This is a genomic window from Methylosinus sp. DMC45, assembly GCF_056313885.1.
Window position 1 is genome coordinate 54,329 of record NZ_JBQUZK010000047.1, and the last position, 54,759, is coordinate 109,087.

The window sequence follows — 54,759 nt, forward strand, 5'->3', positions numbered from 1 at the left end:
AGTCCAAACGCGCTCGCTACATCGGCCGGCCGGCTTCGGCCTCGACGGCGGCGGGCACTATGTCCAAGCATCAGGCGCAGCTGCGGGCCTTCCTCGACGAGGCCTTTGCGACGCGCATTTCTCTCGCGGCGGAGTGATCATGACGGAAATTCGCGTTCCGACCCTGGGCGAGTCGGTGAGCGAGGCGACGATCGGCCGCTGGTTCAAGAAGCCGGGCGACGCCGTCGCGGCGGATGAGGCGCTGGTCGAGCTCGAGACCGACAAGGTAACGCTCGAGGTGAACGCCCCCGCCGCCGGCGTGCTGACTGATGTCGTCGCCAAGGATGGCGAGACGGTCACGCCCGGCGCGCTGCTGGGGCAGATCGCCGAAGGCGCCGCTGCCGCGCCGCGTCCGGCTCCCGCCGAGCCCATCGTCGCGCCGCCGCCGCCAGCCGCTCCGGCGCCCGCAGCCGCCGCTGCGCCGGCTCGTCCGCCGGCGCCGTCCGCGGCCAAGATCGCGAAAGAGCAGGGCGTCGATCTTTCGGGAATCATCGGCTCCGGCAAGCAGGGGCAGGTGCTGAAGGGCGATGTTCTCGCCCTCGCGGCGCGCCCCGCGTCCGTTCCCGAGCCGGCGATCGCCCCGCCGGCGCCGCGCCCGGCCGCCCCGCCGGCCGACGCCGCCCGCGAGGAGCGTGTGCGCATGTCGCGCCTGCGCCAGACCATCGCCAAGCGCCTCAAGGAGGCGCAGTCCAACGCCGCCATGCTGACCACCTTCAACGAGGTCGACATGTCCGCGGTGATGGCGCTGCGCAATCGCTACAAGGATTTGTTCGAGAAGAAGCATCAGGTGAAGCTCGGCTTCATGGGCTTCTTCGTGAAGGCCTGCTGCAAGGCGCTGGAGGAAGTGCCGGCCGTCAACGCCGAGATCGACGGCGCCGACGTCATCTACAAGCACTACTGCCATATCGGCGTCGCCGTGGGCACGGACAAAGGCCTCGTCGTGCCGGTGGTGCGCGACGCCGATCGCATGAGCGTCGCCGAGATCGAGAAGGCGATCGGCGATTTCGGCAGGAAGGCGCGCGAGGGAAGGCTCGATCTCGACGATCTGACCGGCGGCACCTTCACCATCTCTAATGGCGGCATTTACGGCTCGCTGATGTCGACGCCCATTCTCAATGCGCCGCAATCCGGCATTTTGGGCATGCATAAGATCGAGGAGCGGCCGGTCGTCATCGCCGGCAAGATCGAGGTCCGCCCGATGATGTATCTCGCGCTCTCCTATGACCATCGCATCGTCGACGGCAAGGAAGCGGTGACATTCCTGGTGCGGGTCAAGGAGCAGCTCGAGGACCCGTCGCGCCTCGTCCTTGATTTGTGACGGTTTCGCGAAAAAATCTGGGACGGCGCCCTCAAAATCCGCCGTCCCGATGCACAGATATCTCCCGTGCTACGATGAGTAGGCGTCCGCCGGGCGGGTCGATACGACCGCCGAGGAGGTGAGATGGAAGTCAAGACCGCGACCGAGAGAAGAATCCCCCTGCTGACCCCCGAGCAATTCGCGCATCTGGGCGATGGAGCGATCGCCTATGTGCGGACGATGAGCTCGGAGGATGTCAAGCGGCTCTACCCTCAGGCTCCGGCCATAGAGCCCGGCCTGACGCTTTTCGCGCTGCTCGGCGCGGACGGCACGCCGATCGTCCTCGCCGACACGGAAGAGGGCGCCCTCGCCAACGCCTGGCAGCAGCAGCTGCAGACCGTCAGCCTCCATTGAGGCTGACGCTCGCTTGGTGTAGCCTATCTGAAGCGACGTTTTTGGCCCGAGGGTCCAAAGGGTAGTTTCATGACCGACGCCTCGCGACAGGCCGCTTTTTGGGATTTCACGGTCACAGCGCCTGCTGACGACGCATGGTCGGTCGACCGCGAAATCGCGATCGATCTGCACGCGGAGGCGAAGCGCAAGACAGCAGAGCTTCGAAAGCGTCTCGTCGAAGCCGCTGCAGCCCCTCATCTGCTTCGCTCGATCGAGCGGCTGGAAAAGCATCTCGGCGATTGTCTGGAAGACGTCCGTATCGGTCTTCTCCTTTCCTCTTTCCATTCGCTCGAGGCGGATCGCCGGGCTTATGATACGGATGAGGGGCGCAAGGAGCTCGCCCCCGACCTGCTCGCCATGCTGGTCGACACCGCCAATTCCGTGCGACTCCTATCGAGTGTGTTTCCCCAGGCGCTGCGGCTCGAGCGCGAAGGCTTCGCTCTGGCGATGGCGCGATCAGCCGTCGGCGCGCCCGAGCGGCTGAATGAGCCGACGCCTGTCCGAAAGGCGGAAATCGCGGCGATCTCCGATCAAGTGCATAAGCTCGCGAAATCGATGCAGGAATATCGAGAGGAGCTGCGCAGCTACGCGGCTTGGGCGAAGAGTTTCAATTAATTGGGCAAAGAATTTCAATTGATATCGAAAGAGCGCCGACATGTTTGGCCGGGTGTTCGTAGGCGCGAAGAAGCTCGCCGATCTCTATGCCGACATGGTGACGACGAGGGTCCAATTCGACGGGTTGCGGCAATACACGAAAGAATCGATCGATGAGTTCAAGCGCTTGCTCGAGCGGCAGAGCGACAAGATCGATCGCATCGAGCGGGAGAGGATAAAGGCCGAGGCCGAGCTGCAGGCCAGAATCCAAGGCCTGGAGTCGCGGCTGAATGTGCTGAGCGAAAAGGCGCTCCATGCCGCGGTCGCCGACATTGCGGCCGAATATGCTCGGCGTGGAGGAGGAGAGGGGCCGAATGAGGCGCCGGTTCCGCGGCCGCTTCCCGACGGCCGGCAGGGCTGAGGCCCGTTCCGGCGCCGAGATTGCTTCGCTCTTCCCGACTTTGTAGCGATTCCGAGGAGGAACGGTATGGAAGAGCCGACACGCGAAATCTTCGCCGTTTGCCATGTGAATGATGTCGCAAAACGCCGGGCCGTCGGCTATGTGCTGGCCCGCGTCAATGACGAGGGCAAGACCGTGCCCTTCCCGGTCGTCATCGTGCGTCACGTCGGCAAATATTATGGCTATGTCAACCGCTGCCCGCATCAGGGCAGCCGGCTCGATTTCGAGCCGAAATCCTTCCTGGACCCGACGCAGCGCTTCCTGCTCTGCGGCAAGCATGGCGCGCAATTCGACATTCCGACCGGCGTCTGCAATGACGGTCCCTGCGTCGGCGCGCAGCTCGAGAAGGTCGAGGTGGTCATAGACGACAATGAGGTCTGTCTCGCCGGCGTGACCATTGCCGAGGAGGACGGCCTCGATCGCGAGGAGAACGACGTCTATCCCGAGGTCGTGATCACCGCTGACTGAGCTTTTCGCGGTCCCGTCATCGTCTCCATTCTGGACCTTTCTGCGTGATCGGCGGCGGCCTAGACTGCGCCGATCCGCATTCCGTCCTGCGAGGAAACGATGAAGACCGCGCTCGTCATACGCCATCTCGCCTTCGAGGATCTCGGCAGCTTCGCCGAGCCGATCGCCGCGGCGGGCTATTCGATCCGCTATGTCGAGGCGGGGATGCAGCCGATCCCGGCCGAGGCGCCCGACGCCGATCTTCTCATCGTGCTCGGCGGGCCGATCGGCGTCTATCAGACAGAAGACTATCCGTTTCTGACGGATGAGGCGGCGCTGCTGCGCGGGCGGCTCGGGCGCGACGCGCCGACGCTCGGCGTTTGTCTCGGCGGCCAGCTGATGGCGGCGGCGCTCGGGGCCCGCGTCTATCCGGGCGGCGCCGGCAAGGAAATCGGCTTTGCGCCGATAAGCCTGACGCAGGCGGGACGCGAGAGCGCGCTCGCCGCTCTGGTCGAGCCGGACGCGGACGTGCTGCATTGGCACGGCGACACTTTCGACCTGCCGGATGGCGCGGCCCTGCTCGCCTCTTCGGCGCTCTATCCGCGTCAGGCCTTCGCCGTGGGGCGACGCGGCCTCGCGCTGCAGTTTCATCCAGAGGCGGAGAAGGACGGGCTCGAGCGCTGGCTCATCGGCCATACGGCCGAGCTTTCCGCCGCCGGCGTCTCCATCGCCGGGCTGCGCGCCGCCGCTGCGGCCAAAGCGCCTGGCCTCGCCGAGCGCAGCCGGCGTTTCATCGCGCGCTGGCTCGCCGACATAGACGCATAGGCGCAACGAGAAGGCGCGGTCCGCGGACGCCGGGAATGCGTCGGTGGACCGCGCGAGAACGACGCCGTCGGGCCGAGACGGCGTCGCTACCTTTCAAGCGGAAATCAGCCGCGAACCGAGACCTTGCGGAACGGATTCTCGTGATTGGTCAGGAAGGCGTGACCGAACTCGGTCTTGTTCCATTCGACCGACTCGGCCGGCAGGAATTTCAGCGCCGTGATGGTGATGGGGAAATCCTTGGTGGCGGAAACGCTCGCCAGCTTGATCTCCGTATTGCCGGGGCCGACCGAGAGATCGACGACCGCCGTGCCGTCGGCCTTGGAGAGCCGCGCCCAGCCGGGCGTGCCGATGCCGCTGGCGATGACCGTGGCTTCGGCGAACAGCGGCGCGGCGGAGCCGTCGGCGGCGTCCGGGCCGAAAGCGGGAGACTGGAAGGTGAAGGTCGCCATCACCTCGCTACGGGTGATCTTATGGTCCGGTCCGATCGGACGTCCGGTCGAATACAGAACCAGTTTGCCGCCATCGAGCGCCGCCTTGATATCGTCGAGCGTCGCCGAAGCGAAAGCCTCCGCCAGTCTCATATCGCTTTCTCCACTTTGCGAAATGCACGCCGCTTTTGCGACAAAAGCGACATGCGGGACAGGTTCTCGCCCCGAGCTTCGCAATTGTTGTGCCGCGCGTCTCACAATTTGAGGAGGTCGATAAGCCTCAGCCGCCGAACAGCTTCTCGAATATGTTTTTCTCCTCGCGGGCGGGCGCGCGCCGGCGCGCCGGGGCCGGGGCCTGGTTCGGAATATCGGCCGGCGGCAGCAGCGCCTCCAGCCCATGGACCGAGCCGGTCGCGCTATCCTCCTCCTCGTCGCGGGCCTGCCGGCGACGCGAGGGCTTGGGCGGCTCGGGCTCTGGGTCGGAGGAGAAGAAATCGAGCAGCGGCGCGATGGGCGAGGCGCTCTCCGCCGTGGAGGGCGAGCGCCAGGAGCCGGAGGGCAGGGCCGCGACTGGCACGCCCTGATGCGCCGCCTTCATGAAGCGGCTCCAGACCTCGACCGGCAGATTGCCGCCCGAGACCTTCTTCGTCGGCGAATTATCGTCATTGCCGAGCCAGACGCCGGCGACCAGATGCGGCGTGTAGCCGACGAACCAAGCGTCGCGGAAATCCTGGCTGGTGCCGGTCTTGCCCGCGGCGCGCCAGCCCGGCAGCTCCGCCTTGCGCGCCGTGCCGGTGGAGAGCGTCTCCTCCATCATCGTGTTCATCATCGCCACATATTGCGGCTCGATCACGCGGCCATTGCTAGAGCCTTTGCGGGCGTAGAGCTGCTTGCCGCCGGCGGTGCGGACCTTGACGATGATATGCGGCTGCACGCCGACGCCGCCATTGGCGAAGGGCGCATAGGCCGTGACCAGCTCGAGCGGCGTCACCTCCGACGTGCCGAGCGAGATGGAGGCGTTGGGCTGCAGCTCGGAGGCGACGCCGAGCCGATGCGCGGTCTTCACTACCGTTTTCGGCCCTACCTCGAGGCCGACGCGCACCGCCACTGTGTTGAGCGACAGCGCCAGCGCCTTGGTGAGCGTGACCGGGCCGAAATATTCGTGGCTGTAATTCTCCGGCTGCCAGCCTTTCACATTGATCGGCCCGTCCTCGCGCACCGTGTCCGGCGTGAGACCATGCTCGAGCCCGGCGAGATAGACGAAAGGCTTGAAGGCCGAGCCCGGCTGCCGTTTGGCGGAAACGGCGCGGTCGAACTGGCTCTCGGCGTAATTGCGGCCGCCGACCAGCGCGCGAATGGCCCCATTGGGGTCGAGCGCCACCAGAGCGCCCTGGCTGACGCCGAATTTGTCGCCCTTCTTGTCGAGCTCCTCGGCGATCGATTTCTCGCCGACTTCCTGGAGCTTGCGATCCAGCGTTGTCGTCACGACAATGTCCTGGTCGATGGCGCCGATCGTGTCGTCGAGCATGTCCATCACATAATCGGCGGCGTAATTTATGGAGCCGGCGCCGCGCTCGCGATGCGCCACGGCCGGGCGCCCGAGGGCGAGCTTGGCCATCGCCTCGGTGATATGGCCCTCCTGCGCCATCGCCGTCACCACCTGCGCCGCGCGCTCGGTCGCCCCTTCGGGGTTGCGATCCGGCGCGAGCTTGCTCGGCGCCTTCATCAGGCCGGCGAGAACGGCCGCCTCCGCGAGCGTCACTTGGCTCGCGCCATGGCCGAAATAGCGCTGCGCCGCCGCCTCCACGCCATAGGCGCCGGAGCCGAAATAGACGCGGTTGAGATAGAGCTCGAGAATCTGGTCCTTCGAATATTTGTGCTCGAGCCAGAGGGCGAGGATCGCCTCCTGAATCTTGCGCGTGATGGTGCGCTCCTGCGTGAGGAACAAATTCTTGGCGAGCTGCTGGGTGAGCGTCGAGCCGCCCTGCATGCCGCCGCGGCCGGTGACATTGCGCGTCAGCGCGCGGGCGATGCCGATGGGGTCGACGCCCCAATGGGAATAGAAGCGGCGGTCCTCTATGGCGACGAAGGCCTTGGGCAGATAGGGCGGCAGATCGCCGAGCCGCACCGCGGCGCCGCCCGTGTCGCCGCGATTGGCCAGCAATTCGCCGTTCGACGCCAGAATGGCGATATTGGGCGGCCGCTTGGGCACAGCCAGAGTGTCGATCGGCGGCAGCTGCGCCGCATGATAGATGAAGAGGCCGCCGACGCCGATCACGCCCCAGATGGAGAGCACGGCGCCCCAATAGACGAGGCCGCCGAGGCCGAAGCCGCCGCCCCTCCTGGTTTTTTTCGGCTTGGCGGCGCGCGCCGGCGGAGCGTCGCCCGGATCGTCCTCCGGCGGCGGCGCGCTTTTGCCCTTGCGTTTGGGTTTCGCCATGCGATCCTCTCGCGGGTCGGCGCGAAGGTCGCCGCTCCCGTCGCCGTCGAAACGCGGTTCGCGGCGTTGTTTCTCGCGCGCCATGGGGTCCGCCGCCTCGGTTTTCCTCTGCGCCGCGCCGTAATGCGCGCGGCCGACGCCGACACTAGCTTTAATGCTGTCGATTTAAGGGCCGGTTAAGCAAAGAGGGGCGCCGCGCTTCGCCGCAATAGGAACTTATGCACAGAGCGCCGCGGCCCTTGCGCTATTCGCCGCGTCTTGCGAAAATCCCGCCCTTGCTATGAAAAACGCGGCATGGATCGAGCGCAATGAAAGTCACCATCGAGAGAGCGGCGCTATTGCGCGCCCTCGGACATGTTCACAGAGTGGTGGAGCGGCGCACGACCATTCCGATCCTCGCCAATGTGCTCATCGACGCTTCGGCCGGAGCGCTGCTGCTGAAGGCCACGGATCTCGATCTCGAGATCACCGAGAAGGTCCCCGCCGACGTCGGCCAGCCGAGCGCCACCACTCTGCCGGCTCATACGCTTTATGATATCGTCCGCAAGCTGCCGGAGGGCGCGCAGGTCTCTATCGAGGGAAGCGGCGAGCAAGGCCAGCTGACGCTGCGCTCGGGCCGCTCGCGCTTCAATCTGCAGAGCCTGCCGGAGAGCGATTTTCCCGACGTCACCTCGGGCGAGTTCACGCACAGCTTCTCGCTCGCGCCGGCGGACCTCAAAAAGCTGATTCTGAAGACGCAATTCGCCATCTCCAGCGAGGAGACGCGCTATTATCTCAACGGCATCTTCCTGCATGCGACCGAGGTGGAGGGCCATCAGCTGCTGCGCGCCGTGGCGACGGACGGCCATCGCCTCGCGCGGGTCGAGCTGCCGGCGCCGGCCGGCGCGGCGGGAATGCCGGGCGTGATCCTGCCGCGCAAGGCGGTCGCCGAGGTGCTGCGCCTCGTCGAGGACGCCGATGGCGCCGTGGCGATCGAGCTCTCGACCAATAAGATGCGCTTCTCCTTCGGCGAGACCGTGCTGACGACCAAGCTCATCGACGGCACTTTCCCCGATTACGGCCGCGTCATTCCGGCCAATAACGACAAGCGTCTCACCGTCGAACGCGGCGTCTTCCGCGAGGCGGTGGATCGCGTCTCCACCATTTCCTCCGAGCGTGGCCGCGCGGTGAAGCTGGCGCTCTCCGAAGGCAAGCTGGTGCTGTCCGTCACCAATCCCGATCAAGGCTCGGCGGTGGAGGAGATCGAGGCCGATTACGACGGCCCGCCGATCGATATCGGCTTCAACTCCCGCTATCTGCTCGATATCGCCGATCAGCTCGACAGCGACACGGCGCTGTTCCGCCTCGCCGATCCCGGCTCGCCGACGCTGATCCAGGACCGCGACGGCGCGAGCGCGCTCTATGTGCTGATGCCGATGCGGGTGTGAGGGCGGCTCCGGTCGTTCTCCGCGGCGAATAATTTGCCTTCCCTTCGACGCGAGCCTATCTTTCGCACATGAGTTCCGCCGCCTTTGTTTTCGACCGCCTCGCCTATGTCGATCGCCTGAGGGAAGCCGGCGTCGACGAGAAGGAGGCGCGCGCTCACGCCGAGGCGCTGGATGTCGCCTTGCGCGACGGCGTCGCGTCGAAATCCGACATCGACCGGCTCGAGACAAAGATCAGGTCCGACATGGACCGTCTCGAAGCCAAGATCGACACGAGCTCGGCCAATCTGAAGGTCGAAATCCTGCGCTGGATGGTGGTGACGCAGCTCGCTGTCGGTGGGCTGTTGTTCGCGGCGCTGCGGTTTACGCGGTAATTCTGAACCTTCACTTCACCTCGAATTCCACCATCTCTATCGTCGTCGCGCCGGCGTTGCGCAGCGCGCGGGCCGGGCCGGCGTCGCGCCATTGGAAATCGCCCGGCTGCAAGGCCATGTTCTGCCCGGCGCCCTCCGCATCCGTCTCGATCAGCTCGCCGCCCTCCACCACGATCCGCACGCCGGGCGCGGTCTGCGTGAAGGCCGGCGTCGACTCGCCCGGCTTCAGCGCGAGACGCCAGCCGCGCAGGCGCTCATTGTCGATGATCTGCGCAAAGGCGGCGGGCCGCTCCGAGGGCGTGCGGCCGAGCGGCGCCTTCTGCAAAATCTCGAAGCCGACGATGCTCAGCGGCGCATCCCCGACATTTTCGGCTCTGTGAGTGAGGCTCTGTTTGGAAAAAGCGCCGAAGCCCACCGCGCCGCGGGACCAACGGATCGACGTCGGCGCGGGATCGCCCCAATTCTGGACGAGGGTCGGGCTCTCGCGCACCACCACATAGGCGAAATCGCGCGAATGCTCGTGATAGGGCGCGACGCGATGCGGCGGCAGCAGCACATTCAGCATGGCGACCGCCTCATTGCGGAAGGCCGGCACATGAAAGGGCGTCCGCTCGACGGGCAGGATTTGCGCTCGCGCTTCCCCGCCCGCGTCGAGCGCCGCGGCCGGCGCGGCGGCCAGAGTCGCGACGAGCAGAAGGGGGAATGAAAATGTCCGCGTCACGCGCCTCTCCCGATGAAAGCCCGAGCCTTGCCAAAGATAGGGCCGTGACGCAATCTCGCGCAGGCCGGACCATGCGAGCGCCATGACATATCTCCTCACGCATTTCTGGGCCTGGGGCGTCTCGGCCTTCGCGGTCGGGATCGCGACGGCGCTCTCCATCGCGCGCCGCTCCGAGCGCGGGCCGGTCGCCGGCTGGCTGGTGTGGTTCGCCCTCGCTTTCGCCGCGGGCCTGCCGGTGGCGATGCTCGGGCTGCTGCCGGGGCGCTCCGGCTTCTGGCTGGAGACGGCGCTGCTGCTGTTCCCGGCCTTTCTTCTCGGCGCGCTGGTCGGCGCGCTCATCGGGCGGCATTCGCTGCGGGATAATGAGGGCTGGGCGCTCGGCCTCGTTCCGCTGGCGCTCATCTGGCTCGGCGCCGGCATTCTGGCCGGACGTTCCATGGAGCAGGATCTGCGGCGCAAGGCGGCGAGCGCGATCGAGAAGATCGGCGGCGATCCCGCCTATCTCGACGTCGCCGGCCGTGACGTCCTGCTGCCGCGCAATGCGCCCAATCGCGCCGCCGCGGCGGAGGAGATCGCCCATATTCCAGGCGTGCGGGGAATCGCCGATGTGGACGCGCTGACCGGCGCGGCCGCCAAAAATTACGAGAACGCCGCCATTACGCGCCGCGCCGCCCGCGAGGACGAGCCGGCCGCGCCCAATGGCGCCGCCGGGCCGCCGGCGCAGAATGGTCAGCCGCGAGCGCCGAATGGCGGTTCGGTCGTGGCGCCTAAGTCTGCGCTCGAGCCGAAGGAGCAGGGCCGGGGAGGGGTGAGGCCGGCGCCTTCGACGCCATCCGCCGCCGCGCCGGAGCTGGCGCGACCCTCCATAGGCGCTCCGCCCTCCGAGCCGGCCGGCGCGGTGGAAGCCGGCAAGAAATATGAAGCCGGCGGAAAGGCGGAGATGGGCAAGCCTTCGGCGCCGGCCGAGCTGTCCGCCAAGCCTTCGGAACCTACCAGGCCTTCGGAACCCGCCAAGCCTTCGGAACCCGCCAAGCCGTCGGAGGTCGTCAAGCCTTCAGAACTCGGCAAGCCGTCCAATTTGCCGAAGCCGGCGGCGGCGGGGGAGGAGCCGAGCGCCACGGTTCCCGCCAGCGGCGAGCTGGACCTCGCGAGCTGCCAGAAGGCGCTGAGCGCCGCGCTCGCCAGCGAGCCTGTGCGCTTCGCCAAGCGTGGCGCCGGCGTGCGGCGCGGCGCGACCGGAGCGCTGGACAAGGCCGTCGGCCTGCTGCAGCGCTGCCCGCAGACCGAGGTCGACGTGCGCGTGCGCGCCGAGGGCGGCGACCGCGCCGAGCGCGAGAAGGCGCGGGACCGCGCCGCCCGCGTCGTCGATTATCTCGGCCGCATGGGCGTCGAGCGCGCGCGCCTCTCCGTCGCCGGCGAGAGCGGCAAGCCGGTCGCCAAGGGCGCGCCGGAGGGCGAAAGCGGGAGCGGCGTCGATTTCCTGCTGTCGCCGCGCCGCTAGCGCTTTCCGATCGAACGGAATCGTTCGATCGATCAGAATTCGCTTCCAACGAAAGAATCTAGAGCGCCATCCGATCCGATTGGATCGGATGGCGCTCTAGGCGACGGCTTCGCCGCAATATGGACGCTATTGAATAGCCAAACTGCAGCGAGATTCGCACGCCGGCTTCCGGCGGGCGCAAAGAGTTGCGGGCGGAGCGGAACGCCGTTCATGAGGCATGGGGCGAGCGGCGGGATTATGCGGAGAGCGGAGCGTCGGGAGCCGGGGGCCTCGTTTCCCGTCGTCTGTCTTCCCGCCCTTTGTCTCGCATTGACGACTGTCGCCGAGCCCGCGCGGGGCGAGCATCTGCGCGGCGCCATTGCGACGACGACGCTGAGGCCGACGCCGGTCGCCGAGACGCGGGACGCGGCCGACAATGCGGATTCTCCCGATATTTCTGGAAAACGCTCGGAGCTGCGCAGCCTCGAGGACACGATCACCGTCTCCGCCAAGAGCCGTCGCAAGATCGAGACGGAAATCGAGACGCTGCGCGCCGATCGCACGAAATTCAACGCAGCGCTGATCGATGCGGCGCAGCGGGTCGGCGTGCTGGAGAAGCGCGTCGAGGAGGTGAGCGCCAAGCTCGAGGCCTCGGTGCGGAGCGAGCAGGCGCTGGTCAAATCGCTCGCCAGCCGCCGCGCGCTGATCGGCGAGGTGCTGCTCGTGCTGCAGCGCATGGGGCGCAAGCCGCCGCCGGCGCTGCTGGCCAAGCCCGAGGATATATTGGAGAGCATTCGCGCCGCCATGCTGCTCGGCTCCGTGCTGCCGCAGATGCGCGCCGAGGTGGAGACGCTCAAGACCGACCTCTCCGATCTCATCGCGCTGCGTGGGCGTATAGAGGCGGAGAGAACGAGCCTCATCGCCGAGCTCGAGCATTTGAAGGAGGAGCGCGTCCGCCTCTCGGCTCTGGTGGAGACGCGGCAGAAGGCGCTGATGCTCGCGCAGAGCGCGCTGGATTTCGAGGCCGAGCGGGCGCGCAATCTGGCCTCCAAGGCGACGAGCCTCAAAGAGCTGATCGCCCGCATGGAGAGCGAGGTGGACGCGGCCACGCGCGCGGCGGAAGCGGCGCGGCGGGCGGACGCGGAGCGCGCCGCGGCCGACGCCGCAATGTCGCTGGACAGCCGCGCCAAGGCGCTGGCGGCGCCCTTCAAGGACCCCGCCCGTCTCGCTCCAGCCGTCGCCTTCGCCGATCTGAAAGGTCGATTGGCGCTGCCTTCGGCGGGGAGCATCGTCAAGCGCTTCGGCGCCTCGGACGGCCAGGGCGCGACCGAGAAGGGCGTCTCTATCGCGGCCCGCGAAAACGCGGTCGTCACCGCGCCCAGCGACGGCTGGGTGGTTTTTGCGGGGCGCTACCGATCCTACGGTCAACTCTTGATCATCAACGCCGGCGCCGGCTATTATGTGACCTTGGCCGGAATGGACCAGATCTCCGTCGCCGTGGGACAATTCGTCCTCGCCGGCGAGCCGGTGGCGAACATGGGCGGCGGCGCCGTCAGGACTGCGGCGGCCATTGCTATCGGCGCGAAACAGCCCATTCTCTATGTAGAGTTTCGCAAGGACGGAACGTCCATCGATCCGGGCCCATGGTGGGCGAAGCCGGAACTTCAGAAGGTTGGCGGATGATGCGCAAGGCCTCATTGATCATAACGGGAATCGTCATCGGGGCGGGATGCGCCACGCTCGGACAGCATGCGCGCGTATTGATCGGCTCCCCGGCCTTCGCCGCCGCCGCCGACACGTATAAAAATCTGAGCCTCTTCGGCGATGTCTTCGACAAGGTGCGCGCCGATTATGTCGAGAGGCCCGACGAGCAGAAGCTCGTCGAATCGGCGATCAACGGCATGCTCACCTCGCTCGATCCGCATTCGAGCTACCTCGACGCCAAGGGCTTCAAGGACATGCGGACACAGACCGAGGGCAAGTTCGGCGGCCTCGGCATAGAGGTGACGCAGGAGGACGGCCTGGTGAAGGTCGTGACGCCGATCGACGATACGCCCGCGTCCAAGGCCGGCATCATGTCCGGCGATCTCATCTTCGCCATCGACGACGACAATGTGCAGGGGCTCTCGCTCAATCAGGCCGTCGACAAGATGCGCGGCCAGATCAATACGCCGGTGAAGCTCACCATCCTGCGCGGCAAGGACAAGGAGAAGATCGAGGTCAAGCTCACGCGCGCCGAGATCCATATCAAATCCGTGCGCTCGCATAAGGAGGACGAGGATATCGGCTATATCCGCATCTCCCAGTTCAACGAGGAGACCTCGGACGGGCTGCGCACCGCGATCCAGAAGTTCCAGCAGGAGATGCCCGGCGACAAGCTCAAGGGCTATATCGTCGATCTGCGCAACAATCCGGGCGGATTGCTCGACCAGTCGATCCAGGTGGTCAACAGCTTCATCGACCATGGCGAGATCGTCTCGACGCGCGGCCGCACCGCCGATGAGACGCAGCGCTACAATGCGCGGGCGGCCGGCGACATCTCGCGCGGCAAGCCGGTGGTCGTGCTCATCAACGGCGGCTCGGCCTCGGCGTCGGAGATCGTCGCCGGCGCGCTGCAGGATCACAAGCGCGCCACCATTCTCGGCACGCGCTCCTTCGGCAAGGGCTCGGTGCAGACCATCATTCCGCTCGGCGGCAATAATGGCGCGCTGCGCCTGACCACGGCGCGGTACTACACGCCGTCCGGCCGCTCGATCCAGGCCAAGGGCATCGATCCCGACATCAACCTGCTGCAGGACGTGCCGGACGAGCTGAAGGGCAAGGACGACACCAAGGGCGAGGCCTCGCTCAAGGGCCATTTGAAGAATGGCGAGGACGAGAAGAGCGGCTCGCAGGCCTATGTGCCGCCGGACCCCAAGAAGGACAAGCAGCTGATCGCCGCGGTCGAGATTCTGCACGGCAAGTTCAAGCCGCAGAGCGCCGCCGACCAGTCGAAGCCGTCCGACTCGTCGAAGCCCAAGGCTTCTAACTGATCGACTTCCAACCGATCGATCGGGCGGAGAGGGCGCTTCCCTGTCCGCCCGTCGCGTCTCGTTCCGCAGGCCGTCATGATCGCGTTTTCGTCCTTAGCCAATCCCGCCGTCTTCCTGCGGCTGACGCAGCGCGTCCTGCCCTGGCTCGGCGGCGTGAGCGCGCTGCTCCTCGGCCTCGGCCTCTATCTCGTCTTCTTCGTCTCGCCGGCCGATTATCAGCAGGGTGAGACGGTCAAGATCATGTATATTCATGTGCCGGCCGCCTGGCTCGCCATGTTCGCCTATGTGGTCATGACCTCCGCCTCGCTCGGCGTGCTGGTCTGGCGCCATCCTCTGGCCGACGCCGCGCAAAAGACCGCCGCGACGCTGGGCGCCGCCTTCACCTTCATCTGCCTCGTGACCGGCTCGCTCTGGGGCAAGCCCATGTGGGGGACCTATTGGGTGTGGGACGCGCGTCTCACCTCCATGCTGATCCTCTTCCTGCTCTATCTCGGCCTCATCGCGCTGCGCCAGACGATGGAAGACTCTCCGCGCGGCGCGCGCATAGCGGCGATCATGACTCTGGTCGGCTTCGTCGATATTCCGATCATCAAATTCTCCGTCGATTGGTGGAACACGCTGCATCAGCCGGCCTCTGTGCTGCGCGCCGGTGGACCCACCATCGCCGCCTCCATGCTGTGGCCGCTGCTCATCATGGCGCTCGGCGCGACGGCGCTGTTCCTGGCGCTGCATCTGATGGCGATCCGCAACGAGATTTTGCGCCGGCGCGTCGCGCGGCTGGCGCTGCAGATCGCCGCCGCCGGAGAAGACGGCGGCGCTTCTGGACAATTGCTGGAGCCGGCGCAGTGACCGACGAGCATTGGGGCTATATTCTCCTGGCCTATGGCCTGACCGCCGCGACCATCCTCATCATCGCCTTTCGCATTCTGCTCGAGCATCGACGTCTTTCGTCCGAGCTGGCGCGGCTGGAGAAGAACGGCTCGGCCGCGCGAGGGGAGACGCTGTGAGCGCCGAAGATTCCGCGCCGCGCAGCCGGCTGGCGCTGTTCCTGCCGCTCGTCGTCTTCGTGGCGCTGGCGGGCCTCTTTCTCGTGCGCCTCTTCGCGGGCGACGCCTCGCGCCTGCCTTCGGCGCTCATCGGCAAGCAGGCGCCGCAATTCACGCTTCCCGCTCTGCCGGGACTCGCGGGCGTCGGCGGCCTCACCGGCGACGATCTGCGCAAGGGCCGCGTCAGCGTCGTCAATGTCTTCGCCTCCTGGTGCGCGCCCTGCCGGGCGGAGCACGCGCAATTGCTGGCCCTCGCCAAGGATCCCGCGCTCGCGCAAAAGGGCGTCGCGCTCGCCGGCCTCGCCTATAAGGACGAGCCGGCCAATTCGCTGCGCTTCCTCGAGGAGGTCGGCAATCCTTTCGCGGCGATCGGAGTCGATCTCGCCGGGCGCGTCGCGATCGACTTCGGCGTCTATGGCGTGCCGGAGACCTTCATCATCCGCGGCGACGGCGCCATCGCCTATAAGTTCGTCGGGCCTTTGACCCGGCAGGCTCTGGAAGAGACCTTGCTTCCCGAGATCGAGAAGGCGCTCGCGAGCACGCGGGCCACGGCGCTGGCCGACACGCAGAAGTAGGCTTCTATTAACCTTAACTTAACGTCGGCTGAGCCATTTTGGCTTCTGGCGGCGGGTCAGGATTCTCTGTCGCCCGCGCCATGTCGCGCGGGGCGCGGTCGAATGGCCGCGTCTGCGCGCGCTTCCGGCGCGTCGCGAATAATTGCTTGCGGATGAGCGCAAATTAAAAGGGTGATCGGCTTGCGCGCTATTATTCCGAGGGGGTTGCGAATGCGGTCGGCCGCGCTGCTGTCCGCCATCGCCGCCATCGCATTCGCGCAGGCCGTCGCGAGCTGGAGCCTGTTCGCCGGTCGCCTGGAGGCGACGCGCGATCCGAGATTGGCGGCGCTCTTCGTCGGGCCGGTTCTCATCGGCCTGCTCTGCATTCTCGGCGGCGTGGCCGTGCGCACGCGCATCGTTCGCCCGCTCGCCGCCGTTACCGAGGCGGTCCGCCGGCTCGCCGATGGCGACACCTCCTATCGGCTCGAGATCGAGGATTGTTCCGAGAGCGTGCGGCGGCTCGCCGAGGCTTTCGTGAATCTTCGGCAGGTGATCCTCGCGCATCGCGCCAATGAGAATCTCATCGCCGAGGCCAACGCCACCCAGGCGCGCATCGTCCAGCTGCTCGGCGACGGGCTGGCCAAGATCGCCGAAAAGGATCTGAGCTATCGGCTGAACGACGAGTTTCCCGGCTCCTATCGCCGGCTGCAGACGGATTTCAACACCGCCGTCGGCCAATTGTCGGAGGCGATCGGCGAGATGGCCGACAGCACGCGGCTGCTGGGCGCCGGCATGCAGGAGACCGTCGCCGCGGCCGATGATCTGTCGCGGCGCACGGAGAGCCAGGCCTCGAATCTCGAGGAGACCGCGGCGGCTCTCGCGCAGATCACCGAGACGGTCACGCGAACGGCGGAGGACGCCGGCAATGCGCGGCAGATCGTCTCCAACATGAGCTCGGAGGCGCAGGCGAGCGGCGGCATCGTGCAGCAGGCCATCGGCGCCATGGGCGATATCGAGCAATCCTCGAAGAAGATATCGCAGATCATCGGCGTCATCGACTCGATCGCGACGCAGACCAATCTTCTCGCGCTGAATGCGGGAGTGGAAGCGGCGCGCGCCGGCGAGGCGGGACGCGGCTTCGCCGTGGTGGCGGCGGAGATTCGCGATCTCGCGCGCCGCAGCGCCAAGGCGGCCAAGGAGATCGACACATTGATCTCGGTCTCCAATGCGCAGATCGGCCGCGGCGTCTCGCTCGTCGGCGATACGGGCGAAGCCTTGTCGCATATCGTCGAGGAGATCGCGCGCGTCAACGGCGTGGTGGCGGAGATCGCCGATCGCGCGCGCCAGCAGGCCGCCGCGCTGAACGAGGTGAATGGCTCTGTCCGCCAGATGGATATGATCACGCAGCAGAACGCGGCTATGGCGGAGCAGACCACCGCCGTCAGCCATGGGCTGAGCGAGAAGACACGGCGGCTGATCGAGATGATCTCGCGCTTCCGCATCGCCCGCGACATGGACGCGCGCGCGAGTGGGCCGCGGCTCGTCGCCTCGTGCGGCGAAAGCGTCTACGAGCCGCGTCGCGTCGGAGCGCCCGACCGGCGCCACGGCGCGAGCGACCGTCGCAGCAGAGCCTGGACGGATTTTTGAACGCGCATGACAATGAGAGCGAAGCCATTCCTCCGCATCCTTCCGCGCCGCGCCGCTGTGGCGCTGGCGGCCGCGCTCGGCCTTTCGGCCTGCGCCAAGACGACGTTGGAGATAGAGCCGGCGCCGGTCGATCCGGCGCTCTTCGTCGGCGCCGATTGCGCGCAGCTCGTGGCGCGGCGCGCGCGCATCTCGCAGGCGCTGATCTTCGCCGGCTCGGCGCAGGACCAGCTCGCCGCGGACGATCGCACGCGCACGCTCGGCGTTCCGACGCCGATGGGCACGCCCTTCGACGACGATCGCGAGCCGCAGATCGCGCGGCTCAAAGGCGAGCTGCACGCCGTCAATGCGCAGATGGACGCGCAGCGCTGCGGACCCGACTTCCGGTGACGCGAGAGGCGAAGCGGCGACGCGGCTGCAACGACCGGTTGTCCAGCGGATTGATTCTGGCGGAGCCATGCTATAGGGCTCGAATTGAGCGGCTGTCGCAAGTCAGCGTTTGGAGGTCGCCGTGACGCGTGTCGATCCGCCGTCCTCGCCGGGCGGCGACGCAGAGGCGCCCTCTCAGGGCGGGCTCGGCCCTATATCCATCGCCGAATGCCGCGAGCTCTCGCCGCAGCTGCGTCGGGATTTGGAGACGCTCGATTATGAGCTGCGCGGCGCCGCCAATCGCCTGCTGGCCGAGGTGGACGACGCCAAGGGAGACGGGGCGACCTTCCTGCGGGCGGCGACGACCGTGCTGCTGTCCGTCGCCGCAGGGCTGATGGAGACCGCTTCGGATCGCGCGCGCGAGCCTGTCGACGTCGGCGCGTTCAAGAACGCCGTCGAGGACGCGGCGCAATGGGCGAAGAGCCGCAAGCTGCGCGATCTGCTCGCCGACGACGATTGAGCGCGCGCGCCGCGCTCAGAAGAATTCCAGCTCGCCGGCGGGGTGATCCGTCCGTCCGTCGTCGTCGTGATCGCCGAGGCGCGCCGCCAGCTCCGCGAGCTTGACGCTGCGCGCCGCGGCGCCGCCGCAGACCTGCCAATCCGCCGGCGCGAGCTCCGCGAGGGCGCAGACGAAATCCGATAGTCCCGAGAGCGTCTGCTCGATCGAGTCGATCGCCTGCGCCGAGTGGATGAGCTCGTGCTTCTCTTCGAGATTGCTCCATTCGACGCCGTCGACGAGGCAATGGAGGCGGTCTGTCTCCTTGGCCGCGTTGCGGAGCTCTGTGGCCAGCCGGGAGAGGACCTCGACCAGCGGTTGGGGTCGCTCATGCGCGCCGCAGGGCGAGGTCGTCTTCGGCTCTGTCATCAGAACAGCTCCAGTGAGCCCGCGGCCGGCAGCTTCGGCATGACGACCGGCGCCGGAGCGACGTTGGGCGTCGGGCCGGAGAGAAGGCTCTGCCGCGCGCGTCCCGAAACGGGCTCGTATTCGACGCGTCGCCCTCTGTCGCCGCCGAGATGCTCGGCGACGAGGCGGATGCCTTCGTTCCTCAGAAAGCGCTTCGCGAATTCGGCGTTGCGCGCGCCGATGTCCGAGAGGCCTTCCATCATGCGCGCGCCGCCGAACAGCTTTCCTTCGAGATGGTCGCGGCGCGCGCCCTTCTTCAGCAGGCCGTTGACGAGCAGCTCCATGAGATGCACGCCGTAACGCTCGGCCTCGCCATTGCGCGACGAGGTGAAGTCGCCGGGCAGGAGGAAGTGGTTCATCCCTCCGACGCCGGCGCCGGCGTCCCGGAGGCAAGCGGCGACACAGGAGCCGAGCACCGTCGCGAGGACGACGCTGGGATCGTCGACCACCCTATACTCGCCTTGGATGATGTGGACTCGTTTCATGGCTGCGTTCATTTGCGTCACGCGATTTTGCCGATGATCGCTTCGAGCGCTTTTTTGAGAGCCGGAACGGTGAAGGGCTTGGTGAGGAAGTTGTTGACGCCGAGCTTCACCGCATTTTCGAGCAGCGCCTTGTCGGCGCGTCCCGTGAGCATGATGAAGGGGACTTTCTTGGTCGGATTGTAATTGCGGATCGCCTTCAGCAGGCCGAGCCCGTCGAGCTTGGGCATGTTGAAGTCGGAAATCACGAGATGCGCGGGAGTGGCCATCATGAATTGCAGGGCCTGCTCGCCGTCGCCGGCGAAAAAAATATTGCGAACGCCGAGCTCCTCGAGACCGTCGCGAATGAGCATGCGGCTCGTGCTCGTGTCGTCCACGATCAAGACTCTCAACTGGTCGGCGATGGACATGGAATTCCCCCGTACTGTTACTGGTTCGTCGAAGTGAGGATATGGGCGGCGATGCGCTGCAGCGCGAGCTGCCTGCCGACGCCGCCGATCTCGAAGGCCGCTTTCGGCATGCCATAGACGAGCGAGCTCGCCTCGTCCTGGCCGATCGTCTCCGCGCCGATCTTGCGCATGGCCAGCAGCCCTTGCGCGCCATCGCGGCCCATGCCGGTGAGGATCACGCCGAGCGCGTTGCGACCCGCGCTCTGCGCGACCGAATTGAACAGGACATCCACCGACGGACGATGCCCATTCACCGCCTCCGCATTGGTGAGGCGGCAACGATAGCCGCCGGCGGCGCTCTTCACCACCTCGAGATGCGCGGCGCCGCCGGGCGCGAGATAGACGCGGCCGGGGAGGATCGGCGCGCCATCCGTGGCCTCGGCGACTTGCGGCTTGCACATGCGGTCGAGGCGCGCGGCGAAGCTCGCCGTGAACACCGGCGGCATGTGCTGAGTGACGATGGTCGGCGGACAATTTTCGGGAAAATGCGACAATATGGTGAGCAGCGCTTCGACGCCTCCGGTGGAGGAGCCGATGGCGACGAGACGTCCGTCCGGCGCATAGCGCGACGCGGCGGTCGGCGCCTCGCGTCGCGACGCTGCGGCCTCGACGCGGACCGGCTCGCTGCGCAGCGGCTCGTGGCGGCCGATCGGCGAGGCGGCGATCGCCTTGATCTTCGCCGGCAGCTCGTCGAAAGAGCGCGGATCCTTGGACGACGGCTTGGCGACGCAATCGAAGGCGCCGATCTCGAGCGCTTTGATCGTCGTCGAGGCGCCGCGCTCCGTCACGGTCGAGACCATGATGACGCGCGTCGGGCGCAGCCGCATGATCTTCTCGAGAAATTCGAGGCCGTTCATATTCGGCATCTCGACGTCGAGCGTCACCACATCGGGATCGAGCGTCTTGATGGCCTGGCGCGCCTCCAGCGGATCGGCGGCCTCGCCGACGACGGAGATCGCGGGATCACGACAGAGCGTCGCTGCGATGAGGCCGCGCATGGTTGCGGAATCGTCGACGATCAGCACACGAACAGACATCTTACGAAATTCCTCTGGAGCGAAGCCGATAAGTGGTGACGCCGTCATATTCGAAGGCGGATGTGGCCGCGCCGGACACGCGCTCGGAATGGCCGATGTAGAGACGCCCCTCTGGATTGAGGAGAGGAACGAAGCGGCTCCATATGTTCTCTTGCGTCTTCTCCTCGAAATAGATCACCACGTTGCGGCAGAAGATCGCATCGAAGCGGCCGCTCATCGGCCAATGTCCGATGAGATTGAGCTCGCGGAAGGAGACGAGCGAGGCGAGCTCTTCCGTCACGCCCCATTCGTCGCGGCCGCCGCCGAGCGGCGTGAACCAGCGGCTGCGCAGATGCGACGGCACAGCTTCCATTATGTCGCGGCCATAGACGCCATTGGCGCCGGCCGCCACCATGTTCGGATCGATATCTGTGGCGAGAACCTTGACGTCGAGATCGGCCGCATCCGGTATGACGGAGAGGATCGACATGGCGATCGAATAAGGCTCCTGGCCATTGGAGCAGGCCGCCGACCAGATGCGCAGCCGCGCGCCCTTGCGCACGGCGGCGGCGCGCTTGGCCAGAACATTCTCCTCGAGATGCTTGAAGTGATGCGGCTCGCGGAAGAAGCGCGTCACATTTGTGGTGAGCGCCGCCATCATCTTCTGCCGCTCATCGACGCCATCCTGGCTGACGATGAGCGCGCAATAGTCGCGGAAGCTCTCGAGGCCGAGGCTGCGCAGCCGCTTGGCCAGACGCGAGTAGACCAGCGTGGCTTTCGCGTCGGGAAGATAGATGCCGGCGTCCTCGTGCAGGATCGAGGCGATGCGCCGGAAATCCTCCTGTGTCAGCAGGAATTCCCCTGGGACGAGCGGAGCCGAGGCGAGTTGGCGGGTTTTCATGCGGCTGCTTGCGATTCTATCTGGAGTGGCGGCCCACGCGAGGCGTGGCGCGATGCTGGCGTCGAGGCGATCTATTCCGCCGCCGCGGGCATTTCGGCGACGATCATATCGGCGCGCGGCCGCGCGACGATCGCATCGACGTCGAGAATGAGCGCGACGCGGCCGTCGCCGAGGATCGTCGCCGCCGCAATGCCATGCACATGGCCGTAATTGGTCTCGAGGCTCTTGATGACGACCTGGCGCTGACCCTGGATGGCGTCGACGAGCAGCGCGCATTTGGCGCCGCTCTCCGACTCGACGAGAAGCGCGACCTGCGACGTCGGCTCGATCGGCTCGTCGCGATAGAGCAGCACGGCGCCGACATCGATCAGCGGCGTGAAAGTGTTGCGCGTGGCGATGACCCGCGAGCCGGTGCCGAGCTCGTGCACGCTCTCCTTCTTGGGCTGCAGCGTCTCGATGATCGCGGTCAGCGGAATGACCAGAGTCTGTCCGCCGACAGTGACGACCATGCCGTCGAGCACGGCGAGGGTGAGCGGCAGGCTCATCGAGAATGTGGAGCCGCGGGCGGGAACGGAGGAGATGGAGATGCGGCCGCCGAGCGCTTGAATCGCGCGCTTGACCACATCCATGCCGACGCCGCGCCCGGAGATGTTGGAGACGGAGGAGGCGGTGGAGAAGCCGGGCAGGAAGATGAGATTGTCGATCTCATCGTCGGTGAGATTGGCCTCCGCCGGTATGAGCCCTTTGGACACCGCGATCTGACGCACGCGCGCGCGATTGATGCCGGCGCCGTCGTCGGCGACTTCTATGACGATGCGGCCCGAGCGATGCGTCGCCGAGAGTCGCAGCGAGCCTTCCTCGGGCTTGCCGGCGGCGATCCGGTCTTCCGCTTTCTCTATGCCGTGATCGACGGCGTTGCGGATCATATGGGTGAGCGGATCGGTCAGGCGCTCGATGACAGTCTTGTCGACCTCTGTCGTCTCGCCGTCCATGACGAGGCGCACGGCCTTGCCGGTCATCGACGCGACCTCGCGCACCGTGCGCGACATGCGCTGGAACACCGGCTTCACCGGCTGCGCGCGGATGGCCATCACGCTGTCCTGAATGTCGCGCGTCAGCTGCTCGAGCTCGTCGAGGCCGATCACGACCGAGGACGCGCGCGAGAGGCCGGCCTCGGAGACGCGCTGCGACAGCATCGCCTGATTGATGACCAGCTCGCCGACGAGATTGATGAGGCGATCGACGCGATCGAGATCGACGCGAATCGTCGCCTGCACGGAGCCGGAGCCGTCGCCCTTGGCCGCTTCCGCCTTCGCGGCGGCGGGATGATCGTCGCTCGGCGCGGCGAAGGGCGCTGGCGCAGGATCGACGGCGACGCTCGCCTGCTTGGGCTCCGCGACGGCGACGGGCGCCTCGGTCGCCTCATGCGGCTCGAGCGACTCCTGCAGAGCCTCGAGCAGCTTGCCGACATCCGCCGTCTCGATCGAGAGCTCGCAATCCCATTCGACGAACTCGAACACCTCGCGCACCTGCGCTTCGGAAGCGCTCGTCGTCAGACGAATCGTCCAGCTGAGATAGGCGCCTTCCGGGTCGAGCTCCGTCAGCAGCGGAATCTCCGATATGTCGCATTCGACGCTCATCTCGCCGAGGCTGCCGAGCTCGCGCAGCAGGCGCAGCGACTCGTTGGCCTTGGCGTAGAGGCCGGCGCTCGGCTTGAACCGAACGATGAAATCCTGCGTCGCCGGCGCCTCCGGCTCGCCGAGGTCGAAGATCGAATCGAGCGAGATGCAGACAGGCTGGAAATCGAGCGCCTCGACGCTGACCTTGCCATCGTCGTCGCCATGTCGCGGGGCGCCGCCGAGCAGAGCGCTGAGCTCGTCCGCGATGACCTTCACCGCGCCGGCGTCGGCGCTGCCGCCTTCGCGCGCGGCGCGAACAAGATCGGCGAGCACGTCGGATGCGCGCAGCAGAGTCTTGGTCACGGCCGGCGTCGCGGCGAGCTTGGCGGATCTTATGAGATCGAGCGTGGTCTCGAAGACATGGACGAATTCCACGAGCTCGTCGAAGCCGAAGGCGCCCGCGCCGCCCTTGATCGAGTGAACGGCGCGAAACACGGCGTTGACGGTCTCGAGGTCGTCGTCTCCATCCTCCATTCGGAGCAGCCCGCTCTCCAGCTCGACGAGCTGCTCCTCACATTCTTGGAAGAATGTCTGCTTGATGGCGGCCATCGGATCCACGGGCGATCTCCCTTGCAACGCTACGCTCTACACAGCCACGCGGCGAATTGCGTCCACGAGCTTCACAGGATTGAACGGCTTGACGATCCAGCCGGTCGCGCCGGCCCGTCGCGCGCGGTCCTTCTTCTCGCCGTCGCTCTCGGTCGTCAGCACCAGAATCGGAACGCCGCGATGCTTCTCGTGCCGGCGCACGCCTTCGATGAAGCCGAAGCCGTCCATGCGCGGCATGTTGATGTCCGTGACGATGACATCGGGCGTCTCCTTCTCGAGCACTTCCAGCCCATGCACTCCGTCTTCGGCCTGCACGACGCTGAAGCCCGCTTCGGACAGGGCGAGCATCAGCATCTCGCGCATGGTTCGAGAATCGTCGACGGTCAGAATAGTCTTGCTCATTTCGTGCTTTCCTGTTCGGAAATATCGGTGAAGGGAATGCCGAGCGTCTCCAGGGCGTCGAGGAGAGGCTCGGACGGATGGACGACATTCAGGGGCAATCCATCCGCCGTCCAGGTCGCATGCGCGGACAGCAGGACTTGGATGCATTGCGCGCCGACCTTGGCGACGCTCGAGGCGTCGATCGTCAGCGGATTGCCGCGCGCGTGCAAAAGCTCCGCGGCGAGCGGAGAGGTCGCGCGAATGTCGAGGATCTCGGGTAGGCTGACAGTGACCATCGGCTCGTCTCTATGTCGTTGCGGGGGAGGGCGAGGCTATGGCTCAAGCGGCGTCGAGAACCGGCTCCGGCAGCAGATTCTGAATGGTCAGCACGCTGATCATCTCGTCGCCCGCGGCGACGACGCCCTTCACGAATGTCCGCGCGATCTCGGAGGCGACCTCGGGAGTCGGCTGAATCGCGTCCTGCGTCAGGGTCAGAATATTCGACACGGCGTCGACCAGAAGGCCGACGACCTGTCCGGCCGATTGCACGACGATGACCGCATGACGCGCCGTCGGCTCGCTCTGCATCAGGCCGAGACGCGTGGCGAGATCGATGACCGGCAGCACGGCGCCGCGCAGATTGATGACGCCGCGCACGAAGCTCGGCGCATGCGGCAATGGCGTCGCCGGCGTCCAGCCGCGAATCTCGCGCACCGCCATTATGTCGATGCAGAAAGTCTGGGCGCCGATGTGAAAGGCGATGAACTCCTTCGCCTCATTCGTCGCCACGCGGGAAAACGTCTCGGCCATGATCAGAACTCCTCCCAGCCTTCCTCGACCTGCGCAGGCTGCTCTTTCGGAAGCGCGCCGCCACGCGTCGTGACGCGCCGCGGCTGCGCCGGCGTTTTGTTCGTCGAATGCGGCTTTTGCCGCTTGGGCGCAAAAGCCGCGGCCTCGCCACGCTCGCCGAGATCGAAGGCGGCGACGGAGGTGGCCAGCCGCTCTATGTCGCTCTTCAAGCCATGGCTCGCGGCGGTGGTCTCCTCGACCATTGCGGCGTTCTGCTGCGTGAACTGATCCATTTGCGCGACGGCCGTGTTGACCTCGGTGAGCCCTGTCGCTTGCTCGCGCGCGCCATTGGCGATCTCGACCACCACCTTATTGGCCTCGACCACCTGATCGACGATGCGATCGAGCGACTTGCCGGTCTGCGCCACCAGAGCCACGCCGTCCTCGACCTGCGAGGAGGATGTCGAGATGAGGCTCTTTATTTCGCGCGCGGCATCCGCCGAGCGTTGCGCGAGCGCACGCACCTCGGAGGCGACGACGGCGAAGCCGCGTCCCGCCTCGCCCGCGCGCGCCGCCTCGACGCCGGCGTTGAGCGCGAGAAGATTGGTCTGAAAGGCGATCTCGTCGATGACGCCGATGATCTGCCCGATCTGGCGCGACGAAGTCTCGATGCGTCCCATGGCTTCGATCGCATTGCGCACGATCTCGCTGCTGCGCGTGGCGTCGGCCTGCGCCTCCGAGACGACGCCGGCTGCACGCTGCGCGCCATCCGAGGTCTTGTGCACCGTAGCTGTGATCTGCTCGAGCGCCGCGGATGTCTGCTCGAGGCTCGCCGCTTGCTGCTCCGTGCGCTGCGCCAGCGCATCGGCCGCTCCGGCAATCTCGCCGGTCCGCGAGGTGAGGCCATCTATATGGCCGAGCATATCCGCGAAGGCGCCGCGCAGCTTGTCGAGCGCGACATTGTAGCAATGACGAATCTTCTCGTAATCGGACGAGAAAGGATCGTTCAGCCGGTGCTTGAGATTGCCCGCCGCGAGACGCTCCAGCCCTTCCGTGAAGGACTTCATGAAGAATTCATGCGCCGCGACATAGCCGTGCGACTCGGCGTCCTGCGCTGCGCGGCGCTCGGCCGCTGCGCGCTGCTCCGCGCTCGCCGCGTCGGCGCGGCGACGAATGTCGCTCTGCAATGTGGCGCGAAGATTTTCCAGCGCGTCGAAGACGGCGCTCAGCTCGCCGCTCTTGGCGCCGTTTGCGACCGGAGTCTCGAGATCGCCATTGCGAATGCGATCGAGCGTGGCGACGAGGGACGTCGCCGGATGGGACATGCGGCTCGAGATCACGCGATAAGCGGCGATCGCGCCGATGAGCGACACGCTCGCTCCAGCGGCTCCCCATAATGGATCGAAGGAGGCTCCGCCCTGCAGCAGGCGCGGACCGAGCGAAACTATGGGTCCGACCGCGATCCCGATGACGGGCGCAACAAGTGTCGCGTATATCTTCACCGCTCTGCCCCCGCTGCTGATGTAACGACGATCGGCTTCCGCCGTGACGGACGACCTCGTGATCGCTAGGCAGGCGAAAGGACGCGAGGTCCCGTCACGCGCGCATGGCTCTCGCGCGGAGAGCGGAGTCGCGTTGGTTCGACTGATCGTGCGGAAGGAGGCGCCCCCGACGGGGACATGCCGGATCGCCGGCATATCGAGGCAGCTTCATGCTTTTGACCGATGCTCGAACGGTCAACCCGATATGCTCAGAGCCTAGCGATGGGCAGTTAAATCTTCATTAGCGGGCAATAGAGGGCGTCCGCCGCAGGCGGGCGCCATGATTCGAGACAATGGACACGCCGCTGCGCCGAAAATTCGGCGCATCGCTCCACCGATGGATCAGGCCACGCGATGCGCGGGAATATAAGGCGTGACGCGCGGCGAAGCGCTCGCAATGTCGCTCTTGTGACGAGCGTCCAGCGCGGCGACCGAGGGCTTGTGCATCGCCGGCTCGCTCGCTTGACCATTGGAGCTGTCATAAATGCTCGACAGCTCGCCGATGAACCGTTCCATGGCTTTCAACGCCTGATACTCGGGAATCTGCGTGAGCTGTTCGATCATCTGCTCGCGAAGCTGCTTCAATTCATTGATCGGGTGCATTGTGGAGTCTCCCAGGAACGGCGGGTCGTTAAGAAATTAGTAATCAAATCTGGTGCGAGCCTTGCGCCGTCCCTGCGCTACTCATTGAAGTGAATAGTACGGGCCGCTCATTCGCAGCAGCAATTTTTCATTGTGCGGCCAGCGGCCCTTCATTCGGCAGCCGGCGTCGACGCCATTTTGCCATATCACATTGGCCGAGAGCAGCGCGCCCAGCTGATCGTCATAGAGAATGATGGAGCGGGGCAGCGGCACGCGCTGGGCGAGGCGCAGCCGAATGCCGCCGCCCGTTCGGTTTCGGTAGAGAAATTCCGTCAAAAAGCGTTCATCGCCGTCGAGAATCTTGCCGGATTGCAAATGCACCGGACGCCGCGCCTCTCGGCGACGCTCGATGAAGGACGGCGGCTCTTCCACGACGACCGAATAAGTGACAATGCCCTCGCGCGGGAGCACGCGCGATGTGACCGAGCGAAGCCATGCGTCCGCGCCCATGTCCCGCGCTTTCATGCCATTCAAAAGCGGCTTGATCGCATCTCGTCTCGTCAACTCCAACGCCCCTCTGTCAGTCGCGCCGAACATCTCGAGACGTCGAGATCTCCGTCGGCGCATGAAAGATAGGAGCGCGATATTATTTCAAGGTTAACCGTTTTCACCGAAAGCTTCACTTGCGCGCAGCCGACAGCCTCACGCAAGCCTCGAGACTTCTAATCCCGGCGTCTCACGGATATGAAGGAATGACAGATGACGGCGAGCGCGCTTTTCAACACGTCGGTTATGGGCATGTCGGCGCAGACCACGGCGCTCAGCGCGGTCGCGGAGAACATCTCGAACTCGAATACAGTCGGCTATAAAGAGGCGACCACTCAATTTCAGACGATGCTGACGAGCTTTCAAGGCGGCAACGACGCCGACGGCGGCGTCAGCGCGAGCAATGTCATCGAAGTCACAAAATCCGGCACCACGCTCAGCACGACATCGGCGACCGACCTCGCCATTCAGGGCGACGGGTTTTTTGTCGTCAGCGACAGCGCCGGAAACAGCTACCTGACGCGCGCGGGCTCTTTCCTTCCCGACTCGCAAGGTCGGCTCGTCAATACCGCCGGCTATTATCTCATGGGTTACAGCTCATCGGCCGCCTCGGCGCCGACGGATCCCTCTGGACTCACCGCCGTCACCATTCCCTATGGCAAGGAGATCGGCACGGCTTCGACGAAGGGCTCGCTGACCGCTAATCTTCCTTCCACCGCCTCGACGATCGCCGCCGCCGATCTGCCTTCCGCGAACGCATCGACGTCGACCTACACGGATAAGACCTCCGTCACCGCCTATGACAATCTCGGCAATGCGGTGGCGCTGGACGTCTACTACTCGAAGACGTCCTCCAATACCTGGGAAATGTCGGTCTACAACGCCGCGGACGCGACGAGCGGCGGATTCCCCTATTCGTCAGGACCGCTCACCACTCAGTCGCTCACCTTCTCCTCCACCGATGGAAGCATCACCAGCGGCTCGAGCGCTTCGATCGCCGTGCCGAATGGCTCGACGCTCGCGCTCGATCTCAGCGGGTTGACCCAGCTCGGATCTTCCTTCTCGGTGTCCAATCCGACGATCAACGGCAACGCGGCCTCGCAGGTCAGCAGCGTCAGCATCGCCAAGGACGGCACGCTCAGCTATGTGCTCGGCAACGGCAAGTCGGTGTCCGCCTATAAGATTCCGCTCGGCACAGTCGCGAGCCCGAGCAATCTGCAGGCGCTCTCCGGCAACACATTCGCCGTCACCAAGGAATCCGGCGCAGCCTATCTCGGCGACGCCAATTCGGGAACCATGGGAGCCATCGCATCCGATCAGCTCGAGGGCTCCACTGTCGATCTCGCGACCCAATTGTCGAACATGATCGTCGCGCAGCGCTCCTTCACTGCGAACAGCCAGGTTTTCCAGGTCGCTTCGGAAGTGATGCAAGTGCTGAACAATCTGAAATAAGCGATAAAAAGATAGGCGGTCGCCATGTCACTCACGAATGCCGGAGCGATCGCCAATCAATCGCTCGGAACGATCGCCGCGCAAATAAATGTCGTGTCACGCAACATAGCCGGAGTGAATGTCTCCGGCTATGCGACCAAGACCGCTCTGGTTTCCACGACCTCCAATGGCGGCGCGCAGATCGATGGCGTCGCGCGCGCCACCAACGCCGCTCTCGTTCAAAATTCTCTGCAGGCGACCGCGACGCAGGCCTCGGCCGCGGCGTTGTCTTCCGGCTTCGACCAGATCGATCAAGCGCTCGGGCTCTCCTCCGGCACCGCGTCGGACACCAGCACGAATCGCTCTCCGGCGTCTCTGCTCGCGGCGCTGAAGAGCGCGTTGCAGAGCTATAGCGCCTCGCCCTCGAGCACGACCGTCGCGCAAAACGTGCTCGCGAGCGCCAAGGCGGTGGCGCAGGCGCTCAACACCGCGGATTCGACCGTGCAGCAATTGCGCACGCAGGCCGATGGCGAGATCGCGTCCTCTGTTGCCAATATCAACTCGATCCTTTCGCAGTTTCAGCAGGTCAACGCCGACGTCGTCGCGGGCACGCAGGCCGGGCGAGACGTCTCCTCCGCGCTCGACCAGCGCGAATCTCTTCTCAAATCGCTGTCGTCCGAAATCGGCGTCACCACGGTCACGCGCGCCAATAACGATATGGTGATCTACGCCGACGGCGGCGCGACGCTCTTCGAGACGACGGCGCGATCGGTGACGTTTCAGCCGACCGGCGCCTATACGGCCTCGACGACAGGCAATGCGGTCTATGTCGATGGCGTGCCTGTGACAGGCGCATCCGCATCGATGGCGATTCAATCCGGCAAGCTGCAAGGCCTCACGCAGCTTCGCGACGTCGTCGCGCCGCAATATCAAAGCCAGCTCGACGAAACCGCGCGCGGGCTGATCGCCGCTTTCGCGGAGAGCGATCAATCTGGAATCGGAACCACGGCGCCGGGGCTGTTCACCTACTCTGGCGCGACGTCGGTGCCGACCGCGAGCGTCGTGCCGGGACTCGCCGGCCAGATCATCGTGAATCCGAATGCCGATCCGAGCCAGGGCGGCAATCTCGACAGGCTGCGCGACGGCGGCATTTCCGATCCGACCAACTCCGCCTATCTCTACAACACCACCGGCGCCGCGGGTTACACGGATCGTATAAATCAGCTCGTCGCATCTTTTTCGACAACGCAGAGCTTCGATCCTTCCTCTGGCCTCGGCTCCAGCATGTCTCTCCAAGATTATGCGACCTCCTCCCTCGGATGGTTCGAGGCGCAGCGCCAGCAGGCGAAGGACACCGAATCCTATCAGTCGACGCTGCTGTCGCAGACGACCGACGCGCTCTCCAATGCGACCGGCGTCAATCTCGACGAGCAAATGTCGAAAATGCTCGATCTGGAAAATTCCTATCAAGCGTCGGCGAAGCTCATCTCGGCGATAGATGCCATGTATAAAGCGCTCTTCCAGGCGCTCTGACGAACGGACGGACAAATGGTCTCGATCACCTCGACCCAATCGCTCACCAACGCGTTGCGACGGTCCGTTCTCGACGTTCAGACGCAGCTCTCGAAGACTCAATCGGAAGTCTCGACTGGACGCCTCGCGGATATCGGCCTTGGTCTCGGCTCGGCGATACAGCAGGACTATTCCTACGGCTTTCACGCCGATGACCTCGCGGCCCTTACCGCGAGCAATAATGTGATCACGACGCGCCTCAGCGCGACGGATACGGCGCTCGGCTCGATCGCCAGCACCGCCCAGAATTTTTTGCAGACGCTGGTGAGCGCGCAATCTGGCGCCGGCAGCGATCCCGGCGCCATAAAGGGCTATGCGGAGACCGGGCTGAAGTCGCTGATCTCCGCGCTCGACACCAGCGTCGACGGCGTGCAGATATTCGGCGGCGTCAACACCGGCGTCGCGCCGCTCGCCGATTATTTCTCCACTCCGACATCCACCGCCAAGCAGTCCGTCGATCAGGCCTTCTTCGGCGCCTTCGGAATCGCGCAGGGAGATTCTGGGGCGAGCGCGATTACCGACCAGCAGATGCAGACCTTTCTCTCGGGGTCATTCGCAGATCTGTTCTCTTCGTCGGGATGGAGCAGCAATTGGTCCAGCGCGACGAATGAGACGGCGACGAACAGAATCTCCTTGTCGCAGACATCGGAGACCTCTGTGTCCGCCAATGCGACAGCTCTGCGCCAGCTCGCTCAGGCGTATACTATGGTCGCCGATCTCGGCGTCGATTCTCTGAGCAGCTCCGCATATCAACAGATTCTCAAGACTGCATCGGCGACAATGTCCGACGCTATCTCTGGGTTGACCAGCCTGCGAGCGACAGTCGGCGTGATGCAGAAGGGAGTCTCGGATGCGAACGACTCGCTTTCTGCGCAACGCGACATGATCACGACGCAGATCGGCTCTCTCGAAAACGTCGACCCATATGAGGCGTCGACGCGGCTGAACAATCTGACCACTCAGCTCGAGACGTCGTACACGTTGACCGGAAAGATTCAGCAGCTCACGCTGTCGAAATATATCTGAGCGCACGAATGACCCGAAGAGAACCGCATGTATCGTAATGTCTATGCTCAGACGGTCGAGGACTCCCCCGCTGTGGCGCGTGGCCGAGAGCGCGCCCTGCTCGAGCGGGCGATCCGGCTGCTCGCGGTCGCCAAGGTGAAAGGTGTACGGAGCAGCGAGTCTTTCGAGGCGACAGCGAACATGCGCCGAATCTGGACCGTGTTCATCGAGGATCTCGGCAGCGATGGAAACGCGCTTCCCGAGGCTTTGCGCGCGTCGCTTATCTCGATCGGCCTATGGATTCTTCGTGAGCTCGAGGCGATCGACTGCGGCAGGTCGGACAATTTCGACGGCGTCATCGAAATCAATCAGATGATCGCCGATGGGCTGAGCTGAGGGCGGCATGAATATTTCGTTACGGCGGGGCGAAAAGCTCTATCTCAACGGCGCAGTGATCCGCGCCGACCGAAAAGTCTGCATTGAGCTGCTCAATGACGTGACGTTCTTGCTCGAAAATCATGTCATGCAGGCGAAGGATGCGACCTCGCCATTGCGACAGCTCTATTTCGTCGTGCAGCTGATGCTGATGTCGCCGAACGACACCGCGGCGGCGTTGGACATGTGTCGCAGCATGCTCGCCTCGCTCACTGCCGCTTTTCCCGATCCGCGAATCCTCAACGGGCTGGCGCTCGCCGCGAAATATGTCGAGGACAAGCGCATGTTCGATGCGTTGAAGACGATCCGCACGCTGTTCCCATTCGAGTCCGAGATATTGGCGCCGAGCGCGGCGCAGGACAGCGGCAAAGCAGCCTGAGGAGGGCGATACAGTGACTGTGACCTCGACGACCTCCGTCACCAATGCGACCGCGACGTCGAGCACGAGCTCGAGCTCGTCGTCGTCTTCCAGCAGCTCGACGCAGACGCTGGGCTACGATCAGTTTCTCACTCTTCTCGTCACAGAGATGAAGTATCAGGACCCCACCAAGCCGATGGATCCGACCGAGACGGTTTCCCAGCTCGCGTCGTTCTCGTCGGTCGAGCAGGCGGTCAAGACAAACACGACGCTGACCTCGATCCTGAACTCCAATCTGCTCACGCAGGCCAGCTCTTTCATCGGCAAGACCGTGTCGTCTTCCGACGGCTCCACCTCGGGCGTCGTCTCCTCGGTGTCGACATCGAGCTCTGGCGTAACCGCGACGCTCACCAACGGCAAGACGATTTCTCTCGGGTCGGGCGTCACGGTGAGCGGATGAACGAGGCCGACGCGCTCGAAATCATGCAGCGCGCTATCTTCACCGTGCTCATCGTCTCGAGCCCGGTCGTCGGAGCCGCAATGGCGGTCGGCATCGTGATCGCGCTGCTTCAGGCCCTCACGCAGGTCCAGGAAATGACCTTGACCTTCGTGCCGAAGATCATCGTGATCTTCGTTGCGCTCGGGCTCTCCGCGCCATTTGTCGGCGCGCAGATTCAAGCGTTCACCGATTATGCGTATTCGCGTATCGAGAAGGGATTCTGAAGGCGGCAGCGCCCGCGACGTCGCGGGGCGCCGCTAGGAGCGAAACATGACCGACGTCGCATTGGCAGGGAGCGCCTCCGAGGGACGCGCGAAGGACGTCGGATTCGCTCTGGCGATCATCTTCATCCTCTGCATTTTCTTCCTGCCGATCCCGCCATTCCTCATCGACATCGGCCTCGCATTCTCCATTGCGCTCGCCGTGCTGATATTGATGGTGTCGCTCTGGATCCAGAAGCCGCTCGAATTCTCCGCCTTTCCGACGATTCTCCTCGTCGCGACGATATTGCGTCTCTCGCTCAACATAGCGACGACCCGCCTCATTCTCGGACATGGCGCGGAGGGAACCGCCGCGGCAGGATATATCATCGCCGGCTTTTCCAAATTGGTGATGAGCGGCGACTTCGTTATCGGCCTTACGGTCTTTTCTATCATCGTAACGGTTAATTTTTTGGTTATCACCAAGGGCGCGACGCGTATTGCCGAGGTCGGCGCGCGTTTCACGCTCGATTCGATTCCGGGCAAGCAAATGGCGATCGACGCCGATCTCTCGGCGGGGCTGATCGACGAGAAGCAGGCGCAGCTGCGGCGCCGTGAGCTGGAAGAGGAGAGCTCCTTCTTCGGCTCCATGGACGGCGCGTCGAAATTCGTGCGCGGCGACGCGATCGCCGGCCTCGTCATTCTCGCCGTCAACATTTTCGGCGGGATCGTCATCGGCGTCACGCGTCACGGCATGCCTTTGTCGAACGCCGCCGATGTGTTCACCAAGCTTTCGGTCGGCGAAGGTCTCGTCTCGCAAATTCCGGCGCTCATCGTCTCGCTGGCCGCAGGTCTGCTCGTGTCGAAGGGCGGCACGCGCGGATCGACCGAGCAGAACATCGTTCGTCAGCTCGGCAATTATCCGAAGGCGCTCTATGTCGCCTCGTCGCTGCTGTTCGTGCTCGCGATGATGCCGGGGCTTCCGCTCACGCCCTTCATGATGCTCGGCGGCGCGATGGCTTTCGTCGCCTATTCCATGCCGAAGCAGGCGGCGAAGCTTCGCGCCAGCGAGCAGGCGAAGAAGGCGGAGGACGACAGGCGCGCGCAGGCGGAAGCGAAGGATTCGATCCGCGAATATTTGAAGACGCCCGGGGTGGAGCTCTGTCTCGGCAAGCAGCTGTCCGCCCGCCTGCTGATGTCACAGGACGAGCTCGCGCATCGCGTCGGCAAGATGCGTCGCAATTTTGCGCGTCAGTATGGCTTCGTGATTCCCGAGATCAAGCTCACCGATGATCTCGCGCTGAAGCAGAAGAGCTATCAGATCAAGATTCATGGGACCGTCGTCACCACGCAGGAATTGCAGCTCGGCCAACATCTCATCATCGTCGGGCAGGGGCGCCAGCCGGATTTGCCGGGCGATGAGACGGTCGATCCCGCGTTTGGCCTCAAATCCTTCTGGATCCCCGATGCGCTCGTCGCCGAGGCGCGTCGCGAAGGGTTCGAGCCCGTCGATCCGATCTCCGTGCTGCTGACGCATCTATCGGAAGTGCTTCGCAACAATCTCTCGCAGCTCTTGTCCTATCGTGACGCGCGCATGCTGCTCGATCGTCTCGAGCCGGAATACCGCAAGCTCATCGAGGAGATGGTGCCCAATCTCATCTCGAACTCCGGCCTGCATTCCGTGCTCAAGCTGCTGCTCGCAGAACGCGTCTCGATCCGCAATCTCGATCTCATCCTCGAGGCGGTCAGCGAGGTGGTTCCCTATGCGCGGCGCGCGGAGCCGATCGTCGAGCATGTGCGCACGCGCCTCGCGCCGCAGATTTGCGGCGAGATAGCGGTGAATGGCACGCTCGGCGTGCTGCGTCTCGGTGCGCGTTGGGATCTGTTCTTCCATGAGAGCCTGCGGCGTGACGCCAAAGGCGAGATCGTCGAGTTCAACGCCGATCCGTCGCTCATCGAGCAATTCGGCCAGGAGGCGGGGGTTGCGATTCGCGAACGTATAGAGCGCGGCGACATATTCGCGGTGGTGACGACACCGGAAGCCCGGCCTTATGTGAAGATGATCGTCGGTCGTCTCTTTTCGGCGCTTCCTATTCTATCGCATCTCGAGATCGCGCGCGGCGTCGAGATCAAATCGCTCGGGACGATTTCGTGATGGGGCTGACGAGCGTCGTCACGACGCTCTTCGTGCTGTTCTGCAGGATCGGCGGCTGCATCATGACGATACCGGGCTTCGCGAGCCAAAGGGTGCCTGTGCGCGCGAGGCTGTTCATCGCGATCGGCTTGACTGTCGCATTGGCGCCCACGCTCGCCGATGTCGTCACGCCGGTGGTGGCGAACGCCACGCCGGGCGGCGTTCTCTTCGTCGTCCTCGGCGAGCTCGTCATCGGCGTTCTGATCGGCTCGATGGCGAGGCTCTTCTTCTTCGCGCTGGAGACGATGACGACGGCGGCCGCGATGACGACCGGGCTCGGAAATATTTTGGGAGCGGCGATCGAGGAGACCGAGACGCTGCCGGCGATGAGCTCCTTCATCATGCTCGGCGCGACGACGCTGGTCTTTGTGATGGATCAGCATTGGGAGATGATACGTGGCCTCTTCGCCTCCTATTCCGCAATTCCTGTGAGGGACGGAATGCCGGCGGATGGCTTGTTGCGGGAATATTCGAATGTGCTGTCGCAGTCGTTTCTGCTCGCGTTGCGCATCAGCAGTCCGTTTCTTTTGTTCGGCTTCATCGTCAATCTGGCCTTCGGCTTTCTCAATCGCATGACGCCGTCGGTGCCGGTTTATTTCGTTTCGACGCCGCTGCTGATCGGGCTCGGCATCTATTGGTTCTATGTGATGGCGGATGATTTCTTCACGGCTTTCGCCTCGGCGTTCGGCGCTTGGCTCTTGTCGGGATAATGGCGATGAATTGGAAAAATCAGCGGCGGATTCTCGCAGTCCATGAGCAATTGCATCGCATAGAGATGGGGCGCCTGTCTCGGCTCGAGCGGAGGGCGCGCGAGCTGAAGGAGGAAGAGACGCGGATCGTCGAATGCCTCGACGGCAATCGCAATTTGATCGCGCTCTTTCCAGAAGTGGTGCTGCAAAGGCTGAAGGCCAATATTCGTCAGCAGCAGGAGCTTCGCACGGAGGTCGATCGGCAGACGAATGTGACCTTGGAGCAGGCCAAGCGCGTCAAGCAGGCGGAACGGCTCGTCGCCGACGCCGAGATGGAGCGCGACAAAGCGATGGAGCTCGAGGCGCTGCGCGAGGTGATCGAGCATTATGCGACGCCGCGCGACTTCAGCGCGCCGTAAGTCTGCGCGTGTAGAAAAGTCGTAGTCGAAGGATTGGAGACCGATGTCGATTTTTCCCGCTACCGATCTTGTCACGGAAGTCGCCAGAGCCGCAGATCCTGCTCGTCGTAATGCCGCGGTCACGCGCCTCAGCGACGTCTCTAACGCCACGCCGAGCAATGTCGATGGGTTCGCGGCCATTGTCGCGGACAATGGCAAGGCGTCGAAATCGGCCGAGCCGTTCGTCGCTGCGCCGATGGTTCGGGATGAGACCGCGGCGGCGACGCGGGCGACGATTCGACCTGGCGAGGCGACGCAGAAGTTCGAGGCCTTCATCATTCAATCGTCGCTGGAGGCGATGCTGCCGAAGTCGGAAAACGGCTATTTCGGTCATGGGACCGCGGGCGATGTATGGCGCTCGATGATCGCCGAGCAGATCGGCGATCAGGTCGCGAAGGCGGGCGGTCTCGGGCTGCGCAAGTTGCTCGATCACAATTTGGTTTCGAGCGGCGAGCGCACAAAGACGTCATGAGGCCGCCGACTCTCTCGGCGACCGTGATTGGACTCGGTTCGAATGGATATGGGACATGGCTGCGCATCGATATAGCGATGAGAGAATGAGTGGAGCGCCGTTTCGGAGCGATCATGCTCAGGAGGCGCGGCGTGCGGCGTTTGTTGGTTGCGTCGATCGATTGACGCGGTTGATCGAGCGCGAGACCGAAGCATTGCGATCACGCGCCAATGTCGACTTCGAGGATTTCAACGCGCGCAAGACGCACGCGCTGCTGGAGTTTTCGCGCGCCTCGAGAGCCTATGCGGCGCCGCGTTCGCCGGCGATCGAAGCCAAGGTGGAGCTGCTGCGGGAAACGCTCGTCGAAAATGGAAAGCTGCTGGAACGGCGCCTTCGCGCGATGCGGGAAATCGCCGGCATCATGATCTGCACAATCGAGCTGGCGGAATCCGACGGAACCTATTCCACGAGAGCGTCGGTGGAACGCTGATTTTGGAGCCCCATCGATGATGCGCATGGTTTTGATCGGGATATGGGCCTGCGTGGTGACGCTCGGCTCGACTTTCGGCGCGTCCTATTGGAAATCGCATCGCGGCGCACCTGGCGAGGCCGCGCAGCATGCGGAAAAGCTCGAGGTGAAGAAGGTCAAGCCGATCACCGTTCCTATCATTTCGGAAGGGACGCTCAAGGGCTATATTTCGGCGGAGTTCGCTTATGTCGTCGAGGCGTCGAACAAGGGCGGGCACGGCGGCGGCGGCGCGCCGGTCGACGCCGACAGCTATGTGATGGACGAGGCGTTTCGTCGGCTCTATGCGGATAATAATCTCGATTTTCGGCGAATTGAAAAATACGATCTCAATTCGCTGACGAAGGAGCTCACCAAGAGCATCAATCAGCGGCTCGGCGGCGAGCTCGTGCGCGAGACATTGGTCAAGAGCTTCGCCTTTGTCCCGAAAGACGATATCCCGCACTGAAAAAAAAGGCCGGCCGGCGAAACGCCGGCCTGCGCCTTTTCTCTTCTCTCACTTAATCGAAGCTTGCTTCAGCCGACCATCATGTAGCCGAGGAAGCGTTGCGAATCGATCGGGTCATAGCCGAGGCGCGCACGCAGCTTCTTGCGCAGCTTGCTCACATGGCTCTCGACGACATTCTCCTCGACCACATCGTCGAAGAGACCATAGACCGCATTGAAGATTTGCGACTTGGTCAGACGGCGACCGCGATTCATCACGAAATATTCGAGAATCCTGCGCTCGCGCCGCGGCAGGTTGAAGGGCTCTCCGCGCACCAGCGGATCGCGCCCGTCGAAGAACACCTGCATAGGCCCGACCACCGCATGGTCGCGACGCGTCTCGGCGCGGCGGCGAATGGCGTAGACGCGCGCGAGAATCTCTTTCACGTGAATCGGCTTGCGCACGACATCGTCGACGCCGGCCGTGAACAGGCCGAGCGTCTGCTCGAGCGACGGCGCCTCGTTCATCGCGATGACGGGCGCCTGAGATCGCTTGCGAATGAGCTTCGGCAGCTCCTCGCGCTCCGGGCACTCCCCGATCAGAAAGGCCTCCACCGCGAGCATGTCGGTCTCGACCGCGGAGTCGACCCAATCGATGAACTGCCCGGAACAGAACCCCGCCGAGGAGATTCCCTCCTGGCCGAAGTGGCGCGCATACCCACTCGTCACCAGTTCACGCTCATCGACGATTATGAACATTGCCGTCCCCTTGACATCTGTCTCGCCCTGGCAATCTGCGCGAATCATTATATGGACTACTTAGCCGCATCGATTCCGCGGCGTCAACGAAATAGTAACCATATAAAGTAATGCTTTCTTAATCAGCCTTGCATGCCGCGCCCGCGGCGTGGCGCGACGCGTGCAAGCCACACGCAAGGCGGATCGGTCAGCCTGATGTCTGTCGAAGATAGGCGTCGAGCCAGATCCCGGGCCAGATCCAATGTCAAATTTGCGAAAGGCGCTCCCGCTCGTCGCCGCGGCGGCGTTCGTCTCATGCGCCTTCGCCGTCGGGGCGGAGCAGAAGAAGGCTGAGCCTGTCGCCAAGGAGGAGCCGCCGCGGGCGCGAGAGGCGCGCGCCGCGCCGCCGCCCCCCGATGCGCGGCAATATTGCTCCGACATAGCGGCCGCCGCCGGCGCCGCTCGCAATGCGCGGCAGGAGAAGGAGCTGCTCGACATAGAGCAGCGAATCGCCAAGCGCACCGCCGAGCTCGAAGCCAAGCGCGCGGAGCTGCAGGATGTGCTCGACCGCTACGACACGCTGCTGAAGCAGACGGACGAGCGGCTGGTCTCGATCTATGGACGCATGCGGCCGGAAGCCGCCGCCGCGCAATTCGCGAATATGGAGGAGGACATGGCGGCGGCCATGCTCATGCGGCTGCAGCCCAAGCAGTCCAGCGCGATTCTCAATGAGATGGAGGCCTCTCGCGCCGTCGTGCTGACCAAGAAGGTAGCCGCTCTGTCGAGCCTCGTCGGCGGCGGAAAGAAGCAATGAAGCGTCTCGCCATAGCGATCGGCTCGGCGCTGGCGCTCGCCGGATGCGCCACTGACCCGCGCGACATCGGGCGCGAGCCGCATATGAGTCCCGTGGGCAGCGGCTTTTCCGCCTATGACGATCAGCTGCCGACCGGCTCGGTGCGCCCGCCGGCCCTCGGGCCGCAGATGCGGCTCGATGAGAACCGGGTCAATCTCTATCGCGACGTTCGCGCGATGACGGTCGGCGATGTCGTCACCGTCAACATATCTATGGACGACAAGGCGGTGCTCGGCAATTCGACCGATCGCTCGCGCGACTCCAAGGTCAAGACGACCTGGTCGTTCCTGTTCGATTTCCTCGCCGGCGCGTCATCGGCTCCGCCGGAACGCAAATGGACCGGCACGGTCAATAATGATCTGCAGTCCAGCAGCTCGACGCAGGGGCAGGGGTCGATCAATCGCTCGGAGCAGATTCGGCTTTCGATCGCCGCCGTCGTCACCGCGGTTCTGCCCAATGGCAATCTCATGCTGCGCGGATCGCAGGAGATCCGCGTGAATTACGAGCTGCGCGTGCTGACCATCGCCGGCATCGCGCGGCCGCGCGACATCGGCAAGGACAATATGATCTCCTACGACAAGATCGCCGAGGCGCGCGTCTCCTATGGCGGACGTGGGCGATTGACGGAGGTGCAGCAGCCCGCATGGGGCCAGCAGGCCTACGACATATTCGCGCCGTTCTGAGACAGGAAGGGGAAGGATCGTGGCCGCGCCGCCTGGCATAACCACCGCCGCCGAAACGCATTCGTCTTCCTCCGGCCAGCTGGCGCTCGCGCTCATCGTCGCGACGGTTCTCGGCGCCGGAGGCGGGGGCTTTTTGGGCTTCACGCTGACCGGCGATCCGTCCACGGCCGCCAAGCCCGGCGAGCCGGTCCCGGCCGAGAGCGCGGCGCCGAAAAAAAGCGCGGAGCCTGCGGATAAGGGACATGGCGCGCAAGGTCATGGCGGACATGGCGCCGCTGCGCCGGCCGAAGGCGCGAAGGATGCGCCGCAGGCGAAGATGAAGCTCAAGGAGCTCACGCCGATCGTCACCAATCTCGCCTCGCCGGAAACCGGATGGGTGCGTCTGCAGGCGTCGATCGTCTACGACTCCCAAGCCGTGCCGCAGCCGGACATATTGATCTCGCAAGTGACCGCGGACATCGTCGCCTTTCTGCGGACGATGACGCTCGCCTCTCTGGAAGGCTCGGACGGACTGCGGCGCCTGCACGAAGATCTGACCGATCGGGCGGCGACACGGTCCGAAGGACATATTCAGGAGGTCATCATTCAAGCCCTGGTCGTTCAATGAAGCGCGCCGCCGCGATCCTTCTTCTTCTCCTCCTCGCGCCGACCGCCGCTCTGGCGCAGGGGTTCGATCTCAATGCTCTGCTGCCTGCGGGAGGCGGCGCAGCCAGCGGCAGGATCGTGCAGATCCTCGTTCTGCTGACGGTGCTCTCCATCGCGCCCGGCCTGCTCATCATGGTGACGAGCTTCACCCGCTTCGCCATCGCGCTGTCGTTTTTGCGCAGCGGCTTGGGGCTGCAGAGCACGCCGGCCAATCTCGTGCTCATCAGCCTCGCGCTGTTCATGACCTTCTATGTGATGGCGCCGACTTTCGACACGGCCTGGAAGGACGGGCTGAAGCCCTTGATGGACAATAAGATCACCGAGGTGGAGGCGTTCGAGAAAATCTCGCAGCCATTCCGCAAGTTCATGATCGCCAATGTGCGCGACAAGGACATCAAGCTGTTCGAGAATTTGACCAAGGACAAAGGGACGACCGGAGACTATGAGAAGATCGGTCTCCAGGTTCTCGCGCCCGCCTTCATGATCTCCGAGCTGCGCCGCGGCTTCGAGATCGGCTTTCTCATCGTGCTGCCCTTTCTCGTCATCGACATGGTGGTCGCGGTTATCACAATGTCGATGGGCATGATGATGCTGCCCCCGACCGCCATCTCCTTGCCGATCAAAGTGCTGTTCTTCATTCTCATCGACGGGTGGAATCTCCTCGTCGGCAGCCTCATCCGCTCCTACGGCTGAGGCGCGCCCCAGGGAGCGCCGGCCCCGCAGCGCGGCTCCAAATCCCTGTTAGCCCTTCATTAATCGCATTCTCCGCGACTTGTGGCGATCCTCCTCCCTGCGTGTAATATCCGATTGTCGAGCGCCGCCGTGCGAAACCGCAGGCGCGCCGTCGACAGAGTTCTTCGGATAGGGCCGGGCGCCCAAGGCATGATGCCGCTTCCGTCGAGCCGGTGAATTTCCGGGATGTCGCGTTCACCTCATCCAAGGATCGACGAGTCATGTCCAGCATTTTGACCAACGCCTCCGCCATCACCGCTCTGCAGTCGCTGCGCACGGTCCAGTCCTCCCTCGCCTCGACCCAGAAAGAGATTTCGACGGGCCTGAAAATCTCGTCGGCGGCCGACAACGCCTCGACCTGGTCGATCGCCGAAACGATGAAGTCCGACCAGGGCGTCCTCTCGACGATCAGCGACTCGCTGTCGGTCAGCTCCTCGGTGCTCAACGTCGCCAATGTGGCGGTGACCAACGCCATTTCGGTCATCAACAACATCAAATCCGCGGTGGCGCAGGCTTCCCAGCCGGGCGCGGATCTGGCGAAGATCGGCACGAGCCTCACGGGCCTCAGCGATCAGCTCAAGAGCATCGTGACCTCCGCGAATTTCAACGGCTTGAATCTGCTCGACGGCTCGCGGAGCAACTTCAACTCCATCGCTTCCTACAGCGACGGAAACGGCGGCACGGCCTCTTCGCTGAACACCATCAATCTCAACGCGACCGCGCTGATCGGCGGCGGCGGCGCGAGCCCGGCGGTCGCGGCCGGCGGCGGCATATTGGAGGCGGCTCAGGCCACCGGCGCGACCTCGGCGACGGACTTCACCAACCTGTCGCAGACCAACGTTTCCTCCTCCTCGAACATCGCCGACACTCTGTCGAACGCCGATAAGTCGATTGCGGATTTGACGAAATACGCCGCGCAGATCGGCGCCGCGCAGACGAGCGTGACCGGTCAGGCCGCCTTCATCAAGACGCTGAACGACGGTCTGACGCAGGGCGTCAGCTCGCTGGTCGACGCCGACATGAACCAAGCTTCGACCCGCCTGCAGGCTCTGCAGACGCAGCAGCAGCTCGGCGTTCAGTCGCTGTCGATCGCCAATCAGAACAGCCAGATCATCCTGCGCCTGTTCCAGTAATACGCCGCCTTCCTCCTTTTACCGGCTGGAAGCCGCGCCCTTCGGGGCGCGGCTTTTTTTTGTCTCGCGCCAGCGCCGGACGCTTGGCCCGCTTAGACCTTTGTTAAGGTTATCTAGTTAGGTTAACCACCGTGCAGGCTGTGCTGTAACCGTCGAGACCGCAACGGTTTCGACGGGTCGTCGAGTGGATTGGCTCCCGCGATGTGGCGCTCCGCCGATGACTGCTTCGGATAGGGCTCCCGAGCCCAAAGGCATGATGCCGTTTCCGTCGAGCCGGTGAAATTCCGGGATGCCATTCGTCACTAGTTTCACCCCAAAAGGGATCGATGAGTCATGTCCAGCATTCTCACTAACCCCTCGGCTATCACGGCCCTTCAGTCGCTGCGGGCGACGCAGCACGCGCTTGCGAACACGCAGAAGGAAGTCTCGACGGGCCTGAAGATTTCGAGCGCCGCCGACAACGCCTCCACCTGGTCGATCGCCGAGACGATGAAGTCCGATCAGGGCGTGCTGTCGACGATCGGCGATTCGATGACGGTGAGCTCATCGCTTCTCAATATCGCCCAGACCGCCGTCACCAATGCGATCTCGGTGCTGAACAACATCAAGTCGGCGGTCGCGCAGGCGGCGCAGCCGGGCGCCGATACGGCGAAGATCGGCACGAGCCTGACCGGCCTCAGCAATCAGCTGAAGAGCATTGTCGCCTCGGCGAGCTTCAACGGCCTCAATATTCTCGACGGCTCGCAGTCTTCCTTCGCCTTCATCGCCTCTTACACGGATGGCGGCGGCTCGACCGCTTCGGCGCTCAACACGATCAATCTCACGGCGACCGCGCTGATCGGCGGCGGCGGCGCTTCGCCTGCGGTCGCGGCCGGCTCGGGCATTTTGGAAGCCGCGCAGGGAACCGGCGCGACCGCCGCGACCGATTTCACCAATCTGTCCGCGACGGATGTCGCTTCGAACGCGGTCATCACCGATTCGCTGACCAACGCCGACAAGGCGATCTCCGATCTCACCAAATATGCCGCGCAGATCGGCGCGACGCAGACGACGGTCACGGGCCAGGCCGCTTTCGTCAAGACCTTGAACGAGGCGCTCACCAATGGCGTCAGCTCGCTCGTCGACGCCGATATGAACGAGGCCTCGACGCGCCTGCAAGCTCTGCAGACCCAGCAGCAGCTCGGCGTGCAATCCCTATCGATCGCCAACCAGAACAGCCAGATCATCCTCAAGCTGTTCCAGTGACGATTTCGACGATCCGAGCAAGGGTCTCGCCGCCGTCGGCGAGGCCCTTCCTCGTCTGAGCCGAGACGATCGGCAAAGTTCGCGCAAGCCACCGGCGTCACATTGGGGAACCGCATCGCGTCAACCCGATGAAACGCCCCCGATGGATCGCCTTATTCAGCTGCGAGACAATCTGCTCGGACTTGGTCCCCGCAAGCTCGCCGCCCTTGCCATGATCTTTGTCCTCGTCCTGGCGGTGACCGGGGTCGGGGCCTATTATCTTTCACGTCCGAATTTCGAGGTGCTCTACGCCGGCCTCGATCGAGAGGATGTGAGCCGCATCGGCGCCGCCTTGAAATCGAGTGGAATTCCATTCGATATCAACCCGGAAGGCAACGCCGTCTCGGTCCATTACGGCCAGACCGCCCAAGCGCGCATGATGCTCGCCGAGCGAGGCCTGCCTCAGAGCGCCAACGCCGGCTACGAGCTGTTCGACAAGGTCGGCTCGCTCGGTCTCACCTCCTTCATGCAGGAGGTGACGCGCATACGCGCGTTGGAAGGCGAGCTCGCGCGAACGATTCAGCTGATTCGCGGCGTGAAGGCGGCGCGCGTGCATATCGTGCTCGCCGACGAGGGTTCGTTCCGCCGCGCCAAGCAGCCGCCCTCCGCCTCCGTCGTCATTCGCACGGAGAGTCCCGACGACTCCAAAGCCGCGCATGCGATCCGGCATCTCGTCGCCGCCTCCATTCCCGGCATGACGGTCGATCAGGTCACGGTGCTCAACACCGACGGCATGCTGCTCACCACCTCCGAAGGCGATGAGAACGACGCCGTGCCGGGCAAGACGCTCACCCTCGAGCGCACTGTCGCCAAGGATATTCAGGACAATATCCGTCGCACCCTCACGCCCTATCTGCGCTTGTCCAATTTCCAGGTGAGCGTGCGAACGCGCATCAACACGGATCGCAAGCAGACCAATGAGACGATCTTCGATCCCGAGTCGCGGGTCGAGAGATCGGTGCGCGTCGTCAAGGAGAATTCGACGTCGCAGAACAACAGCACCACCGGCTCCGCCGGCGCGGATCGCAACATCCCGCAGGACAATAAGCAGGCCGCATCCGAGGGCAAGCAGTCCAACGACGAGAACAAGAAGAATGAGGAGCTCACCAATTTCGAGCTCTCGTCCAAAACGATCACCACGGTCAGCGGCGGCTACACGGTCGAGAACATCTCTATCGCCGTGCTGGTCAATCGCGCCAGCCTCGGCGGGCCCGGCAAGGATGCGCCGAAGCCGGAAGCCGTCGAGCGGCAGATCAAGGAGATCGAGCAATTGGTCTCGACGGCCGCCGGCCTGCACAAGGAGCGTGGCGACACTGTAAAAGTCTCGGCCGTCGAGTTCATGCCGAATGAGAATGACATGGGTCCGGTCGAGGCGCCCGGCTGGGCCGACGCGCTCACCCATCAGCTGGGCTCCGTCATAAATGCGCTGGCGCTGATCGCCGTCACTGTGATGCTCGTCATCTTCGGCTTGCGTCCCGCGACGCGCGCGCTGCTCGCGGAAACGCCGAGTGTGGCGCTCGCCGAAAACGACTCGCCCATGCTCGATCTCGATGGCGGCATAGAGCTGCCCTTCACGCCGCTCGAGGCGCCAGAATTCACAATGGCGGCGGCGGTCGATACGGGGCTGATCGAGGATATCGCCGATCAGGAGAAATTCACCCAGCAGAAGCGGCTCGAGCGGCTGATCGAGGCCGATGAGATGCAGGCGGTCGCAATTCTGAAGCAATGGATGTATGCGGAAGGTCGCGTTTGATGGCGCGCTCGGTCGCCTTCTATCTCCCTTGCTTCGACGAGTCGCCGAAAATCCTCGCGCCCGAGCCGCCGCCGCCGCTCGCGCCCGAATTCGACGAGCCCGAGCCGGCGATCGACATTCCAGAGCCCGAGCCGGAGGACATCCGACCCGTTCTCACCGATGAGCTGCGCGAGCAATTGCTCGCCGAGGGGCGCGCCGCCGCCCAGGCCGAATGCGACGAGACGGTCGCGCGCGAGCGCGCCGTCGTCGCGCAGCGGCTGGAGGAGGAGCGGCGCCGCTGGTCGCGCGAGGAAGGCGAGCGGCTCGGTCGTGAATTTCGCGACTCGCTCGGCCGCTACTCCGCGCGCATCGGCGAAGATGTCGAGCGCATTCTCGAGCCATTCGTGGTGCGCGAGATCAGAGAGAAGATGCTCGTCGCTCTCATGGACACTTTGCGCATCCTCATCGCCGATCGGGAAAGTCCGGTGATTCACCTCAGCGGGCCGGTGGATCTGCTCGAGGCGATCTGCGCCAAGCTGAATGGCGAGGACATCGCCACCAAGATAGAGGAAGTCGGCGGGGTCGACGTGCGCGCGCGACTCGACGCCACGACGATCGAGACGCGTCTCGGCGAATGGATGGCGCAGCTGCGCGAAGGGGATGACGCCGCATGAGCGACCACGAGGAAAGCGAGATCATCTTCATTCGCAAGAAGCATGGCGATGAGGAGGAAGGGCATCACGGCGGCGTCTGGAAGCTCGCCTTCGCCGACTTCATGACGGCTATGATGGCCTTCTTCCTGGTGATGTGGCTCATCAATTCGACATCGAAGGAGACCAAGGCGGCGATCGTTCAATATTTCAATCCTGTTCAGCTCATCGACTCGAATCCCGCGCATAAGGGGCTGCGTGATCCGGCCGAAGCGGGGCAGGGCAAGAGCCAGCAATCCAGCACCGCGCCGGACAAGGGCGCGCCAGCCTCTGCGCCGCCGGCTTCTGCGGAGAAGGAGAGTCCGCAGCACGAAGCCGCGCTCCTCTATGATCCGATGTCGACTCTCGACGAGATCGACAAAAAGTCGGCGCAGCCTTCGTCCTTCGGCGATCCCTTCGATCGCAGCGCCCATGGCGTCGGCTATGTGGACGAGCGTATCGAGGACAGCGGCTCGCCCGACAAATCGACGACGGCCGAGCCGTTGGAAGGTCCGCGCGCGAAGCCGGCGCCGTCGACGCCGCAGAGCAAGTCTCCGGCGCAGCCTCCGCGCGGAGCGGCTTCGGCGCCCGCCGAGGACAAGAAGGGCGAGGCTTCGGCCGCGAGCGTGAAGGCCGCAGTGGAGAAGGTCGTCAAAGCGGAGCTCGCCGCTCTGCGCGCCGCGCCGCATGTCGAGGTTGCGGAGACGTCCGAGGGATTGCTCATCAGCCTGACCGATGACGTCAATTTCTCGATGTTCGCCGTGGGCTCTGTCGAGCCGCGGCCGCAGGCGGTTCGCATCATCGGCCAAATCGGCCAGCTTCTCGCCAAGCAGAGCGGCGAGATCGAGCTGCGCGGACACACGGACGGGCGATCGTACAAATCGGCCACCTATGACAATTGGCGCCTCTCGTCCGATCGCGCCAACATGGCCTATTACATGCTCGTGCGGGGCGGGTTTCCCGAGAAGCGCGTGGTGAAAATCGCCGGCTATGCCGATCGCCGGCCGAAGACTCCCAAAGAGCCGCTCGCGGCGGTCAATCGCCGCATCGAAATTTTGCTGCGCAGGAGCGAGCGTTGAAGATAACCGTGCGCGCCGTCATTCTCGCTGCTGGGCTGATCTTTGGTCCGACCTGTTGCGCCGACGCCGGCGAGCTCACCGAGCAGGTGCGCGCGCTCAACACTCTGCAAGGCTCGATGGTGCAGGGCGCCGCTGGCGCAAGAGGCGCCATTCCCGCGCAGATCGAGCGCATAGAGCAGGTCGTCGCGTCGCTCGAGGCGGATGATTGGAAGCAAAAGAGCAATTCCGTCGCCGCAGCGATCTTTCTGTTCTGCGGTGGACCCTCGCGCTCGATCCGAAAGATTCTCGACGCGCATCTCATCCCCGATACGGACGCGCCCCTCGTCGCCGGCGCTGTCGCCTATGCGGAAGGACGTAATGAAGAGGCCGCCAAGCTGCTGACCCCGATCGATGCGCGCGCGCAGACGGACACGCTCGCCGCGCATCTCGCCTTGATTCAAGGCGGACTGCTGATCGGCTCCGATAAGGCGAAGGCGCGCGAGCTGTTCGATCTCGCACGTCTGCTGATGCCGAGCTCTCTCGTCGAGGAGGCCGCGCTGCGACGCGAGATGTCGATCGTCGATGTGACGCAGGATTCCACCAAATTTCTCGTGCTCGGCCGTCGCTATGGCGCGCAATACGCCAAATCGCCCTTCTCGCGCAATTATTGGGACGAAATGCGCGCTGCGACGCTGCGCGCGGCGGCCAATGGCGATAATTCGCGCTTGAGCGAATTTCGCGGTCTGCTGAAAAGCGCTTCGCCAGGATTGCGCTTCGAGACTCATATGGGAGTCGCGCGGCAAGCGATTTTGAGCGGCCGCGTCGCTCTCGCGACCACCGAGACGCAATATGCGGGTCCGCTCGCCGACACGCCTGCGGCGCGCGCGCGTGTGGAGCTGTATCGCGCCGCCATCGCCGGGCTCGCCGGCGAGTTCGAGACGGCGGAAGCGGAGTTTCAGAAAATCGACCCGAGAATTCTCCCTTCGGCCGATGTCGAGGTTCGCAATATCGTGACCGCTGCGATCAGCCGTCTTCAGGGCGTCACGGACGGCGTCTCTTCCGCTGCGGCGACGCCGCCGGCGCAAGAGGAGCTGCGACCCGATTCGATGGTCGAGCGCACGGCGCAACAGGCTTTGAGCGACGCCGACGCGCTGTTGCAGCGGGCGACACGCAGATGACGCTCGACGCTCTCTTTCCCAATCTTCACGCTACGCGTGTTCTCGGCCGATCGGCCGATGCGGCTTCGCCCGGGCAGCGCGAGTCCGAGGCGACGGACGCAGATCAATTCGCTTCGCTGCTCTCCGATCTCGACGATCGAAGCGCCGCTTCCTCGCGCGTCCCCGTCTCGGAAGCGACGACAGATCATAGGGCGGCTGACGCCGCGGAGGCTCCGGCCGCCGAGGCGACGAGCAATGCGCCGGCGCCGATGCAGACTTTCGTCGCGATCCCGGCCTTCGACATGAGCTGGCGACCCGCCGCCGATACGCAATCGGCCCCGGCGCCGGCCGGCGCCGTCTCCACCGACGGCGCGTCGGCGCCGATGCGCGACGAAGCGAGCGCGTCGCAAGCCGAACGCGGTGGGAACGAGACTCCGCGCTCTCTATCGGCTCCCGCGATTTCGCCGCGACCGAGCACGATCGAGTCCGACAGGCCCGTCGCGGCGAGCGCAGGCGCCGATGCGCCGACGGAGGCTTCGACCTCCGATCCGGCGCCCTCGTTGCAGCAGCCGGACAAAGGCGATCAGGCCGCAGGGCCGCGCGTCGGCTCATTCGGCGAGGCGCCGGCGATCGCGTCGCCGATTGGCGCGTCCAGCAGGCGATCCGATATCGTCTCGCAGTCGGCGGCTTCCGCGATGCAAGCGTCGTCGGAGGGGCGGGACGAAGCTTCGCGCCCATCCGCATCGCGACCCGCCTCCTCTTTGTCCTCGGACTCGACCGTCGGTAGGCGCGCCGTCGCTTCGGAATCCAATGTCGTGACGTCGCGCGATCTCGGGGCTTTCTCGCTCGACGATGACGAGGCCGCCGTCGCCACGACGCCCGAGCCGCGCATCGCTTCGGCCGCATCCGTCTCGTCGGCGCCCGCGCCGGCGCCGAGCGCGGCTGCGGCGCAGCGACGTTCGCCCTCGTCCTTGGCGGCGAATGTGCAAACCGAAGCCTCCTCTTCGGTCCAAGCTCCCCTGCGAGAGACGACCACGCCGCAGCCGGTCTCTGCTTCGACGGCCACGACTTCGACCGCCGGCCCTTCGATGCGCGCGGAAGCCCCGCGCGTGAATTTCGCTCCCGACGATGCGCCTGTTTCGGGGCCGCCCGCCGGCGAAATGCGCGTGGAGCGCGGCCTCGACAATCGCGTATCGGCGCAGGCGATCGGAAACGACTCTCTCGTCCCGAATTCGACGGCGCCGACAGAAGCCGCCGACAATCTGCGGAATAGCCGGCCGTCGTCGGGGGCTGAGATTTCCGCCTCTTCGATCGCCACGCCGATTGTTCAGCGAGGCGTATCGCCCACAGCGACGCCGGCTTCGACGCCGCAGTGGGCTTCCTCCAGATTTGCTTCGTCGAACAATTCGGTCCCCACGGCCGTGACGATCGGGGCCGCGCGTTCATCGACGGCCGAAGCGCTCGCCGCGTCGGAGGAGGCGGCTTCCGAGCCCGCGCCGAATGATATTTCGTCGACGCTCGACGGCAATGAGGCGACGACGCAGAGAGAGTCGCCGCTGGCCGCTTCTTCGTCGTCCGGGCAAGCGCCTATAGCGACGCGAGCCGCCAGCGTGAATATGCGCGCGGATCCCATTGCGTCCTATGCCTATCGTGAGCCCTCGCCAACGGCGCCGGCTGCGGCCGAGACGCAAGCGCCGCCGCGGATGTGGAGTTCGGACGACAGCGTCCGCGAGGCGGCGGTCGCTCGCACGAGCGACTTCGCTCCATTCGATTTGCGTGATCCGGCGCGTCCGCCGGTTTCGACCTCTTCGCAAGGGAGCGCGGCGAATCCGACAACGAACTCCATTGCCGCGCTCGACTCGTCGCCGATCGACGCTACGACAGGCGACGCGGCTCCGGCGCCCTCCGCTCTATCGCGCTCCGGTGCGGCGCTTCGCTCGTCGCAGGCGCCCTCCGATGACCGAGCGCCCGCCGTCGTTGACCGATCTTTGCTCGGGCAGGGCGCGGAAGCGCTTTCGTACGTCGCATCACAGGGGGACGCTTTCGCCGCCGCCGCACCGAGATCGCAGAGCGTCGCGACCGCCGACGTCCCCGCGTACCGGTCCTTCGAGCTTCGCGGCGACGTATCGCAGCCGGGCCTCGATTCGCTTCGGCAGTCGCGATCGGCGAATGCTTCGTCGCAATTCGATGTCGCGCCCTCGGCGTCGTATGCCGCTAGCGACATGCGCGGGACGCCCTCCGACGATTTCGTCGGCGTCCCGACGACGGAAGAAGACAATGTGAGCTTCGTCGCGCCGTCATCGCGCAACGACATTGGCGCTTCGACATCGAATATCTCGTCGGACGAAACGCGAACGACGCCGACCCCATTCGATCTGCGTGACGCCTTGGCCGGAACCGTTCCGATCTCGACGCAGGCTTACGCGCGCGTCGAATCCGCGAGCGCGAAAACCGATGTCGACATCGCCGCGCGCTCTACAGCGGACAGCGCCGCGCCGATTGCGCAGAATACATCGTCGCGCGCGACGCTCGTCCAATCCCGCGTCGAGGGTGAGGCGAAGAGCGCAGACGTTCTCCCGACGCAGAATTGGCCGTCCAGGTCTTTCGAAGCCGATCGTCGCCGAAGCGACAGTGCGGCGGCGCCGGCCGATGTGCCCGCGTCTCGAACGGCGACGACGAACGTCGCATCGATGCGCGCGTCCAATGTCACGGCCGTGGCGTCGGATCGAAGCGCGCAAGCCGGCCGAGCCTCCGACGCCGGGACAATAGCGCCGGTTGCAGATAGGCCGAGCTCGTCGATCTCGACGCCGCTGCAGGACGCCGCGACCGCGGACGCGAGCGCCGTGTCAAATTATGTCGCCGCGCCGGCTGCGACGGCTTTTTCGCAGATCTCGAGCGAAGCTCGACGCCCGCCGCCTGTCACCAATCGCGCTACGCCTGTCGTCGCGGCATCGCGCGTCGAGTCGTCGGCGCCGAGCGTCGCAAGCGCCAGCGATCCGCAGCAGGCCGTGCGGCGATCGTCGGAGCCTGCGGCCTCGCGATCGGTGGCGGGCGACGCGCGCGCGCCCGTTTCTGCGCCGCCGGATGACGTCCGCAGCGCTGTCGGAGCGTCAGCCGTATCGGCAGGCGCGACGCCGGTCCAACCCTCGGCTGTCGTAGCGAATGGCGATGCGCCGCGCAGCTTCGTCTCTGCGTCGAGCCCCGCGCCGACCACATCGGCGCCGGATGACGCCCGCAGCGCTGTTGGAGCGTCAGCCGTATCGACAGGCGCGGCGTCCTTCCAACCCTCGGCTGTCGTAGTGAATGGCGATGCGCCGCGCAGCTTCGTCTCTGCGTCGAGCCCCGCGCCGACCACATCGGCGTCGCCGAATGACGCTCGTAGCGCTGTCGGAGCGTCTGCTGCATCCGCAGACGCGGCGCCGGTCCAACCCTCGGCTGTCGCGGCGAACGGCAATGCGCAGAGCGGCGCCATCTCTGCGTCGAGCCCCGCGCCGACCACATCGGCGTCGCCAGATGACGCCCGCAGCGCTGTTGGAGCGTCTGCTACATCGACAGGCGCGGTGTCGGTCCAGCCCTCGGTTGTCGTAGCGAGTGGCGATGCGTCGCGCGCCGCCTTAGCTGCGTCGAGCGCCGCGCCGACCACATCGGCGGCGCCGGATGACGCCGGCAGCGCAGTAGGAGCGTCCGCCGCATCGATTGGCGCGGCGCCGGCTCAACCTTCGGCTGTCGTAGCGAGCGGCGATTCGTCGCGCGCCGCCTTGGCTGCATCGAGCGCCGCGCCGATCATATCCGCGCCGCAGCGCGAGCGTGCGTCTGCCATCCGGTCGAGCGACCGAGCTTCCGCTGACGATCGGCGCGCGAGCGCATCGACGGTGACGGAGTCCGTCGAATCCTCTTCTGTCGCCGAGTCATTCGCCGATGCTCGCAGCATCGAGGCGTCATCGTCCAGCGCCGACAGAAATTCCGATCGCAGCTCAATGGCGGCGATCGACGATCGGCCTCGGCCGTCCATCGATTCCAGATCGGCGAATTTCGAGACGCGTGACAATGTGACGCCGTCGCCAGATGCGCCGAGCGTCTCGACGCAACCGAGCGCGACGACGGTCGATGACGGAACGATCGCGGCTGCGCCGGCGCCTATCGGAACGCTCGCTATTCTCGCGCCGGCGGCGCAGCTGCCGACCGCTTTCGCCGAGCTCCTCGCGCCGCAAGCGCGCAGCCTCATCGCTTCCGCATCTCTGACGTCTTCGGCGCCGGCGCCGGCGCCCGCTACGAATGTCGGCGAAGGGCAACGGCAGAGCGTCGCGCCGAAAATTCTGACCATAGAGCTCGAGCCTGCGGCGCTGGGCGCGGTCACTGTGACGATGAAGCTGGCGCATTCGGGGATAGACATGCGTATCAGCGTCGAATCGTCCGAGGCGTTGCGCCGGCTGGATTCGACGCGCGAGAAGCTCGTCGAGGCGATGCAGTCGTCCGGCTGCACGATCGACTCCTGCACCATACAGATCGGCCCGACCGCCGCCGACGGCGCCAATGCGCAAGCCGCGCCCGATAATGGCGCGGGCTTCGCGCAAGCGGGCGGAGGCGGACGCGAGGAGCAGAGCGTCGGTCGACAGGGAGCGGGCTATGGGGGATCGGGCGGTGATCGCAGGCAAGGCGCGAGCGCGGAGAATGGCGAGCGGGGGACGAATGGCGAACCTCGCCGCGTCGCTGATCGCCGCGGCGGCGACGTCTATCTGTGAGGCGCGCGCCGAAGGTCGGCCGACGTCGAGCAATATTTGCGAAAGGGAGATGATCCGCGCCTCCAATGAGAATGCGGTTCCTCTCGCCGTGCTCTATGCGGTGGCGCTCACCGAGACGGGGCAGAAGGGCGCGCTCAACGCCTTTGCGATGAATGTCGAAGGGCGCGCTGTGTTCAGCGCCGATTTCCGCGAGGCGATGATGCGGTTTCTCGCGGCGAAGCGTTCCGGCGCCGTGCTCATCGATATCGGCTGCATGCAGGTCAATCATCATTATCACGGCGCGCGCTTCGCGAGCGTCGAGGCGATGTTCGATCCGCGCGCCAATGTCGATTATGCGGCGCGTTTCCTCAAAGATTTGCACGAGCGCGAAGGGACATGGACCTCGGCCGTGGCGCGCTATCATGCCGGGCCGAAGAACGCGCCGGCGCAGAAGAGCTATGTGTGCTCGGTGATCGCCAATATGATCGCCAGCGGCTTCGGCGCCTGGACCGACGCCTCGCGCGACTTCTGCCGCCCGCGCCGAGAAGCCGCGTCGCGCTGAGCGCGGCCGGCGCTCAGCGCCGCTCGCCGTCGCCCGCGGCGCGATGCAGATAGGACGCGAAGGCGTCGAATATCTTGCGCATCTGCGGCGGCTTGTAGGGGAACACGTCGACAGGATCCATGTCGTGGACCAGCAGCGTGTGATCGACCTTGAACACGACCAGCTCGCCGCTCTTCGTCTCGGCGCAATCCACGCCGAAATAGGTGAGGCCGACGCAGTCGACCAGCGCCTCGAAGGCGTCCGAATGGCGCGTCACGAAGTCGCTGTCGAAGGTCGCGAAAAATTGCTCTTCCTCGCGCCGGCGCCGCATGTCCGCTTCCATTCGCGCATCGACATAGGAGCCGTTCCAGCCTTCTGAGACGGCGAGGTGGCATGCGTAGGGGCGTCGGTCGATGAACAGCAGGCGAATTTTTCGATAGAGACCGTCCTGCCCACGGCAATCGACGAATGGCGACACGAGATAGGCCCGGTCCGAGCGCTTCGTGAGATAGAGGCCGAGGCCGAGCGCGGTGTCGATCTTCTCGGCGCCGCGCTCGTTGCGCTGCTCGATCGCGCGGACGACGATCGGAAAATTTCCGTCGGCCTCGCTCGACTCGGCGACGTCGCGCAGCTCGTCGTGCGCCATCCGACGCAGAATGGGCGTGCGCAGCCCGGCCTCTGTCAGATTGGCGGCCAGAGCGATCGGCTCCAGCATGGAGACGCGGTCGGGAAGGTTGACGACCGGCGTCGGCCAATAGGCGAGCAGATCCTCGAGCTCGGCGAGCAGGCGACGGTTGAGGCTCGTCGCCGCGATCGCGACAAAGGCGAGATCATGATCCGGCAAGGCGGTTGGCAGCTCGCGGCCGGGCATCACATAGACCATCGTCAAGGCGATGTCGGAGCCTTCCAGCAGAAATTCGAGCGGCGTGTTCGCGCCTATGTCGGCGGCGGCGACGAATGCGAGCACGCGCAGTCTCGGATTGGCGCCGCAGCAGGTGCTGCGGAACACGCGCTGCTTGCTGAGCGCCATGGCCTGCCGCTTC

At 64.9% G+C, this 54,759-nt stretch carries 62 protein-coding genes (2 of these 62 only partly in view); 43 read left to right on the forward strand and 19 right to left on the reverse strand.

The window, feature by feature from the left end:
• The 7 genes from ACT53T_RS15135 to ACT53T_RS15165 form a co-directional block, all read left to right on the forward strand.
• Nucleotides 1–137 carry the 3' end of a 2-oxoglutarate dehydrogenase E1 component gene (locus ACT53T_RS15135; protein ID WP_476161822.1) on the forward strand. It extends 2,908 nt beyond the left edge of the window, so 137 of the gene's 3,045 nt are visible here — the last part of the coding sequence; its start codon lies off the left edge, out of view; it ends in the stop codon at nt 135–137.
• Between the two features lie 2 nt (nt 138–139).
• The gene (odhB, locus tag ACT53T_RS15140; protein ID WP_476161823.1) at nt 140–1,357 is read left to right on the forward strand and encodes a 2-oxoglutarate dehydrogenase complex dihydrolipoyllysine-residue succinyltransferase; all 1,218 of its coding nucleotides are present in this window, start codon (nt 140–142) and stop codon (nt 1,355–1,357) included.
• 123 nt (nt 1,358–1,480) lie between these two features.
• Nucleotides 1,481–1,750, forward strand: coding sequence for a BQ00720 family protein (locus ACT53T_RS15145; protein WP_018264521.1), 270 nt, complete (start codon nt 1,481–1,483; stop codon nt 1,748–1,750).
• Between the two features lie 69 nt (nt 1,751–1,819).
• On the forward strand, nt 1,820–2,404 hold the full coding sequence (locus ACT53T_RS15150) for a hypothetical protein (protein WP_476161824.1): 585 nt from the start codon (nt 1,820–1,822) through the stop codon (nt 2,402–2,404).
• A gap of 40 nt (nt 2,405–2,444) precedes the next feature.
• Nucleotides 2,445–2,804: a hypothetical protein gene (locus ACT53T_RS15155; protein ID WP_018264523.1), complete on the forward strand. Its 360-nt coding sequence runs from the start codon at nt 2,445–2,447 to the stop codon at nt 2,802–2,804.
• Between the two features lie 66 nt (nt 2,805–2,870).
• A complete protein-coding gene (locus ACT53T_RS15160) occupies nt 2,871–3,311 on the forward strand; it encodes a Rieske (2Fe-2S) protein (RefSeq protein WP_018264524.1) in 441 nt (146 codons plus the stop codon).
• Nucleotides 3,312–3,410: 99 nt separating this feature from the next.
• A complete protein-coding gene (locus ACT53T_RS15165) occupies nt 3,411–4,115 on the forward strand; it encodes a glutamine amidotransferase (protein WP_476161825.1) in 705 nt (234 codons plus the stop codon).
• Between the two features lie 104 nt (nt 4,116–4,219).
• On the opposite strand, the gene ACT53T_RS15170 is transcribed toward ACT53T_RS15165, so the two are convergent.
• Both ACT53T_RS15170 and ACT53T_RS15175 read right to left on the reverse strand, forming a co-directional pair.
• On the reverse strand, nt 4,220–4,696 hold the full coding sequence (locus ACT53T_RS15170; protein ID WP_018264526.1) for a hypothetical protein: 477 nt from the start codon (nt 4,694–4,696) through the stop codon (nt 4,220–4,222).
• A gap of 127 nt (nt 4,697–4,823) precedes the next feature.
• A complete protein-coding gene (locus tag ACT53T_RS15175) occupies nt 4,824–7,067 on the reverse strand; it encodes a transglycosylase domain-containing protein (protein WP_476161826.1) in 2,244 nt (747 codons plus the stop codon).
• A gap of 224 nt (nt 7,068–7,291) precedes the next feature.
• Between ACT53T_RS15175 and dnaN the strand changes: the two genes are divergently transcribed.
• The gene (dnaN, locus tag ACT53T_RS15180; RefSeq protein WP_476161827.1) at nt 7,292–8,410 is read left to right on the forward strand and encodes a DNA polymerase III subunit beta; all 1,119 of its coding nucleotides are present in this window, start codon (nt 7,292–7,294) and stop codon (nt 8,408–8,410) included.
• Between the two features lie 68 nt (nt 8,411–8,478).
• Nucleotides 8,479–8,781, forward strand: coding sequence for a hypothetical protein (locus ACT53T_RS15185; RefSeq protein WP_476161828.1), 303 nt, complete (start codon nt 8,479–8,481; stop codon nt 8,779–8,781).
• A 10-nt stretch (nt 8,782–8,791) separates the two neighbouring features.
• Here ACT53T_RS15185 and ACT53T_RS15190 read toward each other — a convergent pair whose 3' ends face one another.
• Nucleotides 8,792–9,586, reverse strand: a complete 795-nt coding sequence (locus tag ACT53T_RS15190) for a cupin domain-containing protein (RefSeq protein ID WP_476161829.1) — start codon at nt 9,584–9,586, stop codon at nt 8,792–8,794.
• Between ACT53T_RS15190 and ACT53T_RS15195 the strand changes: the two genes are divergently transcribed.
• The 9 genes from ACT53T_RS15195 to ACT53T_RS15235 all read left to right on the forward strand — a co-directional run bounded on the left by ACT53T_RS15195 (nt 9,585) and on the right by ACT53T_RS15235 (nt 18,147).
• Nucleotides 9,585–11,003 carry an OmpA family protein gene (locus ACT53T_RS15195; protein WP_476161830.1) on the forward strand — a complete coding sequence of 473 codons (1,419 nt, stop codon included), beginning with the start codon at nt 9,585–9,587 and terminating at the stop codon, nt 11,001–11,003. The genes ACT53T_RS15190 and ACT53T_RS15195 overlap by 2 nt on opposite strands.
• A 237-nt stretch (nt 11,004–11,240) precedes the next feature.
• Nucleotides 11,241–12,665, forward strand: a complete 1,425-nt coding sequence (locus ACT53T_RS15200; RefSeq protein ID WP_476161831.1) for a murein hydrolase activator EnvC family protein — start codon at nt 11,241–11,243, stop codon at nt 12,663–12,665.
• A complete protein-coding gene (locus ACT53T_RS15205; protein ID WP_400766659.1) occupies nt 12,662–14,014 on the forward strand; it encodes a S41 family peptidase in 1,353 nt (450 codons plus the stop codon). The genes ACT53T_RS15200 and ACT53T_RS15205 overlap by 4 nt, the downstream gene beginning before the upstream one ends.
• Before the next feature lie 75 nt (nt 14,015–14,089).
• On the forward strand, nt 14,090–14,863 hold the full coding sequence (locus ACT53T_RS15210) for a heme ABC transporter permease (protein WP_476161832.1): 774 nt from the start codon (nt 14,090–14,092) through the stop codon (nt 14,861–14,863).
• The gene (gene ccmD, locus ACT53T_RS15215) at nt 14,860–15,021 is read left to right on the forward strand and encodes a heme exporter protein CcmD (protein ID WP_036289388.1); all 162 of its coding nucleotides are present in this window, start codon (nt 14,860–14,862) and stop codon (nt 15,019–15,021) included. Before ACT53T_RS15210 ends, ccmD begins: the two co-directional genes overlap by 4 nt.
• Nucleotides 15,018–15,635 (forward strand): DsbE family thiol:disulfide interchange protein, encoded by a 618-nt coding sequence (locus tag ACT53T_RS15220; RefSeq protein ID WP_476161833.1) that lies wholly within the window; start codon nt 15,018–15,020, stop codon nt 15,633–15,635. Before ccmD ends, ACT53T_RS15220 begins: the two co-directional genes overlap by 4 nt.
• 210 nt (nt 15,636–15,845) lie before the next feature.
• Nucleotides 15,846–17,261, forward strand: a complete 1,416-nt coding sequence (locus ACT53T_RS15225; protein ID WP_476161834.1) for a methyl-accepting chemotaxis protein — start codon at nt 15,846–15,848, stop codon at nt 17,259–17,261.
• Between the two features lie 12 nt (nt 17,262–17,273).
• Complete coding sequence (locus ACT53T_RS15230; RefSeq protein ID WP_476161835.1) at nt 17,274–17,648, forward strand: hypothetical protein; 375 nt, start codon at nt 17,274–17,276, stop codon at nt 17,646–17,648.
• A 121-nt stretch (nt 17,649–17,769) separates the two neighbouring features.
• Complete coding sequence (locus ACT53T_RS15235) at nt 17,770–18,147, forward strand: hypothetical protein (protein ID WP_476161836.1); 378 nt, start codon at nt 17,770–17,772, stop codon at nt 18,145–18,147.
• 15 nt (nt 18,148–18,162) lie between these two features.
• Here the strand turns inward: ACT53T_RS15235 and ACT53T_RS15240 are convergent, their stop codons facing one another.
• From ACT53T_RS15240 to ACT53T_RS15295, 12 genes are all read right to left on the reverse strand, one after another.
• Nucleotides 18,163–18,552, reverse strand: coding sequence for a hypothetical protein (locus ACT53T_RS15240; RefSeq protein WP_400766666.1), 390 nt, complete (start codon nt 18,550–18,552; stop codon nt 18,163–18,165).
• The gene (locus ACT53T_RS15245; RefSeq protein ID WP_245258395.1) at nt 18,552–19,076 is read right to left on the reverse strand and encodes a chemotaxis protein CheD; all 525 of its coding nucleotides are present in this window, start codon (nt 19,074–19,076) and stop codon (nt 18,552–18,554) included. Before ACT53T_RS15245 ends, ACT53T_RS15240 begins: the two co-directional genes overlap by 1 nt.
• Nucleotides 19,077–19,093: 17 nt before the next feature.
• The gene (locus ACT53T_RS15250) at nt 19,094–19,483 is read right to left on the reverse strand and encodes a response regulator (RefSeq protein WP_018264542.1); all 390 of its coding nucleotides are present in this window, start codon (nt 19,481–19,483) and stop codon (nt 19,094–19,096) included.
• 17 nt (nt 19,484–19,500) lie between these two features.
• A complete protein-coding gene (locus ACT53T_RS15255) occupies nt 19,501–20,559 on the reverse strand; it encodes a protein-glutamate methylesterase/protein-glutamine glutaminase (RefSeq protein WP_476161837.1) in 1,059 nt (352 codons plus the stop codon).
• Nucleotide 20,560: 1 nt separating this feature from the next.
• Nucleotides 20,561–21,439 (reverse strand): CheR family methyltransferase, encoded by an 879-nt coding sequence (locus ACT53T_RS15260; protein ID WP_400766672.1) that lies wholly within the window; start codon nt 21,437–21,439, stop codon nt 20,561–20,563.
• A gap of 71 nt (nt 21,440–21,510) precedes the next feature.
• Complete coding sequence (locus ACT53T_RS15265; protein ID WP_476161897.1) at nt 21,511–23,667, reverse strand: chemotaxis protein CheA; 2,157 nt, start codon at nt 23,665–23,667, stop codon at nt 21,511–21,513.
• A 36-nt stretch (nt 23,668–23,703) separates the two neighbouring features.
• A complete protein-coding gene (locus tag ACT53T_RS15270) occupies nt 23,704–24,069 on the reverse strand; it encodes a response regulator (RefSeq protein WP_018264546.1) in 366 nt (121 codons plus the stop codon).
• A complete protein-coding gene (locus tag ACT53T_RS15275; RefSeq protein WP_476161838.1) occupies nt 24,066–24,344 on the reverse strand; it encodes an STAS domain-containing protein in 279 nt (92 codons plus the stop codon). The genes ACT53T_RS15270 and ACT53T_RS15275 overlap by 4 nt, the downstream gene beginning before the upstream one ends.
• 43 nt (nt 24,345–24,387) lie before the next feature.
• Nucleotides 24,388–24,858 carry a chemotaxis protein CheW gene (locus tag ACT53T_RS15280; protein WP_018264548.1) on the reverse strand — a complete coding sequence of 157 codons (471 nt, stop codon included), beginning with the start codon at nt 24,856–24,858 and terminating at the stop codon, nt 24,388–24,390.
• Nucleotides 24,859–24,860: 2 nt separating this feature from the next.
• Nucleotides 24,861–26,339, reverse strand: coding sequence for a methyl-accepting chemotaxis protein (locus ACT53T_RS15285; RefSeq protein WP_476161839.1), 1,479 nt, complete (start codon nt 26,337–26,339; stop codon nt 24,861–24,863).
• A 381-nt stretch (nt 26,340–26,720) separates the two neighbouring features.
• Nucleotides 26,721–26,981: a hypothetical protein gene (locus tag ACT53T_RS15290; protein WP_018264550.1), complete on the reverse strand. Its 261-nt coding sequence runs from the start codon at nt 26,979–26,981 to the stop codon at nt 26,721–26,723.
• Nucleotides 26,982–27,062: 81 nt separating this feature from the next.
• The gene (locus ACT53T_RS15295; RefSeq protein ID WP_476161840.1) at nt 27,063–27,524 is read right to left on the reverse strand and encodes a hypothetical protein; all 462 of its coding nucleotides are present in this window, start codon (nt 27,522–27,524) and stop codon (nt 27,063–27,065) included.
• A gap of 195 nt (nt 27,525–27,719) precedes the next feature.
• On the opposite strand from ACT53T_RS15295, the gene ACT53T_RS15300 reads away from it, so the two are divergent.
• From ACT53T_RS15300 to ACT53T_RS15360, 13 genes are all read left to right on the forward strand, one after another.
• The gene (locus ACT53T_RS15300; RefSeq protein ID WP_476161841.1) at nt 27,720–28,958 is read left to right on the forward strand and encodes a flagellar hook protein FlgE; all 1,239 of its coding nucleotides are present in this window, start codon (nt 27,720–27,722) and stop codon (nt 28,956–28,958) included.
• Between the two features lie 24 nt (nt 28,959–28,982).
• Complete coding sequence (gene flgK / locus ACT53T_RS15305; protein ID WP_476161842.1) at nt 28,983–30,470, forward strand: flagellar hook-associated protein FlgK; 1,488 nt, start codon at nt 28,983–28,985, stop codon at nt 30,468–30,470.
• Between the two features lie 15 nt (nt 30,471–30,485).
• Nucleotides 30,486–31,535: a flagellar hook-associated family protein gene (locus ACT53T_RS15310; protein ID WP_476161843.1), complete on the forward strand. Its 1,050-nt coding sequence runs from the start codon at nt 30,486–30,488 to the stop codon at nt 31,533–31,535.
• Nucleotides 31,536–31,562: 27 nt separating this feature from the next.
• Nucleotides 31,563–31,910: a flagellar biosynthesis regulator FlaF gene (flaF, locus tag ACT53T_RS15315; protein ID WP_018264555.1), complete on the forward strand. Its 348-nt coding sequence runs from the start codon at nt 31,563–31,565 to the stop codon at nt 31,908–31,910.
• Nucleotides 31,911–31,917: 7 nt separating this feature from the next.
• On the forward strand, nt 31,918–32,328 hold the full coding sequence (gene flbT / locus ACT53T_RS15320) for a flagellar biosynthesis repressor FlbT (protein ID WP_018264556.1): 411 nt from the start codon (nt 31,918–31,920) through the stop codon (nt 32,326–32,328).
• A gap of 19 nt (nt 32,329–32,347) precedes the next feature.
• Nucleotides 32,348–32,767 (forward strand): flagellar hook assembly protein FlgD, encoded by a 420-nt coding sequence (gene flgD, locus ACT53T_RS15325; protein WP_476161898.1) that lies wholly within the window; start codon nt 32,348–32,350, stop codon nt 32,765–32,767.
• Nucleotides 32,764–33,030 (forward strand): flagellar biosynthesis protein FliQ, encoded by a 267-nt coding sequence (gene fliQ / locus ACT53T_RS15330; protein ID WP_018264558.1) that lies wholly within the window; start codon nt 32,764–32,766, stop codon nt 33,028–33,030. Before flgD ends, fliQ begins: the two co-directional genes overlap by 4 nt.
• A gap of 46 nt (nt 33,031–33,076) precedes the next feature.
• Nucleotides 33,077–35,161, forward strand: coding sequence for a flagellar biosynthesis protein FlhA (gene flhA / locus ACT53T_RS15335; RefSeq protein ID WP_476161844.1), 2,085 nt, complete (start codon nt 33,077–33,079; stop codon nt 35,159–35,161).
• Entirely contained in the window at nt 35,161–35,910 is a 750-nt protein-coding gene (locus ACT53T_RS15340; RefSeq protein ID WP_476161845.1) for a flagellar biosynthetic protein FliR, read from the forward strand. The genes flhA and ACT53T_RS15340 overlap by 1 nt, the downstream gene beginning before the upstream one ends.
• A 5-nt stretch (nt 35,911–35,915) precedes the next feature.
• Complete coding sequence (locus tag ACT53T_RS15345; RefSeq protein WP_476161846.1) at nt 35,916–36,308, forward strand: hypothetical protein; 393 nt, start codon at nt 35,916–35,918, stop codon at nt 36,306–36,308.
• Between the two features lie 43 nt (nt 36,309–36,351).
• Entirely contained in the window at nt 36,352–36,819 is a 468-nt protein-coding gene (locus tag ACT53T_RS15350; protein ID WP_476161847.1) for a rod-binding protein, read from the forward strand.
• Between the two features lie 160 nt (nt 36,820–36,979).
• A complete protein-coding gene (locus tag ACT53T_RS15355) occupies nt 36,980–37,288 on the forward strand; it encodes a hypothetical protein (RefSeq protein WP_476161848.1) in 309 nt (102 codons plus the stop codon).
• Nucleotides 37,289–37,304: 16 nt separating this feature from the next.
• A complete protein-coding gene (locus ACT53T_RS15360; protein ID WP_400766698.1) occupies nt 37,305–37,772 on the forward strand; it encodes a flagellar basal body-associated protein FliL in 468 nt (155 codons plus the stop codon).
• Nucleotides 37,773–37,840: 68 nt separating this feature from the next.
• Here the strand turns inward: ACT53T_RS15360 and ACT53T_RS15365 are convergent, their stop codons facing one another.
• A complete protein-coding gene (locus ACT53T_RS15365; protein ID WP_024879095.1) occupies nt 37,841–38,509 on the reverse strand; it encodes a response regulator transcription factor in 669 nt (222 codons plus the stop codon).
• Between the two features lie 241 nt (nt 38,510–38,750).
• Here ACT53T_RS15365 and ACT53T_RS15370 point away from each other — a divergent pair, with 241 nt between their 5' ends.
• The 10 genes from ACT53T_RS15370 to ACT53T_RS15415 all read left to right on the forward strand — a co-directional run bounded on the left by ACT53T_RS15370 (nt 38,751) and on the right by ACT53T_RS15415 (nt 48,475).
• Nucleotides 38,751–39,302 (forward strand): MotE family protein, encoded by a 552-nt coding sequence (locus ACT53T_RS15370; RefSeq protein ID WP_476161849.1) that lies wholly within the window; start codon nt 38,751–38,753, stop codon nt 39,300–39,302.
• Complete coding sequence (locus ACT53T_RS15375) at nt 39,299–40,024, forward strand: flagellar basal body L-ring protein FlgH (RefSeq protein ID WP_400766701.1); 726 nt, start codon at nt 39,299–39,301, stop codon at nt 40,022–40,024. Before ACT53T_RS15370 ends, ACT53T_RS15375 begins: the two co-directional genes overlap by 4 nt.
• A gap of 19 nt (nt 40,025–40,043) precedes the next feature.
• The gene (locus tag ACT53T_RS15380) at nt 40,044–40,631 is read left to right on the forward strand and encodes a flagellar basal body-associated FliL family protein (protein WP_018264568.1); all 588 of its coding nucleotides are present in this window, start codon (nt 40,044–40,046) and stop codon (nt 40,629–40,631) included.
• Nucleotides 40,628–41,362 carry a flagellar type III secretion system pore protein FliP gene (gene fliP, locus ACT53T_RS15385; protein WP_400766703.1) on the forward strand — a complete coding sequence of 245 codons (735 nt, stop codon included), beginning with the start codon at nt 40,628–40,630 and terminating at the stop codon, nt 41,360–41,362. The genes ACT53T_RS15380 and fliP overlap by 4 nt, the downstream gene beginning before the upstream one ends.
• Nucleotides 41,363–41,622: 260 nt before the next feature.
• Nucleotides 41,623–42,534 carry a flagellin N-terminal helical domain-containing protein gene (locus tag ACT53T_RS15390; RefSeq protein WP_400766705.1) on the forward strand — a complete coding sequence of 304 codons (912 nt, stop codon included), beginning with the start codon at nt 41,623–41,625 and terminating at the stop codon, nt 42,532–42,534.
• A 333-nt stretch (nt 42,535–42,867) separates the two neighbouring features.
• On the forward strand, nt 42,868–43,779 hold the full coding sequence (locus ACT53T_RS15395) for a flagellin N-terminal helical domain-containing protein (protein ID WP_400766707.1): 912 nt from the start codon (nt 42,868–42,870) through the stop codon (nt 43,777–43,779).
• Between the two features lie 142 nt (nt 43,780–43,921).
• A complete protein-coding gene (fliF, locus tag ACT53T_RS15400) occupies nt 43,922–45,571 on the forward strand; it encodes a flagellar basal-body MS-ring/collar protein FliF (protein WP_476161850.1) in 1,650 nt (549 codons plus the stop codon).
• Entirely contained in the window at nt 45,571–46,224 is a 654-nt protein-coding gene (locus ACT53T_RS15405) for a hypothetical protein (protein WP_476161851.1), read from the forward strand. The genes fliF and ACT53T_RS15405 overlap by 1 nt, the downstream gene beginning before the upstream one ends.
• Nucleotides 46,221–47,318 (forward strand): flagellar motor protein MotB, encoded by a 1,098-nt coding sequence (locus ACT53T_RS15410; protein ID WP_400766712.1) that lies wholly within the window; start codon nt 46,221–46,223, stop codon nt 47,316–47,318. The genes ACT53T_RS15405 and ACT53T_RS15410 overlap by 4 nt, the downstream gene beginning before the upstream one ends.
• Nucleotides 47,315–48,475 carry a hypothetical protein gene (locus tag ACT53T_RS15415; RefSeq protein WP_476161852.1) on the forward strand — a complete coding sequence of 387 codons (1,161 nt, stop codon included), beginning with the start codon at nt 47,315–47,317 and terminating at the stop codon, nt 48,473–48,475. The genes ACT53T_RS15410 and ACT53T_RS15415 overlap by 4 nt, the downstream gene beginning before the upstream one ends.
• 562 nt (nt 48,476–49,037) lie before the next feature.
• Here ACT53T_RS15415 and ACT53T_RS15420 read toward each other — a convergent pair.
• Both ACT53T_RS15420 and ACT53T_RS15425 read right to left on the reverse strand, forming a co-directional pair.
• Nucleotides 49,038–49,520 (reverse strand): hypothetical protein, encoded by a 483-nt coding sequence (locus ACT53T_RS15420; RefSeq protein WP_476161853.1) that lies wholly within the window; start codon nt 49,518–49,520, stop codon nt 49,038–49,040.
• A gap of 1,785 nt (nt 49,521–51,305) precedes the next feature.
• On the reverse strand, nt 51,306–52,097 hold the full coding sequence (locus ACT53T_RS15425; RefSeq protein ID WP_476161854.1) for a hypothetical protein: 792 nt from the start codon (nt 52,095–52,097) through the stop codon (nt 51,306–51,308).
• A gap of 334 nt (nt 52,098–52,431) precedes the next feature.
• On the opposite strand from ACT53T_RS15425, the gene fliK reads away from it, so the two are divergent.
• On the forward strand, nt 52,432–53,196 hold the full coding sequence (fliK, locus tag ACT53T_RS15430) for a flagellar hook-length control protein FliK (RefSeq protein WP_476161855.1): 765 nt from the start codon (nt 52,432–52,434) through the stop codon (nt 53,194–53,196).
• On the forward strand, nt 53,144–53,737 hold the full coding sequence (locus tag ACT53T_RS15435) for a transglycosylase SLT domain-containing protein (protein ID WP_476161856.1): 594 nt from the start codon (nt 53,144–53,146) through the stop codon (nt 53,735–53,737). The genes fliK and ACT53T_RS15435 overlap by 53 nt, the downstream gene beginning before the upstream one ends.
• Nucleotides 53,738–53,750: 13 nt before the next feature.
• Here the strand turns inward: ACT53T_RS15435 and ACT53T_RS15440 are convergent, their stop codons facing one another.
• Nucleotides 53,751–54,759 carry the 3' portion of an ATP-grasp domain-containing protein gene (locus ACT53T_RS15440; protein WP_476161857.1) on the reverse strand. Its footprint extends 176 nt past the window's final position, so the window shows 1,009 of its 1,185 coding nt (coding positions 177–1,185); its start codon lies off the right edge, out of view; its stop codon occupies nt 53,751–53,753.

Excerpts from the sequence above, each read along its gene's own strand:
- odhB (WP_476161823.1), top strand. The coding sequence starts at position 140 with ATGACGGAAATTCGCGTTCCGACCCTGGGCGAGTCGGTGAGCGAGGCG.
- ACT53T_RS15145 (WP_018264521.1), top strand. The coding sequence starts at position 1,481 with ATGGAAGTCAAGACCGCGACCGAGAGAAGAATCCCCCTGCTGACCCCC.
- ACT53T_RS15150 (WP_476161824.1), top strand. The coding sequence starts at position 1,820 with ATGACCGACGCCTCGCGACAGGCCGCTTTTTGGGATTTCACGGTCACA.
- ACT53T_RS15155 (WP_018264523.1), top strand. The coding sequence starts at position 2,445 with ATGTTTGGCCGGGTGTTCGTAGGCGCGAAGAAGCTCGCCGATCTCTAT.
- ACT53T_RS15160 (WP_018264524.1), top strand. The coding sequence starts at position 2,871 with ATGGAAGAGCCGACACGCGAAATCTTCGCCGTTTGCCATGTGAATGAT.
- ACT53T_RS15165 (WP_476161825.1), top strand. The coding sequence starts at position 3,411 with ATGAAGACCGCGCTCGTCATACGCCATCTCGCCTTCGAGGATCTCGGC.
- ACT53T_RS15170 (WP_018264526.1), bottom strand. The coding sequence starts at position 4,696 with ATGAGACTGGCGGAGGCTTTCGCTTCGGCGACGCTCGACGATATCAAG.
- ACT53T_RS15175 (WP_476161826.1), bottom strand. The coding sequence starts at position 7,067 with ATGGCGCGCGAGAAACAACGCCGCGAACCGCGTTTCGACGGCGACGGG.
- dnaN (WP_476161827.1), top strand. The coding sequence starts at position 7,292 with ATGAAAGTCACCATCGAGAGAGCGGCGCTATTGCGCGCCCTCGGACAT.
- ACT53T_RS15185 (WP_476161828.1), top strand. The coding sequence starts at position 8,479 with ATGAGTTCCGCCGCCTTTGTTTTCGACCGCCTCGCCTATGTCGATCGC.
- ACT53T_RS15195 (WP_476161830.1), top strand. The coding sequence starts at position 9,585 with ATGACATATCTCCTCACGCATTTCTGGGCCTGGGGCGTCTCGGCCTTC.
- ACT53T_RS15190 (WP_476161829.1), bottom strand. The coding sequence starts at position 9,586 with ATGGCGCTCGCATGGTCCGGCCTGCGCGAGATTGCGTCACGGCCCTAT.
- ACT53T_RS15200 (WP_476161831.1), top strand. The coding sequence starts at position 11,241 with ATGCGGAGAGCGGAGCGTCGGGAGCCGGGGGCCTCGTTTCCCGTCGTC.
- ACT53T_RS15205 (WP_400766659.1), top strand. The coding sequence starts at position 12,662 with ATGATGCGCAAGGCCTCATTGATCATAACGGGAATCGTCATCGGGGCG.
- ACT53T_RS15210 (WP_476161832.1), top strand. The coding sequence starts at position 14,090 with ATGATCGCGTTTTCGTCCTTAGCCAATCCCGCCGTCTTCCTGCGGCTG.
- ACT53T_RS15225 (WP_476161834.1), top strand. The coding sequence starts at position 15,846 with ATGCGGTCGGCCGCGCTGCTGTCCGCCATCGCCGCCATCGCATTCGCG.
- ACT53T_RS15230 (WP_476161835.1), top strand. The coding sequence starts at position 17,274 with ATGAGAGCGAAGCCATTCCTCCGCATCCTTCCGCGCCGCGCCGCTGTG.
- ACT53T_RS15240 (WP_400766666.1), bottom strand. The coding sequence starts at position 18,552 with ATGACAGAGCCGAAGACGACCTCGCCCTGCGGCGCGCATGAGCGACCC.
- ACT53T_RS15245 (WP_245258395.1), bottom strand. The coding sequence starts at position 19,076 with ATGAAACGAGTCCACATCATCCAAGGCGAGTATAGGGTGGTCGACGAT.
- ACT53T_RS15250 (WP_018264542.1), bottom strand. The coding sequence starts at position 19,483 with ATGTCCATCGCCGACCAGTTGAGAGTCTTGATCGTGGACGACACGAGC.
- ACT53T_RS15255 (WP_476161837.1), bottom strand. The coding sequence starts at position 20,559 with ATGTCTGTTCGTGTGCTGATCGTCGACGATTCCGCAACCATGCGCGGC.
- ACT53T_RS15260 (WP_400766672.1), bottom strand. The coding sequence starts at position 21,439 with ATGAAAACCCGCCAACTCGCCTCGGCTCCGCTCGTCCCAGGGGAATTC.
- ACT53T_RS15265 (WP_476161897.1), bottom strand. The coding sequence starts at position 23,667 with ATGGCCGCCATCAAGCAGACATTCTTCCAAGAATGTGAGGAGCAGCTC.
- ACT53T_RS15270 (WP_018264546.1), bottom strand. The coding sequence starts at position 24,069 with ATGAGCAAGACTATTCTGACCGTCGACGATTCTCGAACCATGCGCGAG.
- ACT53T_RS15275 (WP_476161838.1), bottom strand. The coding sequence starts at position 24,344 with ATGGTCACTGTCAGCCTACCCGAGATCCTCGACATTCGCGCGACCTCT.
- ACT53T_RS15280 (WP_018264548.1), bottom strand. The coding sequence starts at position 24,858 with ATGGCCGAGACGTTTTCCCGCGTGGCGACGAATGAGGCGAAGGAGTTC.
- ACT53T_RS15290 (WP_018264550.1), bottom strand. The coding sequence starts at position 26,981 with ATGCACCCGATCAATGAATTGAAGCAGCTTCGCGAGCAGATGATCGAA.
- ACT53T_RS15300 (WP_476161841.1), top strand. The coding sequence starts at position 27,720 with ATGACGGCGAGCGCGCTTTTCAACACGTCGGTTATGGGCATGTCGGCG.
- flgK (WP_476161842.1), top strand. The coding sequence starts at position 28,983 with ATGTCACTCACGAATGCCGGAGCGATCGCCAATCAATCGCTCGGAACG.
- ACT53T_RS15310 (WP_476161843.1), top strand. The coding sequence starts at position 30,486 with ATGGTCTCGATCACCTCGACCCAATCGCTCACCAACGCGTTGCGACGG.
- flaF (WP_018264555.1), top strand. The coding sequence starts at position 31,563 with ATGTATCGTAATGTCTATGCTCAGACGGTCGAGGACTCCCCCGCTGTG.
- flbT (WP_018264556.1), top strand. The coding sequence starts at position 31,918 with ATGAATATTTCGTTACGGCGGGGCGAAAAGCTCTATCTCAACGGCGCA.
- fliQ (WP_018264558.1), top strand. The coding sequence starts at position 32,764 with ATGAACGAGGCCGACGCGCTCGAAATCATGCAGCGCGCTATCTTCACC.
- flhA (WP_476161844.1), top strand. The coding sequence starts at position 33,077 with ATGACCGACGTCGCATTGGCAGGGAGCGCCTCCGAGGGACGCGCGAAG.
- ACT53T_RS15340 (WP_476161845.1), top strand. The coding sequence starts at position 35,161 with ATGGGGCTGACGAGCGTCGTCACGACGCTCTTCGTGCTGTTCTGCAGG.
- ACT53T_RS15345 (WP_476161846.1), top strand. The coding sequence starts at position 35,916 with ATGAATTGGAAAAATCAGCGGCGGATTCTCGCAGTCCATGAGCAATTG.
- ACT53T_RS15350 (WP_476161847.1), top strand. The coding sequence starts at position 36,352 with ATGTCGATTTTTCCCGCTACCGATCTTGTCACGGAAGTCGCCAGAGCC.
- ACT53T_RS15360 (WP_400766698.1), top strand. The coding sequence starts at position 37,305 with ATGATGCGCATGGTTTTGATCGGGATATGGGCCTGCGTGGTGACGCTC.
- ACT53T_RS15365 (WP_024879095.1), bottom strand. The coding sequence starts at position 38,509 with ATGTTCATAATCGTCGATGAGCGTGAACTGGTGACGAGTGGGTATGCG.
- ACT53T_RS15370 (WP_476161849.1), top strand. The coding sequence starts at position 38,751 with ATGTCAAATTTGCGAAAGGCGCTCCCGCTCGTCGCCGCGGCGGCGTTC.
- ACT53T_RS15375 (WP_400766701.1), top strand. The coding sequence starts at position 39,299 with ATGAAGCGTCTCGCCATAGCGATCGGCTCGGCGCTGGCGCTCGCCGGA.
- fliP (WP_400766703.1), top strand. The coding sequence starts at position 40,628 with ATGAAGCGCGCCGCCGCGATCCTTCTTCTTCTCCTCCTCGCGCCGACC.
- ACT53T_RS15390 (WP_400766705.1), top strand. The coding sequence starts at position 41,623 with ATGTCCAGCATTTTGACCAACGCCTCCGCCATCACCGCTCTGCAGTCG.
- ACT53T_RS15395 (WP_400766707.1), top strand. The coding sequence starts at position 42,868 with ATGTCCAGCATTCTCACTAACCCCTCGGCTATCACGGCCCTTCAGTCG.
- fliF (WP_476161850.1), top strand. The coding sequence starts at position 43,922 with ATGGATCGCCTTATTCAGCTGCGAGACAATCTGCTCGGACTTGGTCCC.
- ACT53T_RS15405 (WP_476161851.1), top strand. The coding sequence starts at position 45,571 with ATGGCGCGCTCGGTCGCCTTCTATCTCCCTTGCTTCGACGAGTCGCCG.
- ACT53T_RS15410 (WP_400766712.1), top strand. The coding sequence starts at position 46,221 with ATGAGCGACCACGAGGAAAGCGAGATCATCTTCATTCGCAAGAAGCAT.
- fliK (WP_476161855.1), top strand. The coding sequence starts at position 52,432 with ATGGCGGCGATCGACGATCGGCCTCGGCCGTCCATCGATTCCAGATCG.
- ACT53T_RS15435 (WP_476161856.1), top strand. The coding sequence starts at position 53,144 with ATGGCGAACCTCGCCGCGTCGCTGATCGCCGCGGCGGCGACGTCTATC.